Here is a 45,095-nt window from a genome sequence, read left to right on the forward strand (position 1 = left end):
GCCACCTGGGACAGGGTGAAGTGCGGTTCGCCCTTCGTCAGGTTCGACCAGACGAAGACCATCGCCGTGCAGGGTGCTGCCGCGAGGATGATCAGGCCSGCGATATAGGAGTCGATCTGGTCGGCCGGGAGCAGGGGACGGAAAAGCCAGCCGACGAACAGCCAGCCGAGCAGCGCCATCGAGAACGGCTTGACCGCCCAGTTGATGAACAGGGTGACCCCGATCCCGCGCCAGTATTTCCCGACCTTCGAAAGCGAGCCGAAGTCGATCTTCAACAGCATCGGAATGACCATCAGCCAGATGAGCACGGCGACGGGGATGTTCACCTTGGCGACCTCGGCGTCGCCGATGACGTGAAAGACGCCTGGCATCATGTGGCCGAGGGCGATTCCGACGACGATGCAGAGAAAGACCCAAACGGTCAGGTATCGTTCGAACGTGGACATGTCATTCGGCCTTTGCGGATTTCAGGGAGGCGCCCTCCAGCCTGCCGATCTGGCGAAGCTTGTGTTCGAGCGCGAGACGGTCGATGGAGGCGATTGGCAGACTAAGGAACGCCGAGATGCGGTTCTTCGCCGGGTCTTCGACGCCCCAGTGCGCGGTCATCGGATGGCCGATCCAGACCGGGCAGGCCTCGCCTGCCGCACTGTCGCAGACGGTGAAAATGAAATCCATCTCGGGAGCGCCCGGTTCGGCAAAGATGTCCCAGCTCTTCGACGCGAACCCCGTCGAGGGATAGCCGAGGGCTTCCAGCTCCTTGAGTGCGTGTGGGTTCACTTCACCCTTCGGCTGGCTGCCGGCGGAGAATGCCTTGAAGCGTCCGCCACCATCCTTGTCGAGGATCGATTCGGCGAGGATGGAACGTGCGGAATTGCCCGTGCACAGGAAGAGCACGTTGTAGGTCTTGTCGGTCATGGTCATTTTCCGTGTTAGGTCGGTGGCCTGTTCAGTCTCATAATCGTCGCCGACGCCGGGCAGAGGCCCGATAGCTGGCGGGTCGAAAGGATCGCCTTCGGCGCCTGGTCACGGTCGACGACCATGAAGCCGAAGGGTTCGAAGAAGGTCGCCGCGCTCGTCGTGGCGAGGTAGACGTCGGCGGCGAGGGGCAACTTGGCGATCGTCAGCTCGACAAGACGGCGGCCGTAGCCCTGTGACCGGAACTCCGGAATGACGACGACAGAACGGAGAAGGACGGAGGAGCTCTCGCAGTTCTCGACGCCGGAGTAACCGACGACGCCGCCGTCGGAGTCGACCAGAGCGAAGTAGGTCCGGTCAGATCCCTCGAGATCATCGATCAAGAGTCCGGCGGACGTTAGGGCTGCCTTCAGCGCGTCGGAAACCGGAGCTGGCTCGAGTATCAGTTCACGCATGGTTGGCTGCTTTCAGGCGAGCAGCATGGCGTGAGATCGGCGATCAGAGGTGCGCAGAGCTCGGCGTTCCCGCCGCAGCAGTCCTTGAGCAGGAAGAGCGTTAGCTCGCGGAACCCTTCAAGGTCGGCGCGATAGATGATGGAGCGGCTCTGCCGTTCGCTCTTGACGATCCCCGCGCGCTGCAACGTCGCAAGATGCGCCGACATCGTGTTCTGGGGCACGTCGAGCATCCGGGCGAGCTCGCCTGCAGGAACGCCGGCCGGTTCCGCCTTTACGAGCTCACGGAAGGTTTCGAGGCGGGTGGTCTGGGCTAGTGCAGCGAGCGCCGCGATCGCAAGTTTTGATTCCATATATCCAGAATAACGGATATTTTAATGACGTCAAGCTCTTGATCGCGAGCCTCTCCTCCATCTGCCAGCGCAGGCGCCGGTTGGATCTCTGGGTGCTGACACGGTTTGCTGTCGTGGCCATGATGCGTCCTCCTCTTCGCGGCAACCACAGGGCAAGCACAAAGTTCCGCGCCGGGCCTTGATGAAAACGTCGATATATATTATATTAGAATATATAATGAAATTTCACCCGGAGCCGGTCATGCCCATTACAACGATATCCGAGAAGCTTTCCGTCTCGCCGCAGCCGAGTATTGAGGACATCCAGTCGCTCCGCGACAAAGGATTCAAGACCCTCATCAACAATCGACCGGACGACGAGGATCCCTCACAGCCGGGCACGCAAGCGGAAAGCCAGGAAGCGATGCACCGCGGCCTGTCCTATGCGTTCATCCCAGTCACGGCCGACACGATCACCGAGGCGGACATACGTGCGTTTCAACGAGCGGTCGACGAATCCGAAGGACCCACGTTCGCCCACTGCAAGACCGGTACTCGCTCGCTGAACCTCTACCTCATCGGAGAGGTTCTCGACGGCCGCATTTCTGCCGACGAGGTCGTCGAATTCGGACGCAGCCGCGGCTTCGACACCAGCGCCGCCGCGGCCTGGCTCACGCGACATGCTGCCCGCAGGCCGCAGGTGAAGGGCTTCTTCGACAAGCGCACCTGGAGCGTCCAGTACGTGGTGTCCGATCCCGCGACCCGCAAGTGCGCCATCATTGACCCGGTGCTCGACTTCGATGAGAGGGGCGGAGCTACGGCGACCATCAACGCGGACGCGATCCTCGACTACATCCGCGACAACGCGCTGACGGTCGAGTGGATTCTCGACACCCACCCCCATGCCGACCACTTCTCCGCCGCCCATTATCTGCAAGAGAAGACCGGCGCACAAACGGCGATCGGCGAGCGCGTCGTGGACGTCCAGAAGCTGTGGAAGGGCATCTACAACTGGCCTGAGCTTGCCACCGACGGCTCGCAATGGGACCGGCTGTTTGCCCATGGCGAGACGTTCAAGGTCGGCTCGATCGATGCCAAGGTGCTGTTCTCTCCGGGACATACGCTCGCCTCCGTCACCTTTTTGATCGGCGACGCTGCCTTCGTGCACGACACGCTCTTCATGCCCGACAGCGGTACGGCACGTGCCGACTTCCCAGGCGGTGACGCCCGCGTCCTGTGGAAGTCGATCCAGGACATCCTCGCGCTCCCGGATGAGACGCGGATCTTTACCGGCCACGACTACCAGCCGGACGGTCGGGCACCTCGCTGGGAAAGCACGGTGGCCGATCAGAAGAAGTTCAACCCGCATCTTGCTGGCGTGACGGAAGAAGAATTCGTGGCGCTCAGGACGAAACGCGACAAGACGCTGCCGCTGCCGAAGCTCATCCTGCATGCCCTGCAGGTGAACATCCGCGGCGGGCGCCTGCCGGAGCCGGAAGCCAACGGCCAGCGCTACCTCAAATTTCCGCTCGATGCACTACAGGGAGCAGCATGGGAATGACCACCGATCTAAAGGCGATGGGGAGGGCGGGGCTTTCCCCCGCCGAGATGGCCAGCAGGGCCGGAGAGGTAGCGAACATCCTGAAGACGCTGTCCCATCCGGCGCGCCTGATGATCGTCTGTACCCTGGTGGAAGGCGAGTATTCGGTCGGCGAGCTTGAAGAGAAGCTCGACCTCCACCAGCCGCATCTGTCGCAGCACCTGACCGTGCTGCGTGGCTCCGGGATTGTTGAAACCCGGCGGGAGGGGAAACAGATCTTTTACCGCCTGACGGAAGAGAAGGCCGCGCAACTGGTCGCCGCCCTCTATGACATTTTCTGTGTAAAGGATGACAAGTGAACGCGTATCTCCCCTCATTTGTCGGGGGCATGCTGATCGGCGTGTCGGCCGTCCTGCTTCTGCTCCTCAACGGCCGGATTGCCGGGATCAGCGGGATCGTCGGGCGTCTTGTTCAAGGGGTCGGTTTGACGACCAATCTCGCCTTTGCGCTCGGGCTGTTGCTCGGGCCGCTCGCCTATCTGCTCATGTTCGGCGGCTGGCCGGTCGTGCAGATCACCACCGGCTGGCCGCTGCTCATCGTCGCGGGGCTGCTCGTCGGCTTCGGCTCGCGCATGGGATCGGGCTGCACCAGCGGCCACGGCGTGCTTGGGCTTGCCCGCCTGTCGCCGCGGTCGATGGTGGCGGTCGCCACGTTCCTGACGGCTGGCGCGGTCGCCGTCGCATTTCTGCGAGGTGTGGGGTCATGAACCGGAACATCTACCAATTCGTGGCGGCGCTCGCTTCGGGCGTTGTCTTCGGCTTAGGACTGTCCTTGTCCGGCATGCTGAACCCTGTCCGCGTCCAAGGCTTCCTCGACGTCTTCGGCGCCTGGGATCCGAGCCTTGCCTTCGTTCTCGGCGGCGCCGTCGTCGTCGCCTTTTTCGGCGTGCAGGTGATGAAGCGGATGCGGCATCCAGCCTTTGACGACAGCTTCCACGTGCCGACGAGCCACCGGATCGATGCTCCGCTGATCGTTGGTTCGGCCTTGTTCGGCCTGGGCTGGGGAATCGGCGGCTTCTGTCCCGGTCCGGCCGTCGCATCCCTATCGGTCGGCCTCCCCCAGACGTTCCTGTTCGTCATCGCCATGCTGGTCGGGATGACCTTGTTTGACAGAGTATGGAGCAGACGGACGTGAACACCTCCATTTTGGCGGCCGTTGGCTCCGGCGGGATCGTCGGCTTCATGCTCGGCTTGCTCGGCGGCGGCGGGTCCATCCTGGCGACGCCGCTACTCCTCTACGTGGTCGGCGTGACCCAGCCGCACATCGCGATCGGAACGGGTGCACTCGCGGTCTCGGTGAATGCCTTCGCGAACTTCGCAAGCCACGCGATCAAGGGGCACGTCTGGTGGCGCTGCGCGGCCGTCTTCTCCGCGCTCGGCGTCGTCGGCGCCCTCGGCGGCTCCAGTCTCGGCAAGGCGATGGACGGAGATCGCCTGATTTTCCTGTTCGGCATTCTCATGCTCGTCGTCGGCGTCCTGATGTTGAAGCCCAGGAAGCCAGTATCGGCAGAATGTCGGCCCATCGATCTTAAGATGTGCCTTGCCACCGCCGCCGTGGCACTCGCCGCCGGCGCTGCATCGGGTTTCTTCGGGATCGGCGGGGGCTTCCTGATCGTTCCCGGCCTCATGCTGGCGACGGGCATGCCGATGATCAACGCGATCGGGACATCTCTCCTCTCCGTCGCTGCCTTCGGACTGGCAACGGCCCTGAGCTATGCCAGTTCAGGCTTGGTGGATTGGTGGCTTGCCTCCGAGTTTATTGGCGGTGGCATTGTCGGCGGCGTACTCGGCATGCTGCTCGCCACCCGGCTCAGCGCCTACAAGAACATCCTCAACCGCCTGTTCGCAGCGCTCATCTTCGTGGTTGCTGCATACATTTTGTATCGGAACTGGGGGACGGTGGTGCCGGGCTAAGGCGCCAAGCGAAGGGCTCGACAGCCGGCGAGCCGCGACTTTCGGCCAGAAGTGACCCTTGCGTATGAAGAGCGAGCGATCCTTGCAACACCAACACGTTGACCATCTTGTAGAGACCAGCGGCGGCGTCGCTGATGGAGATGGTCGTACCCATCGTGTCTGAAAGCGACATGCCGCCACTCCGACACGGCAGCGCATGAGCGCGGCCGTGTCCTTCCCCCTCAATGCGCCATGAATATTGGCATGCTGCTTTGCTCGATCATGTTGCGCGTCACGCCTCCGAAGAGCGTCTGCTGCCACCGAGGGTGGTTGTACGCTCCCATGACGATCAGATCGGCGTTCACGTCCATCGCATGCTGCCTCAGGACCTCGTCGGCCGTGTTTCCGCCGCTGGCCACGCGATCCACCTGAACCTTGACTCCGTGACGGGACAGAAAGCTCGCGATGTCGGCGCCTGGTTCTTCTCCATTCACCCGCTCTCGCGAGACTGGATCGACCATCGTCACGTAGACGCAGTCCGCCGTCTTCAACAGGTCAAGGGCCTGCCTTGCGGCACGCGACGCCTCGTCGCTCGAATCCCATGCCAGTACGATCGATTTTGAAGTTGAAGAGAGTGGCCGGCGTCCGCGATTGATGATGACCGGCGTCGGCGTCTGGAACAGAGCGCCATCCATGACCCGTTTCTGGAGTTCCTCGTCCTTGCAGGCTTGGCGGCCGACGAGTACGACGTCGGCGTATAGCGCCCGTTCTGCAACGTCCTCCCGCGCAAAAGCATATTCCGTGTAGACGTCCTGCACGTCGTAGGACAGTCCGGTGCTCGAGAGATACGCCTTGATGTCTTCGGCTTTCTTGACGAGTTCTTCGATTTCGCGCTGGCGTTCTTCCAGCCAGACGGTCGACAGGGAGTTGTATTCTCCCATCATCGGCGACGCACCCATGCAGATCACGACCGCGCTGAGATGCGCTCCGGAGGCTTCGCAAAACTCCACGGCGGCCTTCAGATCTTCGTCGAAATATTTGGAAGTCAGGATGCTCATTACCGTGCGAATGGACATTTCGATCACCTCTCTTGTTGAATATCGAGAGGATAACGGCACTTGCGGCGACATTCTTTGATCTTCGTCAAGCATGGGATGAACGATCGCGGCGTCGCCGGGAGACGAACTTGTCGACCTCGGTCACGAGAACGAGGGAGCTAGCGATCAGCATGCTGAGGCCCCATTCAAGAGGCGTGATCGGCGACAGCCCGAGCGTTCCGCTAAGCCACGGCGCGTACATCGCCGAGATGTGGATCGTCTGGGCGGCGAGCACGCTGAGGAGCAGGAACCGGTTCCGAAGGATATCGACGGAGAATATCGATCGTCTTTCGGAGGAGCATGCCAGGGTCTGGACGTTCTCGAACATCACGAAGATGAGAAGCGTTGTGTTGCGGGCTTCGGGAACGCCATATCCATTCGCAATCATCCACTGGAACGCCAGGAACGCTGCTCCGCCGATCACGACCGTCGATTGGACGACGCGCCGGATCATCGTCCGGTCGAGGACAGGCTCGAGCGGAGAACGTGGCGGCCCCGCCAGTTCGTCTCCTTCCGGCCTGCCGCCGGCAAGCGCGACGTCCTGGATGCCGTTTGTCACGAGATTGAGCCACAAGAGCTGAACAGGGAGGAGCGGCATGGGCAGGCCGAACGGCAGCGCGAGCATGAAGAGCAGGACCTCGGCGGCGCCCGTTGCGACCGACATCAGCACCACCTTGCGGATGTTGCGATAGGCCGCCCGGCCTTCTGCGATCCCCGCGACGATGGATGCGAAGTTGTCGTCCGTGACGACGAGATCGGCGCTTTCCTTCGCCACCTCGGTTCCCCTGAGCCCCATTGCGACGCCGACATGCGCCTTCTTCAACGCCGGACCGTCGTTTACACCGTCTCCGGTTACGGCGACGATATGGCCATTGCGGATCAGGGATGCGACGATCGCCGATTTCTGCGTCGGCTGCACGCGGGCGTAGATGCGGGCCTCTCTCGTAATCTCGTCCAGCCGTTGGTCGCCCGCTCGCGCGGCTTCATCGATGTCGTGGCCCGAAACGACCTGCCCAGCGTGAAAGCTCAGGCCGGCATCTCGGGCGATCGCGGTAGCGGTCCGCGGGTCGTCGCCGGTCACCATCACGACCTCCACGCCCGCCGCGTGGCAGTCTTTCATAGCGCTCGGCACTTCAGGCCGGACCGGGTCCTGCAGTCCGGCCAGCCCCAAGAACACGAGATCGACAAGGTGACCGTGTCCGAGGCTTCCGGCGAGGGACGCGCCGATTTCCCCTTCGGCGAACGCGAGCACCCTGAGGCCTCGAGCGGCCATTTCTTCTTTCTGCGCCAAAAGCGACGCACGGTCGATTTCGACTACGTTTCCCGCGGCGTCCATGCGATCAGACATTTCTATGAGCACCTCCGACGCTCCCTTGACGAAGACATGAATCCGATCACGGCCGTGGTGGAAGGATGCAGCGTATTTGTGCTCGGGCTCGTAGGCGATCCTTGCCGCCAGCGGGTATCGGTCGTTCAACTCTTCCTGTCCCAGCCCGGCCTTCCGTCCTGCTGCAAGAAGCGCCACGTCGACCGTGTCTCCGGCGGCGACCCAGAGATCGTCGCGGCGAGCCAGGGTTCCTTCGTTTGCGAGCAGTGCAGCGCGTAGCAGCCTGCGCGCCCTCTCGCGGACAAGGTCGCTGTCCAGGCCGCTCGCCCTGATCTCGCACTTGTCGAGATCTGCATGGGCGTCCAGGGCGATGTCCGTGCCGTCCGGCAGGCGAATTTCGGTCACCGTCTGCACGTTGCTGGTCAAGGTACCCGTCTTATCCGTGGCGATTATCGTGGTCGAACCGAGGGCCTCAACAGCCGGCATGCTTCGGACGATGACGTTGCGGGCGGCCATCCGCCGCATGCTGACGGCAAGCGCGACAGAGATCGCGATCGGGAGTCCTTCGGGAACAGCGCTTACCGCCAGACCTACAGACATCATGATCAGATCGTGCAGAGGGAGGCCCCGCATCAAGCCCGCGACGACCAGCACCAACGCTGCCAATCCGACGAAAACCGCGAGCGCGTTCGTGAACTTGGCCAGACGGGCGACGAGCGGGGGGTGCGACGAACTGGCTCTTCCCAACTCGGCGGCGATGCCGCCAAGCATGGTCGCGGTACCCGTAGCGGTCACGACGCCCTGGGCTCGTCCGCGCGTCACCAAGGAACCCGCGAGCAGCAGCATGGAACTGGGGTTTTCATCCGACGATCCTTCGACCGTTCGCCCTTTGGGGACCGGCATCGACTCTCCGGTCAGAAGCGACTCGTCGCATCGGAGATCACTTGCATCGACAAGCATCAGATCGGCAGGGATTCGGTCGCCGGATTCCAGAAGAACGAGATCGCCCACGACCAGCCGCTTGGCCTCGATCCTGCAAGCCACGCCGTCCCGTATGACCCTGGCCGACGGCTGCTCAAGCTTGCGAAGGGCGGCGGCCGCTCGATCCGCAGAATACTCCTGGTAGGTGCCTATGGAGGCATTGATCAGAAGCACGACGAGAATGAACAGGCCGTCTTCGATCCTGCCGGTCGCAAACGAGAGCGCCGATGCCAGCAAGAGGATGTAGATGATCGGATTGCGAAATTGGATGAGAAAGACCCGCAGCGGCGATGGGGGCTCAGGCTCGGGCAGCGTGTTGGGTCCAAGCTCGGCGAGGCGTTCCTCGGCCTCGATGCTTGTCAGTCCGATCACCGCAGGCGTCGTGGGGGCGGGTGTCTGCGCCGTCAGATTCATCATGGGCTCCGGGCTTGTCGCGACGATTTCATTGAAGGCTCCGCCGACAGCCTATGTGCTCCCGCGCACGAGGCATTGACCGGGATCAAGGAGCTTCGATCGAACTGAGATATGCTGGAGCCGATTTATGGACCGCGGCTTTATGCGGCCACGCGCTGCGCTTGGATTGGTTCCCGACGACGCCGCGTGTGGACCCGCATTGATCAGGCAAGATTGGAAGGCACTAAAATGAATAAAAGCTCAGTACAGGCCGTGTTGCAGACGATGAAGGATGACCTTGTCCGTCGTCTCGGAGCGATCGATGCGGACCTCTGCGTCGCGCTCGAGAAGGACAGCGAGGAGCGCGCGACCCAGGTTGAAAACGATGAGGTTCTTCGCGAGATGCAAGCCGAGGGGCGCGACCAGATCGGGGCCATCGACGCGGCGATCGACCGGCTGAACGACGGCACATACGGGCAATGCGTCAAATGCCACCGCTCCATCGGCAAGGAGCGGCTCGCGGCGGTCCCCTATACACCGTTCTGCATCGATTGCGCAAAATCGTTCCGCTGAGGCTTCTGGATTGATGGGAGGGTGAGAGGTGGCTACAGCGGCGGCTTGGTGGGCTGGTAGGTGGACGTGGCCTGAGGGCGGGCTGTCGCGACTGAGGGAAGGAGGCTCCCGGTCGGGCCTTCTGGTGCTGTCGTCGCTGCTTGCGCTTGCGGCCGCATTCGCCTTCTATCTCGCGGGTCACGGCCCTGGATATCGGTTAATCCTGGCGGGCTGTACCAGCCTGAGTCTGCTGTCTCTTTGCGTGGAAATCGCCAAGAAGCTGCAGAAAGAGGAATACGGTCTGGACCTGATCGCGGCCCTGGCCATGGGGTCCTCTTTATGGTTTAGCGAATATCTCGCCGGCGCGATCGTCGGTCTCATGTATTCCGGCGGTCAGTTTCTGGAGGCATACGCACATCGTCGCGCCGACGAGGGCATGTCGGCTTTGCTGGCGCAAGTTCCGCGGACGGCCCTGCGGCTTGCCGGAAACGGTTTCGAAGAAATTCCGATCGAGACGGTCGCGGTCGGCGACGTGCTCCTGATACGCAAGGGCGACGTCGTACCCGCCGACGGGGCGCTCGTCGGCCAAGTCGCGACGATCAACCAGGCGGTGCTGACCGGAGAGCCTTTCCCGGTGCGCATCGTCATGGGTGGCAACATTTCGAGCGGCGCCACGAACGAGGGGGACGCGGTCGAAATCCGCGTTCTAAGTCGCGCCGAGGACAGCACCTATGCCGGAATAGTGAGGCTCGTGGAAGCATCGAGACGTACCAAGGCGAAACTGATGCGCCTGGCCGACCGGTTCTCGGTCTGGTTCCTGGTCGCCACGATCGCGGTCGCAGGAGTCTCTGCATTCATGTCCGGAGACATGTCACGGATCGTGGCCGTGCTTGTCGTCGCCACGCCCTGTCCGTTGATCCTGGCGGTACCCGTCGCACTTGCGGCCGGCACTTCAAAAGCCGCCAAGGAGGGCGTTCTGGTGAAGGGCGCGGGACCTCTCGAGGCCCTCGCACAAGCCACAGTAGCGGTGTTCGACAAGACGGGGACGCTCACCGCGGGACAGCCGGAAGTCGGTGTAATAGAGGGCCCGGAGCATCCGGACAGGATCCTGCGGCTGGCCGCCTCGCTGGACCAGGCGTCGGGCCATGTGGTCGGACGCGCGCTGGTGGACGAGGCGCATAGACGTGGGTTGGTATTGAGCCGCCCATCGGAGGTGACCGAGACCGCGGGATCCGGCATTTCCGGAATCGTCGATGGCGTGCGTGTCGGCGTCGGAGGAGACACGTATTTCGGAGAGGCTCCGCCGTCCGGGCCGAACGGTTCAAGCAGCGTGATGCGTGTGAAGGTGATGGTTGACGGCACACCGGCTGGCACGATCACACTCGAAGACCGGCTTCGCGACGACGCTGTCCAACTCGTCACCCAGCTCAGAGCGTCAGGGATCTCTCGAATAGTCCTGGCTTCCGGGGACGAGCTGCCTATCGCCACAGCCATAGCTCGCTCTCTGGGCTTGGACGACGTCACGGCGAGGCTCGATCCCGCGGACAAAGTCGCAGTCATCGAGAAGGAGCGCGTTCACGGGAGAGTTCTGATGGTCGGCGACGGAGTAAACGACGCGCCAGCGCTGGCGGCAGCCGACGTCGGAATCGCGGTGGGCGTCGCAAACCTTGCGGCGGCTGCGGAGGCTGCGGATATCGTGCTCGTCCGGGACGACCTCACGCAGATAGCGAAGGCGATCGGCATCGCGCGTCGTTCACGCAAAATCGCGCTTCAGAGCATCTATGCGGGTATAGGTCTCTCGCTCATCGCGATGGGGTTTGCGGGAGCGGGATACCTCCCGCCGGTTGGCGGTGCGTTGCTTCAGGAGGCCATCGACGTGGCGGTCATCCTCAACGCCCTTCGCGCCCTCTAATGGGCGAGAAGCACTGGTAGCTCGGCCTTGACGAGCAGTTCCCGAGTGACGCCGCCGAGGATGAATTCCCGAAGCCGGGAATGGCCAAATCCGCCCGCGACCATGAGGTCCGCTTTTCGTTCCAACGCGGCCGATTGGATGGCAGCGGTCGCGGTCTCTCCACCTGCCTGAATCGATACGTCTTCCACTTCGAATCCCGAGTGTTTCAAAGAAGAGATCAGTAGCGCGCGGTTGGCGTCGTCGATCTCCTTGTCGTCGGTGATCGAGATGACCTGCACCTTGGTCGCGCGCTCGATGAAGATGCGGGCACAGGATAGGGCACGCGCCGCGGTGACACTGCCGTCCCAGGCGACGGCGATCGTATCTACACGAGCGCAGACGCTCGTCGCGGGAAATAGGACGAGTGGGCGGCCGCTCCCGAACAGCAGCGTCTCGGAAAGCTGGCGGGAAAGCTCTGAGGCCTCGACGATGGACAGGTCATGGCACCTGGCAATTTCGGAAAAGCGTTCATAGACGAACGGTTCCCTGACCTCGAATCCGTGGATTCGCACCTCGAAGCCAGTTTCCGAAACAGCGTCGGCGACGTGTGTCCGCAGCGAAGTCCCGCTGTCCCGGCTATACCCCTCTGCTTGTTCCCGCCATGTGTCGATATCGATAAAAGTGGGAAAGGGCTGATGGACTTGGGGGATCCGGACTAGCGGGATGCTGGCGACGAGATCGGCGTCGTTCTGCCGAGCGAGGTCGATAGCATTGTCGACTAAGGTGAAGGAACTCGGGTCGGGATAGGTCGATAACGGGAGATGGAACTGCGGCTTCATGCTGGCCTCCTGAGGTTCAACGCCGTCATGATGCATGCCGCGGAGAGAGTTCGCATTGCGCTTTGTCAAGGCCGCGGCGCAACAAAGCTCCTATGATGTGCCTTCATTAAAGCTGGAGGACACGGCCATGACGATCAAGCTGACGGAGATCAACCCCGGCGAGTGCTACCGGATCCTTGAGAATGAGCGCTTCGGTCATCTCGCCTGTTGCAAGGATGGGCAGCCTTACGTGGCGGCGATCTATTTCGCCTTTTCCAGCGGCGTTGCCTATAGCTTCACCATGCCCGGCAAGAAGCTCGACTGGATGCGGGGAAACGACAAGGTCTGCCTTCACGTCGAGCACCGTTCGAGCGCCGGCGGGTGGACGAGCGTCGTCGTCGAAGGCAGGTTCGAGGAGTTTCCGGACAGCGATGCGCGAGGAAGCGAAAGGCTCCATGCGTGGTCGCTTCTCCAAAAGTATTCGGACTGGTGGGAGATCGGCTCCATGAAGCCCCACGAGGTCCCAATGCTCGATGGTTCTCCTCACGTCTTCTACGGCATTGCCGTCACGGCCGTGTCGGGACGGAGCGCAGTCAGAACGGAGTGAACGCCGAAACTCGAGCCGAGACCACATCCCACAAAAGGAGCACCACATGCCATATGCCCCCAGCATGCATCGCAGCGCCTCGCTCAACGCCAACCTCGCGCCGCCCATTGTTCGCACGGGGTTCCTGATTCAAGACGAGATCTGCGCCGCGTCGGTGAAGGTCACCACGGATTTGACGGCGTCCGCCACGCGACGGGGGCTCCGATACTTCGATTTCCTGGCTCGACTTGTCTGTAGTATCGACAACAGTGATGCGGTCAGGTCCTTTCGGACTACGTTGAGAGCGAGCTAGAAGCGTATCCCAGCGAGGTGGCGCGGCTGTGCGAGGCCGGGTCACGAACGTTGGTGCACACCGCCGAACTGTATCGTGACGTCGCAGCCAGTCAGGTCAGGGAGGTTGAAGCGAAGACGGTTGTTTGAGCGCGCCGCTCAGCGGGTCGTTCGCAAGACGAGTACGGAGCATGGTGCGCGCTGCACGACATGGTCCACAACTGAACCGAAGACCCGGTCGAGCACGTCGTCCCGATGAGAGGCGATCAAGACAAGATCGGCGGCGATATCCTTGGCGATGGCGACGATGACCTGAGCGGGGTTGCCCGCGCGGACGTGTATTGAAGCAGGAATGTTGATCGACCGCAAAGCTTCAGAAAGTCTGGTGTCGGCGGCGGCCATCACCTCGATCGCCCAATCGTCCGGCGAGGCCGACGAGGGTAGGCCCTCCACCGCGTGAACGAGGTGGAGGCTTCCGTTGGGCGCGAGCTGCGCGGACGCCGTTTCGATAAGCTGTAGCATGCGTTGCCGCGATCCTCGGCCGATGGCGCAGACGACTGTGTCAAACATGTCAGTATATGTCCTTTCCCGACAGGCTGACGAACTCTGTCGTTAGTCCATCGTCATGCGCTTCCTTGAGAAGCCGATCGGCGCTCATGATGTCGAGACACATGGTGCCGGTGAAGGATTGCCGGAGCGCGCAGCAGAAATGGTCTCTCGCCCACGTCTGGCCTCGCGGCGTGGCTGCCGTCACCTCCCAGCGATCCTCGTCCCGACGTTCGAGAACAAGGTCTGCGGAAGTCCGCTCGACTGGAGGAACGGTCGTGGCTATCTCGGTTGCGGCCTTGCGGGTCTCTTCTTGTCCGCGCATGTCCGTCTCCTTTGGATGAGGTCGTGGCGCTGTGCCAGGAGCCTATCTGCTCCAACGCGTTCGGTCTTTGACGAGCATCAATCCGGATGCTTGGCCGGGATCAAGCCAAGGTCGGGACATGGTGATACGATTGAAGCGTGGGACAAGCCGGTGGAGGGAAGCGTGTTGGCGATGGTACTCGAACAGGTAGGGCGAACGCTCCGTCTCGTGGAACGGCCGGACCCGCTACCGTCGCCCAGCCACGTCGTCGTCAAGGTGGAGGCCTGTGGCGTCTGCCGGACAGACCTTCACGTCTGCGACGGAGACCTCTCCCAGCCAAAGCTTCCCCTTGTTCCGGGGCATGAGATTGTGGGAACCGTGATCGCAACGGGCGAGGGCGTTCCTCGTCGTCTTATCGGTCGAAAAGTCGGGATCCCCTGGCTGGGACATACCTGCGGCCACTGCGCATATTGCCGAGAGGGTCGCGAGAATCTTTGCGACGCCCCCGGCTTCACCGGCTACTCGATCGACGGCGGCTTCGCGACGCATGCGGTCGTCGAGGCGCGCTACGCGTTCGAACTGCCTGACGATACGGACCCGGTGGCGACCGCGCCTCTTCTCTGCGCTGGCCTCATCGGGTGGCGATCCTTGAAGATGGCGGGCGAGGGGAGGACGATCGGCATCTTCGGGTTCGGCGCGGCCGCCCACATCCTCGTGCAGGTGTGCAAGCATCGGGGCCAGAGCGTCTATGCGTTCGTGCGTCCTGGAGACGAGGCTGGGCGGAAGTTCGCGCTTGATCTTGGCGCCGTCTGGGCCGGGTTCTCCGGTGAGAGGCCGCCGGTGCCGCTCGACGCCGCGATCATCTTCGCGCCGGCCGGCGAGCTCGTGCCGATGGCGCTCGACGTAGTGCGGAAGGGCGGAACGGTGGTCTGCGGCGGCATCCACATGTCAGACATCCCGAGCATGCCCTACCGTCTGCTCTGGGGCGAGCGGCGGGTCGTCTCGGTGGCGAACCTGACGCGGAGCGACGGGGCGGAATTCTTCTCGATCGCGAAGGCGGCCAAGGTCAGATGCGTCACCATCGTCTACGCGCTTGAACATGCAAACGAGGCTCTCGACGACCTGCGGGCAGGCCGCATCAACGGCGCAGCCATCATCGTGCCATAGCCGCCATCCTCGTTGACGAGGATCAATGCGGATCGATCGGGCAAAACGGAAGCTTCTTCGTCAAGACGTCCGTCAACAACCGGCGGCGCTTCCGCGAGGAGATCAGAGATGTCGCGTTCGTTGCTAGCCCTGCGGGCGCTCCTTATCGCAGGTGGGGGCCTGTTGTCGGCTCCAGCCGTTGCGGATAGCCTGTCCCTTGCGCCGATGCTCCAGCGTGTCGTGCCCAGCGTCGTCAGCATCTCGGTGCAGGGCAAGGAACTCGACGACGCGGATGCGACGCTCGCCGATCCCTTCTACAGAAAGTTTTTCGGACTACCTGACGACGCCGCGCCGACAGAACACGGCTTCCAATCGGCCGGCTCAGGTGTCGTCATCGACGAGGTCCACGGCTACATCGTCACCAACCAGCATGTCATAGCAAGCGCCTCGAAAATCGAGGTGGTGCTCTCCGACGGTCGACGCTTCAAGGCGAACCTCGTCGGTGCAGATCCAGAGACGGACGTTGCCGTCGTTCAAATTCCACCCGATCATCTCGTACCGGCCGAATTCGGAAGCGCCTCTTCGCTTCATGTCGGCGACGTCGTCGTGGCGATCGGGAATCCTTTTGGCCTGGGCCAGACCGCGACGATGGGCATCGTCAGCGCGCTTGGGCGCCGCGCCGTGGGATCGGAGGGCTACGAAGGGTTCATTCAGACAGACGCTTCGACCAATCCCGGCAACTCGGGCGGGCCACTTGTGAACGAGGACGGCGTCGTCGTCGGGATAAACAGCGCAATCATCGGACCGGCCGGAGGAAGCATCGGCATTGGTTTTGCGGTGCCCGCCGAAACGGTCGCTATCGTGATGCGGCAGCTCATCCTGACCGGCAAGCTGGTACGCGGCGAGGTTGGGCTGGTTACGCAGGACCTGACGCCCAATCTCGCAAAAGCGTTCGGCGTCGATGAGGGGCCGGGCGCACTTGTCAGCGAAGTCCTCCCCGGTTCGCCGGCGGCGAATGCAGGAATTCAGCCGGGCGATGTAGTCAGGATGGTCGACGGAAGGACGGTGCGCGGCGCGTCCGACGTCCGCAGGCTTGTGGGATCGCTGCCCTTGCAGTCCAAGCCGTCCTTTCAGATCGACCGCGCCAGCGAAAGGATAGAGGCATTTCCCGTGGTGTCCGTCGCACCGGCCGCCGTACCGGCCGCTCCTCGAACCATCCATATCTCCCGTGGCCCTCTCGCCGACGTCGAAATGGCGAACTTCCCCGACGGTCCCGGCGCGCGCGTCGTCGTCGTTGGCGAGGGTTCGGTCGCGGCACAGGCCGGCCTGCAGCCCGACGATGTTATCGTAGCTGTCGACCAGCAGCCTGTAACGGACATCAGCCAACTGCTCGCAAATCTCCTTAAGGAGCATTCGCGCGCGCTGGTAACTGTCGTGAGAAACGGCCACCGCCTCTTCATTGCCGCCGACCTGCAAACCCAGTAGCGGCTAGGAAGCAGACGTAAAGTCTGCCGAAATCAAAGGTCGCTCTCTTCTGTTTGATGAAGATCAACGACGAAATTCTGCTGCGCTGGCACGATTAGAGTGTCGCTAACCTGAAGGAGGTTGTTATGAACGACTTACATCTCAGACAGACAATTCTCGACGAACTCGAATTTGAACCAAGCATTGATGCTGCTGACATTGGCGTCGCCGCAGACAACGGGATCGTCACGTTGACCGGACATGTGCGCACATACGCGGAGAAGGAGGCTGCCGAACGCGTGGTCCGGCGCGTCAAGGGCGTTCGAGGCATTGCTGCCGAGATCGAGGTGCGAATTTTCGGACCCAAGGAGACTGACGACGACGATATTGCACGCCGGGCTGTGAAGATGCTCGATTGGAATGTCTCGGTGCCGAAGGATTCCGTGCAGGTTCGCGTTCTCAAGGGGTGGGTGACGTTGCGCGGCGAAGTCGAATGGCAATATCAGAAAAACGCGGCCTGTGACGCGGTGCGCGATCTAGCCGGCGTGGTCGGGGTTTCCAATCTTGTCGAGCTTACACCGCGCATCACCGCCACCGATGTGAAAAAGCGGATCGAGGACGCCTTTCAACGCGATGCGGCTCTGGAAGCCGGTGCGATCAAGATCGACGTTAAAGACAGGAAAGTTACCCTTTCCGGCAAGGTCAAGACTTGGTCGGAGCGGCAGGCTGCCGAGCGCGCGGCTTGGTCCGCACCGGGCATCGCCATTCTCGACGACCGGCTTACAGTTGGCTGATAGCGTAGCAGTGGGGAAAGTTGGCAATGCTACCTTTCCCCAAGTGCGGATCGTTGCGGCCATCAAGGAAGTGTTTCTTATGCTTCCTAGCGCCCCCGGAGCACCAGTCAGGTATCATCCGTGGTTATCGAGTAGAAGCCTAAGTCGCAGGGACATTTCCGACGCCGTGTACGGCTTCTTTAGCCAGCCGGCGCCGGCTTCGATCTCCTTCTCCGCAGCATGTGGCTCCGAAAAGCCCGACGTCAGGAGAATTTTCACCGTCGGCCAGCGCTCGCGTACCCTCCTGGCCAGTTCGTCGCCGTTCATGCCCGGCATGGCGACATCGGTAAACAGGAGCGCTACATCGTGACCCGCCTCCAGTTCCTTCAACGCGTCGATCCCGTTCGTGGCTTCGATGACGGAGTAGCCGAGCGTCTGCAGACGGCTGACCGTCACTCTGCGAACTCTCGCGTCGTCTTCTACGACCAGGATGGTTTCGGTGCCGTGAGAGGGGGTGTCCTTGGCTTGCTGCTCCTCCGGACGGGAATCCATTCCACCAACGGCGCGAGGAAGGAAGAGGCGCACCGTCGTCCCCTCGCCAGGTTCGCTGTAGAGCTGCAGGTGTCCTGCGGATTGCTTTGCAAAGCCATAGACCATGCTCAGTCCGAGGCCCGTTCCCGAGCCCGTCGGTTTCGTGGTGAAGAACGGTTCGAAAGCCCTCTCCCTCACCTCGGCTGTCATTCCGGTGCCGGTGTCGGTGACCGAAATGAGGACGTATCTGCCGGGGCGGATCGCCGGGTACATCCCAACGTAGTCGGCGTCGATCTCGACGCCGGATATCTCGATCGTCAGACGGCCCCCGGCAGGCATCGCGTCCCTGGCGTTGATCGACAGGTTGAGAAGCGCGCTCTGGAGCTGCGCTTTGTCTGCCATTGCGCTCAGCCGCCGTCCAGGAATGATCGTCCGGAGCTCGACGGAGTCGCCGAGCGTTCGCTGGACGAGGTCTGAAAACTCTCCAAGCAGGGCGCCGACGTCCAGCACCTTCGGTGCGAGAGCTTGCCGCCTTCCGAACGCCAGAAGCTGGGAGGTCAGTCTGGCGCCGTCGTCGGCCGCTGACTGCGCCTCCCGCAACAGGGACAACTGCCCCGGTTCGGCAAGACGGGCCTCCAGCATTTCGAGATTGCCGCTGATGACGGCGAGCAGATTGTTGAAGTCGTGGGCGAGTCCTCCCGTCAACTGTCCGACCGCCTCCATCTTCTGCGACTGCCGCAGCTCGGCCTCGATGCGGTGGCGGCTCGTCAGATCCCTGACGAAGCCCGTGAAGGTCCGCTTGCCGCCGGCAACCGCCTCGCCGACCGAGAGCTCCATTGGAAAGGTGGTCCCGTTCTTCCGTAGGCCGACGACCACGCGCCCGTAACCGATGATCCGGCGGCGTCCGGTCCGGATGTATGAATCCAGATATCCGTCGTGAGCCTCCCTGTCCGGAGACGGCATCAACATCGAGACGTTCTGCCCGATGGCCTCGTGCGCCGAGTACCCGAACAGCTTTTCCGCCGCGGTGCTGAACGAGGCGATGCAACCCTTGTCGTCTATCACGATCATTGCATCGGGGACCGTGGCTAGGATGGACTGGAGGTGTGCCTGCCGCTCCCGCAGCTCGTCCTCGACCTCCTGCATGAAGGTCACGTCGTTGTTCGACTGGACGATGAGCGTGTGCGGGTTGCCAAGATCCAGAGCCGTCCAACGTGTCACGATCGCCAGCCGGCCCCCGTCCTTTCGCCGGTGCGACACCTGTCCCGTCCAGAAGCCGTTGGCACGAACTTCCGCCCGAAGCTCGTCGACGCCGGCCGGCAACTGCGTTTCCAAGAGATCGTGGACGACCTTGCCGACCGCCTCCGCCGCCGACCATCCGTAGAGCTGCTCGCAGCCCGAGGTCCAGCGCTGGATCACGCCGTCGAAGCCGTGGACGATCAGGTTGGCCGCGTCGAACATGCGCACGATCCGGTCCAGGTCCGTCTCACTGGTAGCGTGTTCCAGCATCGCGTGCTCCTGCGTCTTCGTCCTCGAACACGTCGTCCGGGTCTTCGTCGGCGGTGCGGGCCAGTGCCAACCGGCTCGCAACCTTGAACTGATGCTTGTCCGCAGGCAATAGTATGCCTTTGGCGACCAGCTTGGTAAGGGTCCTCGACACCGTCTCGATCGTCATGCCGAGATGGTCGGCGATATCGGCGCGGACCATCGGCAGACTGATCGTCCGGCCGTCCCGTCCCTCGCTCCGTTCCAGCCGATGCAGCAGGAAGGTGCAGACGCGTTGCTCGGCGTTCTTGTGCGACAGCAGGAGCATGTGGTCCTGCGCTGCGGAGATTTCGTCGCGAAGTTGCGACAGGAGCTGAAGCCGGAAATCAGGCACGAGTTGCAGTTCCTCTTCCAGCGTCCGCTTGTTCATCCGGGTGAAGGCCACCTCATCGATAGCCTCGCCTGCAAACATGTAGCGGTTGCGAAATGATAGTCCGACCAGGTCGCCTGCACCAAGAAAACCAATGATGAGGCGGCGGCCGTCGGGAAGGAACCGGCATATGCGGACATTCCCGCGCACGATGCGAAACACGTGCCGGGCGGCGTCACCCTCAAAGAAGATCGTGGTTCCCGACTGGGCAGTCTCGACGGTCTGGCGCATGAACAGCGGGGCGAAGTCGATCATTCCCTGCGACAGTGGCCCTTCGAGTGAATGGATGTTTGATACCGCTTGCATGTCGTGGCTCCATCTGCCGTTGCGTGGCCTGGATGTGACCGAACGCTGATGACACCGGAATGCGAGAAGCGTAAGACTTGGTGCGATTGTGTAACAATCCGTAACAAGCGAAGAATGCTGGAATGACGAGCGGAATTGTCAGACGGACCCGCATACTTGTCGTGGACGACGATGTCCGGATCCAAAGAATGCTCGCGCAATATCTCGGCGAGGAGGGATTCGACGTCGACGTGGCAGGCAGCAGCTCGCAGATGCGCGCCAGAATGGCCGGGGCGAAATTCGACGCCGTTCTGCTTGACCTCGTCATGCCGGGAGACTGCGACGGGCTCCAGCTCGCAAGGGAAATCCGTTCAGGGTCGGACGTTCCCATTATTATGCTGTCCGGCCGCGACGATGTCATGGACCGCGTCGTCGGTCTGGAGGTCGGCGCGGACGACTACATTGGCAAGCCATTCCATCTCCGGGAGGTGCTCGCCCGCGTGAGGACGGTCCTGCGGAGACGCACAGTTTCCAACGAAGCCGCACCCCCGGAAGCAGGCGTGCTCTTTTTCGCTGGATGGCGGCTTGACGTGGAACGGAGAGCGGTGACGAACCCGGCCGGGGACGAAGTGGCGATGTCTACGGGGGAGTTCGACATGCTGCATGTATTCGCCACCCATGCAGGGCGTGTCATGACGCGTGACATGCTGATGGACTTGACGCACAAGCGCGGCCGCGACGGCTTCGACCGCACCATCGACGCACTGATCGTCAGGCTGCGGCGCAAGATAGAGACGGATGCGGCCAATCCTTGCCTGATCAAGTCTGTTCGTGGCGTCGGATATCTCTTCACAGCAAGGCCGGAGACGGCTTCCGGTCGATCCTGAACATCAGGCCATGATCCCACCGACGAAATCGGTCTTCGCGTTCCATCTCTGAGAAATCACCTGGAAACTGCGCCCAGAACCGCATGTAGTCGCATCCCGCCGATCGCCTTCGAAGCGAGGTGAACAGGAGGTCCGTGATGGTCATGTCGTCAATGACGCTCGCCACCGCGAAGATCGGAACGTCCATCAATCGTCCGGCGATCGGATGCGCGCCGATCCGGTAGGCGGCCAGCCCACGCACATAGCCTGCCGGATCCTTTAACGAGACGAGCGTCCACCGATCGGCGTTCGCCACCACTTGCGCCCAATCGTCGGCAGAAAAGCACGGAGCCGCCACCTGAATCAGGCTGTAGGCGATCAGCGCATCGTCCAAGTGGAGCAGGCGGACGCAATATCCCGATGTCATGGCGGCTTTCCTCCTCGATTGAGAGGAAATGTTCGCATGGTCCGACAGTTGGGGCCTTGTCCCAGGTCAATCCTCAGTCCGAGGAAACTCGAATGACAAAAACCAGGGTGATTTGACGGTGATCAAAGACTGAGGATGCAATGGACTGTTCTATCTGCGCATCGCCGCCTGCGAACGACGGCATTCTTGAGAGAAGGAGAATGACAATGGCAGATTCTGCAACGAAACTTTCCGTAAAGACAGAAGCAAGGCCGGCGGCGCCAGTCGACCGCTGGTGGCCCCTCGACAGCCTGCGGTCCGAGATCGACCGCGTGTTCAGCGACTTCGGGAGCCCGTCGATCTTCGACCGGGCCTTCAGCAGGATGCCGGCTGCGTTCTCGCGCGGCATGCTCGCCGTTGATCTCGTTGAATCCGACAAAGCCTTCGAGCTGTCGGCCGAGCTTCCAGGCGTGGACGCCAAGGATCTTGACGTCACGCTCGCCGACGGGGTTCTCACCATCAAGGGCGAGAAGAACGAGGCCAAGGAGGAAAAGGAAAACGACTATTACCTTTCCGAACGGCGCTACGGATCATTCCACCGAAGCTTGGAATTGCCGCGCGGCGTCGACAGCGAGAAGATCGAGGCGAAGTTCTCCAACGGCGTTCTCAAGGTAACGCTGCCTAAGACGCCCGAGCGGCAGAAGAACGACAAGAAGATCACGGTCAAGGCGGCCTGACGGTCACCCCTCCGCTACGCCGAGGGGGTGGCGTACGGTGGGCGCGGAGAGAGGGAGGGGGCGACCCCTCCCTCTTTTTCAGTTGATGCGGATGTGGTTCTCGACGGTGGCAACGCCTGGAACAGACCAGGCCGTCCGTTCGGCGACGCCGCGCTCGTGCCAGGCGCGCACGCCGCCTTCGAGAACGACCTTGTCGTCCTGAACCTTCACCGAAATGCCGCCGGCGTTGACTTCGGCACTCCGTTTCAGCGCGTCCTCGATCCGACGGCGGACGTCCGGCACCGTTGGGCACGGCCGTATCGTCAGCAGATTGAGGACGCCGACCACGCCGCCGAGCTTCCTGACGGCATGCTCGGCGGCAGCTTTCTGGAACTGCCAGCGCACTTCGCCCGACAACGTCACCCAGCCGTCCTCGACCTTTACATGAACCGGTCCCTCCGGGAGCGCCGTGGTCCAAGCGATGATGTCGATCGCCCGCGACGCGATCTGGTCGTCTGCATGCTGCTTATGACCTACGCACCGCACATCGATCTCCACAGCCACCGCCCGGACGCCCTTCACCCTCGCGGCAACGTCTTCCGCTGTCAGCTTTTCTGCATAGGTCGACACATGACCGGAGAGGGTAGCAATGCCATCTTCCACCGAAACGCCGATATGGGCGGCGTCGATGCTGGGTTCGAACGCCAGCTCGTCGAGTATGTCCTGTTGGATTCCTAGGTCCGTCATTTCTACCTCCTGTTGGGTTCCGAAGCCCGTTGGCCTCGGGGGGTATGATGCGCCGTCCAAAATTTCTGGCGTTGCGCTTGGTCAATTGAACCTGACGGCGGCCTGCATCTCCCCAAAATTGCCCGTCAGGCGAGCCGCGAATACGTCTTTGACCTTCGTCAACGTGCGGTCGTCCGGGGTGCCTTAAAGTGCCCGACAACACATAGGAGTTGTCATGGCCCATCCGATCCTTCACTTCCACGGCGCCGCGGGGTCGGTGACCGGATCGTGCTTCCTGCTGGAGACGGCCGGAGCGCGCATTCTCGTTGATTGCGGGATGTTTCAAGGATCCAAATCGGAAAAAGAACTGAACTACAAGCCGCTCCCATTCGATCCTGTGAAGGTCGACGCAGTGCTGCTCACACATGCGCACATCGACCACTCTGGCCTGCTTCCGAAGCTCGCGAAGGCGGGATACGGTGGGCCGATCTTTGCAACGGCAGCAACGATCGACCTTTGCACGATCATGCTGCAGGATTCGGGTCACATTCAGGAGTCGGAGGTCCGGCAGCTCAATCGAAGGAATCGCAGAAGGGCGCGAGAGACGGTGGAGCCCATCTATACCGCGGACGACGCCCGCAGCATGCTGCCGCAGTTCATTGCGGTCGACTACGATGAGTGGCGGGAGACCGTTGGCGGAGTAAGGTTCCGTTACTGGAATGCAGGACACCTGATGGGTTCCGCATCGATCGAAGTCGAGGCGCCCGGTGCCGACGGGGCGACGAGAATTTTGTTCTCCGGCGACGTCGGCGCGAGCAACAAACTGTTCGAGAGTTTCCCTAAGGCGCCTTCCGGGGTCGATTACCTCATCTGCGAAAGCACATACGGAGACCGGGAACGGGAAGAATACGCTCTGAAGGATCGACGGGACCGGCTGCGCGAAGTGGTCGCGACCTCGAACAGCCCCGGCGGGGTTCTTCTCATTCCCTCCTTCGCCGTCGAGAGGACGCAGGAGGTGCTGACCGACCTGGTCGCCCTCATGGACGAAGGAGAGGTGCCACGGTGCCCTATCATGATAGACTCGCCGCTCGCGTCGAGAGCGACCGAGGCATTCAAGAAGCATGCGGCCGACCTCGGTCACGGGAAGGCGTTCCTTCGTGCGCTCAACGCGCCGAACGTGCGCTTCACCGAGACGGCCGAGCAGTCGAGGGCGCTCGATCTCGTTCGTGGCTTTCACATTATCATCGCGGCAAGCGGAATGTGCGAGGCGGGACGAATCCGCCACCGCCTGAAGAACTGGCTCTGGCGGCCGGGGTGCACAGTGCTGTTCGTCGGGTTCCAGGCGGCGGGGACGCTTGGCCGTATCCTGCAGGAGGGCGCGACCGATATCCGCATCCAGGGCGAGGAGATTCACGTCTGCGCCAGGATGGCCACGCTGGACGCCTACAGCGGACATGCGGATGCAAGCGAACTGGATACGTGGGTTGCCGAGCGGGAACCGATCCGGAAGGCGGTCTTCCTTGTTCATGGAGAGGAGAGCGCTCGTGAAGCGATGTCCGCGCGGCTCTCGAAGCAAATTTCCGCAAAGGTCGTCTGCCCGTCGCTGGACGACGCCTACGAGCTTTCACCGGGGGGCGGACGGCTCATCGAAGGCAGTACACACGCACGTATCAAGCCTGCAGTGCCCGGCAGGACCGACTGGAACAACGACTATCAGCGTTTTGTTCTGGACCTGTCCGACTGTCTGAAATCCGTCGCCGACGAGAAGGGTCGCGCGGTCGTGCTGCGCAGGCTTCGACGCGCACTGGACCCGGACGATGTTTCGGCGGCCGAGGGAGGAGAGACGGCAATGTTAATCATGGATCGTGACTGCAAGCGCGGCGGAGAACGCTTCGCGATACCTACCCAGGGTGAGGTGCAAGGCAAGCTTACCGTCCTGGAGGTCGTCGCTATAACCTGCCTGAGGGAGGTTCTCGCTTCGAAGAATGCCTTTGCGGTCGCTGCGTTAAGGAAGAAGGTCCTGCGGGCCATGAAGGAGCAGTGCGCGCCGTTCGGTCTGTCGTCTGAAGACGAGACGTCCGTCCTCGAGTACGCATGCGAGTTCTTCGAAGAGGCAAGCAAGGAGGCAGCCAGGCAGGCAGCAACGAAGGTGGCTGCGAAGTCTGCTGGGACGGCACGCACCAGGGCTTCGGGCCATGGATAGGGTTGCCGTCACTTTCAATGCCGGGTCCTCCAGCCTCAAGGTCGGCGTCTTCAGGCTGAAGGACGGTCGGGCACTCCGGCTGGGAGGCGGTGTTGCCACGCTCGGAGACCACTCAAGATTCACATTCCGATTTTCTGACGGGGATGAGGCTGTCGATCTTCCGTCCGGGACAGCGATCGATGCGCGGCTGGTTTCGCAGCTCGTCGATTGCATCGCCCGCAGAGGATTCGACCCCGTGGTGGCCGGCCATCGCATCGTCCACGGCGGACAGGTCTTCGATGGCCCCGTTCTGCTTGAGCCCGAGGTCGTCCTCAGAATGGAAGATCTGACGCATCTCGCGCCGGTGCACCTCCCTCCGGCGCTTGCGATCGTCCGCGCAGTCCACAGCGCATATCCGGAGATACCGCAGACGGCGTCGTTCGATACCGCATTCCATTTGTCGCAGAGCAGTCTTGCCGCACGGCTCGCCATTCCAAGAGAGCTGCACGACGCCGGGATCCGCAGATACGGCTTCCACGGTCTTTCCTATAAGTACGTCTCGGGCGAACTCAGGAAACACGATCCAGACCTGGCCGCTGGCCGTATCATCTGTGCGCATCTTGGAAGCGGAGCGAGCCTCTGCGGAATGGTCGATGGCGTGAGCATGGACGCCAGCATGGGCTTCTCCCCGCTGGACGGAATTCCCATGTCGACCCGGCCGGGCTCGCTCGATCCGGGCGCTGTCGTCCACCTTTTGCGCAACAATTTTCACGACGCAGATAGTCTGGAGGATTTCCTCTATCACCGGTGCGGCCTGCTCGGCGTCTCAGGGAAAAGTGGCGACGTCCGGGTCCTGCTGGAGGACTTCCATCCGGCGTCAAGAGAAGCCCTCGACCTCTTCTGCTTCAGGATCGCCGGCGAGATAGGAAGGCTCGCCGTCTCTCTGGGCGGAGTGGACGCCGTCGTCTTTACCGCCGGCATAGGCGAGCATCAGCCGGAAATACGCAATGGCGTGGCCCACCATCTGGGCTGGCTGGGTCTCTCGTTGAGCGAGCCCGCGAACAAGATGAACGCGACCGTGATCAGCGCAAGAGAAAGCGAAATCGTCGCCCTCGTCATTCCGACCGACGAGGAACAGGTGATCGCCGACGAAGCGATCGAAGTCATCAGCCGCCACAGGCTTTAAGGATACCAACATGTCTGAACGTAGAAGCCCACCGCCCACCGAGCGCGAGCTCGAACTCATCGACCGCTACTGGCGGGCCGCCAACTATCTGTCCATCGGCCAGATCTATCTCATGGACAATCCGCTTCTGCGCGAGCCGCTTCGGCCGGAACACATCAAGCCCCGCCTTCTCGGACATTGGGGAACGACGCCCGGCCTCAACTTCATCTACGCCCATCTCAACCGCGTCATCAAGGCTCGGGACGGAGATGTACTTTATGTGTGCGGGCCTGGCCACGGCGGGCCGGGAATGGTTGCCAACACCTATCTGGAGGGGACATACAGCGAGGTATATCCCGACATCTCGGAGGATGCCGATGGCGTGCGTAAGCTGTTCAGGCAGTTTTCCTTTCCGGGAGGCATACCCAGCCACGTCGCCCCGGAGACCCCCGGTTCAATCCACGAAGGCGGCGAACTCGGATATGCGCTGGTCCACGCGTTCGGCGCCGCGTTCGACAATCCGGACCTCGTGGTAGCCTGCGTGATCGGCGACGGCGAAGCGGAGACAGGACCTCTCGCGGCGGCTTGGCATTCGACGAAGTTTCTCAATCCTGCTCGCGACGGCGCGGTGCTGCCGATCCTGCACCTCAACGGCTACAAGATCGCCAATCCTACGATCCTGTCGAGGACCAGCGACGAGGATCTCCGCAGCCTGTTCGTTGGATTTGGCTATGAGCCGATCTTCGTCGAGGGCCACGAGCCGGCGGACATGCATCGGCAGATGGCGGCCGCCTTCGACCGGGCCTTCGACGTCATCGAATCCTTGCAGGCGTCGGCGAGGAACGGGTCGCCCGCGGCCGGCGTGCCGCGGTGGCCCATGATCGTGCTTCGCAGCCCCAAGGGGTGGACCGGGCCGAAGGAGGTCGACGGCAAGAAGGTGGAGGGTTTCTGGCGTGCCCATCAGGTGCCTGTCGCCAATTGCCGCGGCGATGCCGGCCACCGAAAGATCCTCGAGGACTGGATGCGAAGTTATGATCCCGACGACTTGTTCGAAACGGACGGGCGGCTCAAGGACGAGTTGCGAGGCCTGGCGCCGACCGGTGAGAAGCGCATGGGAGCCACGCCGTACGCAAACGGCGGAAGGATGCGCAAGGAGCTGCAGCTACCGGAGATTCGCGACCACGCGGTCGCGATCGACGTTCGTGGCGCCACGCAGGTGCAGTCGACGGAGATTTTGGGACGGTATCTGCGGGACGTCATGCGGCTCAATGCCGAGGCCAAAAACTTCCGGATCTTCGGGCCGGACGAGACCGAGTCGAACCGGCTGGGCGCGGTGTTCGAGCAGACTGACCGCGTTTGGATGCAAGAGATCGAAGACTACGACGTCCATCTCGGCAGAGACGGACGGGTCATGGAGGTTCTCAGCGAGCATCTCTGCCAGGGCTGGCTGGAGGGATATCTCCTGACCGGCCGCCACGGCCTTTTCTCATGCTACGAGGCCTTCATCCACATCATCGACTCCATGTTCAACCAGCATGCCAAATGGCTCAAGGTTTCGCGAGCATTGGATTGGCGGGAGCCGGTATCGTCTCTCAACTACCTCCTGACGTCGCATGTCTGGAGACAGGACCATAACGGCTTCTCGCATCAGGACCCCGGCTTTATCGATCTGGTCGCCAACAAGAAGGCCGACATCGTCCGCATCTATCTACCGCCGGACGCCAATACCCTCCTGTGGGTCGGCGATCACTGCCTGAAGACATACGACCGCGTCAACGTGATCGTCGCCGGCAAGCAGCCGGAGTCCCAGTACCTGACGATCGACGAGGCGGTGAAGCATTGCGAGGAGGGCATTGGCGTCTGGGACTGGGCTAGTTTCGAGAACGATACGATCGCGCCGGACGTAGTGATGGCATGTGCGGGCGACGTGCCGACCATGGAGACGCTAGCGGCCGTCATGCTGCTGCACGAGGCGATACCAGATCTCAAAATCAGGACGGTGAATGTCGTCGATCTGCTCGCGCTGCAGGATCCCAAGGAGCATCCCCATGGCCTCGACGATCGGCGGTTCGATGGTATCTTTTCGAAGGACAGGCCGGTCATCTTCGCCTACCACGGCTATCCCTATCTCATCCATCGGTTGACTTACCGGCGCACCAATCACGGCAACATTCACGTGCGCGGGTTCGTGGAGGAGGGAACGACGACGACGCCATTCGACATGACCGTATTGAACGAGCTGGACAGGTATCATCTCGCTCTCGAGGCGATTGCGCGAGTGCCCGATCTCGCCGAAAAGGTGCCACACGTGATCGCAGACCTGCATGCAAAGCTCGACGAGCACCGGGCGTTCGTGCGGGAGCGTGGAGAAGACATGCCCGAGATCCAGAATTGGCGCTGGGCACGCTCCTAAGGCGACTGAGCACTTTGTTTGGAAATCGCTGTTGAGAGATCCGCCAATCTTGAAAATACGGGACCTGCGGATCAAGCAAAAAGTGAAACCATAACACTCGACCATCGGAGCCGGGGCGCACGGCTTCAATAGATAATGAGTTAGAGGACGAGCCATGCCACCCGACACAGCCAATTTAGCATCCTACTCGTTGCCGCAGCGCATCCTGCACTGGTTGACGGCGGCGCTCGTCATTTACAATCTGCTCCTTCCGGACGGGATGAGCGAGTGGCGCCGGTCCGTCAGGCGGACGGGCTCAGCCAGTCTCGAACAAGTGGCCGGCGCCAACATCCATGCCTACGTCGGCACCGCAATACTGTTTCTGATCGGCATTCGCCTCGTCCTCCGTTTCGTCCAGGGAGCCCCTCCGGCACCTCCCCAGGAACCCGCGATCTTCGGCTTGGCTGCCAAGGCCGCTCATGCGGGCCTTTACTTCCTACTTGTGGCATTGCCGGTAACTGGGATGGCAGCGTTCTACCTTGGTTACGATGGTGCGGGCGACGTTCATGCCGAGGTGCTGAAGGTGATACTGTGGGTATTGATCGTCGCCCACGTCCTTGGCGCGTTAGTCCATCAATTCTATTGGAAGACGAATGTCTTGAGACGCATGACTTTCGGCTGATCCGTGCCAAGTCGTTGCCCCGCAGGTCTGGTCCGGGCGGATGTCGCACACGAGCCCGGCGATAGGTGTTTATGTCGAGCGCCTGCACGCCGGGTTCATTGCCGTCAGGAATCCGATGCTGCAAGAGGGTCGTCCTCCGCTCTGATGCGGATCGTCAGGACCATGGCGTTGGCGACTGAAAATAGCAACGCGAGGCCGGACAATCCGATGCAGAGTGGAAGTGTTGCAATCTCGCCCACCACCACGACGTGTTTGGATGTCGCACAAACCGGTAAGGCCCCTCGGCGACTCAAGGACCTCTCCGGGAACCACGATGATCCTCGTGGTCCAACGACGCCCGAGCGTGAAGAGTGTCCACAGCCGGGCCACTTGGAAACTGCGAAAATCACAAGCCACTCCAGACGAATGGGCGTGTTCCATGCGAACCGCCAAAGGCCGCTCCCGGAGCCGCTCGAGCGTGACCGCAGCGAGAAGAATGATCGAGGCGATCATGCTGCAGCCTTCAACGAGAGGCAGCTAAGCGTGAAGCCCGGCCCCATCGCCGTCAGGACAGTTCGCCTGGGTAGTCCGTGGGCGAGAAGCTTCTCGAGTACGAACAGCGCGGTTGGCGACGACATGTTCCCATAGTCCGAGAGAACCTCACGCTCCCGGTCGAGGGCTCCCTGACCCAGTTTCAGTGCCGCCTCCAAGGCGGTGATGACCTTGGATCCACCGGGGTGGCACGCAAACCGGTCAACGTCGGCAGCAGTGAGATCTGATCGGGCAAGTATGGATGTCACGCCCTTCAAGACGTGAGTTTCTGCAAACGGTGGTATGGCACGGTCGAAGATCACGCCTAGACCCTCCGTATCGACGCTCCACCCCATGATGTCCAGCGTGTCGGGCCACGTATGCTGGCCTGCAAATTCGACCTCGGCCAGACCGGCCTCGCTGGCGCGGACCACGCAGGCGGCGGCCCCGTCGCCGAAGAGGGCGGTCGCCACGATATTCGCCTTCGTAAGCTTGTCCATGCGAAATGCCAGTGTGCAGGTCTCGACCCCGACCACCAGCACGACCGAGCCTGGCCGGGATGCCGCCAGCCGTGACGCGATCGACAGACCGGAGACTCCGCCGGCACAGCCGAGGCCGAACACGGGCACCCGTTCGACGTCGTCCCGGAAACCCAGCTCTCTGCTTACCCTTGCTTCCAGACTAGGTGTCGCAATACCAGTCGAGGAGACGGTTACGATCGTGTCGACGTCGCCTGCGGCTAGGCCAGCCGACGCAAGCGCTTTACTGGCGGCGGACACGAACATCGCACCCGCGCCCTCGATATGAGCGAGGTTTCTTTCGGGCCATCCCGACGTCTCGAGATACCACTCGATCGGCCGGACGCCGTAGCGTCGTTGAATCCCCGAGGTTTCGAACACCCTTGCCAGCTTTTCGAAATCGCCAAACCGCGATGAGAACGCGGTGTGCGACGCTCGCGCCGCGTCACGCTGGTCGATGACATGTGGCGGAACTGCGGTACCGACGGATACCAGCTTGACGGAATGCTGCATAAGACTCCTTGCGACGGCGCGGAATGACTTTGGTGTGCCGCGCGAGGACGAGACCGAACCATAACGTCTTGATCCTGCAAGAGGTTGCAGTGCCGGCGGGCCTGATGCCGCACTTCGTCGGAGGGCGCCGGAGAAGCCGACGGGCGAAGACGGCCTCCGCGGCTTCGTGTCCGGCTTGATCCACGTCAATGCGCTCGACGTGTGTTGGCTCCGTAATCGTCCGGTCAACAAGGAGACTGCGCGATGCTTGCTAAAGACATCATGACGACCCCCGTTACGACGATCGACGAGGGACATAACGTCAGGGAAGCCGTCGAGATCGTCAACGCCAGCAAGATTGGCGCGGTGCCCGTCGTCGATGGCGAAGGTCGGCTCACGGGCATCGTCACCGAGGGAGACCTGCTGCGCCGGGTGGCGTCGTCTTGGGCGAGACGGGCGGTCCCGCATACGCGCGATCGCGAGGATGCACTGGCGGACTATGTGAAGGCCCGAAGCTGGCGCGTCAAGGACGTGATGTCGACGCCGGTCGTCAGCGCCACCCCGACCGCCACAGCCAGCCAGCTCGCCGAACTGCTGCAGGCCCACGACATCAAGCACCTGCCCGTCGTCGAGAACGGCAGGCTCGCCGGAATGATCAGCCGTCGCGACTTGATGCGAGCGCTTCTCGATGTTCCTCGACAGTGCACCGCTTCCGGCGACGAGGCCCTCGGGACCGCCGTTCGTAGCCGCCTGGAAGCCGAGCTTGAGATAACCGCGCCCATAGTCAAAGCGACCGTCTCCGACGGGATCGTCACCCTAAGGGGGGAGGTCGAGACCGAGCTGGAACGCTCAGCGGCCAGGGTGGCGGCGGAAAGCGTCCGCGGCGTCGGCGGCGTGGTGAACGAGATCACCCTGGCTTCCGCATGGTGAGCCCCCTCAAACGATGAAATCGTCCCTGGAGTTTCCGTCATGTTTGTCAGGGTCATCGCATACGCTGTCATGTCGAGGCTTCTCCTCGTCATCCTGATCCTCATGGTCGGGACGGTCGTGGGCGTCCTGCTGGTGAAACCATCCGACGACTCTCGAAGCGGGCGCGTCGAGCGCTCTCTCTCTGACCCGTGAGTGCGCGATGAACGTTTGGAGCTCCAGGATTGGATTGCCCGGCCGCTTCTCGCAAAAGACCGGAAGCGCAACGGATTCGATGCCCTCCGAACTGTTCGGTTTCATCTGGCTGATGGGAAGGCGTCATCAGGCGTTGATCGCCGGGCTGTCCCTGGTTCTGTTTGTTATAGGAGCGGCGCCTCTCGAACTCCAGCGCCGGATCGTCAATGAGGCGACCCAGCAAGCGTCATACGGGGCGCTTCTTTTTCTCGTATCCCTCTATCTCGCGGTGGCAGTGTTGGAGGGCGCGATAAAATTCACCCTCAATCTCTACAGAAGCTGGGTGGGCGAGAAGGGCACGCTCTGGCTGCGGGCGCGTGTTCTGCATCAGGCCGAGACGCCGCCATCAGAATCCATGCTCGAGGGCGTCGAGCTGTCGATTGTTCTTGCGGAAGCCGAGCCGGTCGGCGGTTTCGTTGGAACCAGCATCTCCGAGCCGCTGCTGCAGGTCGGCATCCTTGTCACCGTCTGCAGCTACCTGATCTATCTCCAGCCGCTGATGATGCTGGCCGTCGCAGCGACCTTCGCCCCGCAGATTGCGTTCGTCCCGATGATGCAGGCCGCGATCAACCGCCGGGTCGAGGCGAAGGTCGCCATCATGCGCGACGTCAGCGAAGGCATGGTGCATGCGATCGAAGGTGGCCAGGGAGAGGATCCTCAAACTTCGCGCATCGGAGCGATCTTCTCCGCCAACATGGAGATCTACCGCTACAAGTACGCGATGAACTTTCTCATGAATCTCATGGCGCAATTGGGCTATGTCGGCATTTTCGTCCTGGGGGGATATTATGTTGTCACCGGCAAGACCGAGATAGGCACCGTTGTCGCCTTCGTCTCGGGACTGGCGAAGATCGTCGATCCTTGGGGGGCGATCGTGGACTGGTATCGTGACCTCAGAGTGACCCAGGTGAAGTTCCGGCTCATCAGGGACGCCGCGAAGTTCGATGGCGCTGGCAACCACGAAATATGAGTGCATTTTGAGATTCCGCGCGCCCACGCTGAGCGATCGCGCCTATTTTGAATGGCGCCTTGTTCGAGTGCGAGGCCGACGGCGTGATGTTTGGGGCTGTGAATGGTCCTCCGTTGACAGCGTCGTAAAGTAGAAGATCTTCACGGTCTCGAGAGCTGCTACGTAGAACAAGCTGATACCCAAAAGCACTGTGAGAATTTCGAGGGGGATCGGAACGAAACCAAAAAGCCCGCCGACCGCGGTGTAGGGGATGGTCACTCCCGCGGCACCGACGGCGATCGCCGTGCCGAATAGCAGCGGACTGGGCCGGCTCCTCCAGATCGGACCCGGCGTCCTGATGACGAGCATGGTCGCCAACTGCGTCATGAGCGATTCAACGAACCATGCGGAGCGGAACTCGTCCTGTCCGGCGGAAAACACTGCCAGCAGAACGACGAACGTCGCCAGATCGAAGAGAGAACTTAACGGCCCGAACCACAGCATGAACCTCTTGATGCGGGAGATGTCCCAACGCTGCGGACGCCGAAGGTCTGCCTGATCGACCTTGTCCGTGGCGATTGCCATCGCCGGCAGATCCGACAGCAGATTGTTTAACAGTATCTGCTTGGCAAGGAGCGGCAGGAATGGCAGCACGAGCGACGCCGCCGCCATACTGGTCATGTTGCCGAAGTTGGCGCTGGTCGCGATCGATATGTACTTCATCGTATTGGTGAAGGTCCTGCGTCCATCGTCCACGCCTTTCGAAAGGACCGCGAGATCCTGCCGCATCAGGACGACGTCGGCAGCCTCGCGGGCGACGTCGGCCGCGCCGTCCACCGAAATCCCGACGTCCGCCTCGTGAAGGGCGGGCGCATCGTTTATCCCGTCTCCAAGATATCCGACCACGTGTCCTGCCTTGCGGAGGGCCGCCACGATCCGTTCCTTCTGATTTGGGTCGATTTCGACGAACAGGTCGGTTTTCCCCGCACGGCTGAACAGTGCGTCGTTGCTCATGCGGCCGACCTCTTTCCCCGTGAGCATGCGGGAACCGTCGATTCCGATCGACGACGCGAGATGCTGGACGACATATCGGTTGTCTCCCGATATCACCTTGATCCGCACCCCTCGTTCCACGAGGCTTGCTACTACGGCTGAAATGTTAGCCTTCGGGGGATCCGAGAAGAGCAGAAAACCTTTCAGGCAAAGCCCGGATTCGTCTTCCCTCGAGATTGCGGGAGCTGCTTCGGATATGGGCCGGGTGGCGACCGCGAGCGCGCGCATGCCTGCTTCTCCCCATTGCCGGCAGGCATCGTCCAACCGTTTGCGGACATTGTCGTCCAGGGCCACTTCGCGGCCCGCGGTCATGACGGCGGCGCAGACGTCGATCACGTTGGTGGCAGCTCCTTTGCAGATCAACAGCGGCGGACCGCCCCTGACGGCAACGACTACGGATAGGCGCTTGCGCGAGAAATCGTAGGGGATCTCGGCAAGCTTGCGGGCCTCGGAAGAAATCTCCCCCGCTGCGATCGTGGCCGTCACGGCGTCGTCGAGAGGATTCTTCATTCCCGATTGAAACGATGAATTGAGAAGTGCCAGCCGCCTTACTTCAGTCGAGACGACGCCCTGCGGGTCGACACAACTGTCGAGGCGGATGACGCCCTCGGTGAGTGTCCCCGTCTTGTCGGTGCAGAGCACGTCCATGCTGCCAAGGTTCTCCATTGCATCGAGGCGGCGGACGATCACGCCAGACTTCGACATCGTCCGGGCGCCGCGCGCCAGCGTCACGCTGATGATCGCAGGCAGCAGTTCCGGCGTCAGGCCGACGGCGAGCGCGAGCGAGAAAAGCAGAGAGTCCACGATAGGTCTGTGAAGCAGAAGATTCGCCACCAATACGACGACGACGATGCACAGCATGATCCGCGTCATCAGAAATCCGAAATGCCGAACACCTCGCGCGAATTCCGTTTCCGGAATCTGACGCGCGACGGCGCTGGCGATCCGTGCGAATTCCGTGCGGGGGCCGGTCGCGATCGCAAGGGCAGTCGCTGTGCCGCTCCGAACCGAGGTTCCCGTGAACACGCAGTTGGAACGATCTGCAAGACCGGCGTCTTTTGTTGAAACGCCGGGCGCCTTCGCTACAGGAAAAGTCTCTCCGGTGAGCGTCGCTTCGCTGACGTTGAGATCCTGCGCGACGATGACGACTGCGTCGACGGGCACGAGGCTCCCGGCCGAGAGCAGGATCAGGTCGCCCGGTACGATGCCGATTGCGGCCACGACCTTGTCGGCGCCGTCGCGTCGGACCTTTGAAGTGAGAGAAATTCGCTGTCGCAGCGCCTCGACCGCTCGTTGCGCGCCATGTTCCTGCAGAAAGCCCAGAAAGCAGCTAGCGAGAATGATGATGCCGATGATGATGGCGTCGTGGACTTCGCCGACGCCACCCGCGACGAGCGCTGCGAACACCAGCACGAGCACGAGCGGACTTTTGAACTGGCGCGCCAAGTCTGCCAGCATGCCTCCACGGCTTTCGTCGGAAAGAGAGTTCGGTCCGAACCGTCGCATGCGTTCTTCGGCTTCGGCGGTCGTCAGCCCGTCCTGCAGGGACGTGGCGAATGCAGCGCCGAGCTCCGAGGGCGACCTCGTCCAGTAGGCAGGGATCGCGACCTCTAAAGCGGACGAAGGGAGAGGAGAAGGAGGAACGGGGATATTCATGGCGAACTCCGTATGTGATTTCGCCGATTATCGTCTTCGCCAGGAGGACGTCATTGATGGTTGTCAAGCTTCGTATTTCGCGTTGAAGGTGCCTGGCTTGATCGATATCAACGTCCACGCCGTTCGAACCCGGTAAGGTCCCGCCGCTCGATAGCAGCCGAAGCCAGTCATAAGCTACGACGGGGACAGTTCGTCAATGTGACATGAGGACGGGCAAAAGAGGCTCGTGCAACACGCCATCGGTTGCTCCGCCAAGGACAAAATCGCGTAACCTCGAGTGTCCAAATCCTCCCATGACCAGAATATCGGCGCCCAGTTCCAGTGCTGTTTGCTGAATGCTCAAACCGATGGATGACGAAGTAAACCGAGCGGCCGTTGAGCTTGCATTGACGCCGCTCGAAACCAGGATCTCAGCAAGGTGCGCTCCGCTTGTCTCCGGCAGCGGCTTTTCGCCCGTCACAGATAGGACCGAGACCCGCTTGGCCTTGTGAATGAAAGGGTTTGCATCGTTGACGGCCCGAGCGGCGGCTCGGCTTCCGTCCCAGGCGATGACCAGATGGTCGATTGGGCCCGCAAGGGTCTTTTTGGGAAAGATGATGGCCGGCCGGCCGGATCCGAATATGACCGCTTCGGCGACAATACGGGTATCGGGAACGTCTGCGATACACTCGAGAATAGCCAGATCGAAAAAACGTGCTTCCGTGGCTGCCGTGTCGTGCAATAAGGGCAAGGCGGTTTTCACCGTTCGACAAGATAATTCAACCTCGGCGCTCGCTGCGAGGTTCGTTGCCGCTGAAACCAGCGTTGCGGCACGATCGCGGCTCAAAATCTCGGCATGCTCGATCATCTTCGGAGTATCGAGCAGCAAAGACGACCATGCGTTGGGGATGTGCGGAATCGCGACTGTTAGCGCGCACGCGTGAAGATGCGCGCTGTAATACCCAGCAAACGTTACGGCGTTCGAAATGATCAATCCGGAACTTGAATCGGGATATGTTGCCAGCGGGAGAAAATATTGTGCCGTCATGTCCTGCTCCATCTCTCGCGGACCGCCACGATTGCAATCATCTATCTCCATTCGTCTCAACTCGGCATTGATGTAACGCAATTGCCGGCGCTCCGGCTTCTCTGGCCTCGGCACGGCGCCGCGTGCCAGAATTCCGCCTCTCCTTCGAAGAGCGCCAGGATAACCGGACGTTCACACCGGTGCCTTTCCAACTGGAAGTCTGCGGAAGTTGATCGTGGTCAAATCCTTGATGGCCGAGATCCGGTATTGAATTCAGGAGGACGTGCTTGCGACAATGGGAGCGCGAAGTGACTTCAACGACCGCGGAAGCCGCCGGGATACGGCCGAAACTAGCACGCACGCTAATCCTGTCGCACGCCGTCCTGTACGGTCTCGGCGTCACCATAGGCGCGGGTATTTACGTGCTCGTCGGCGTCGCCGCCGGGCGGGCGGGCATGCATGCACCGCTTGCGTTCCTGGGTGCCGCCGCAGTCATGGGCTTGAGCGCGGCCTCGTTTGCGGAACTCGGCACGCGAATGCCCGTCAGTGCAAGTGAAGCCGCCTATGTCGACAGGGCATTTAGACTGCGATGGTTCACGATCTTGACCGGGTTGCTGGTCATCGTGACGGCGATCATCTCGGCAGCGACGATCAGCGCTGGTAGTGCTGGATATGTAGGCGTCCTCCTTCCGCTTCCTGGATCCTCGATCATCGCCGGCGTCGTGCTGACAATGGCTGCTATTTCATGCCTGGCGACAGCCAGCTCGATCACTTTCGCAGGTGTTATGACGCTCATCGAGGTCGGTGGTCTGCTCCTCATCGTCGGAGCGGGGTTCTCCGAAGGTGTTGGCCTGATCGAACGCCTGCCGGAGGCATGGCCCCGCGGCAATCCCACGGCCTGGGTCGGCGTGTTCGGTACCGCCATGATTGCGGTGTTCTCCTTCATCGGCTTCGAACACCTGGTCAACATTGCCGAAGAGATGAAGACGCCGTCGAAGACTCTGCCTCGCGCGCTCTTCGTGACGTTAGGGCTGACTGCCGTCATCTATGCCGGCGTCACATGGGTCGCTGTGGTCACTGTTCCTCCGGACGAACTGGCAAGGTCGCCCGCGCCGCTCGCACTCGTCTTTGAACGCCTGACGGGCATGCCGCTCGTGACCATGAGTGCGATCGCGATCATCGCGACGTAAAACGGGATCATCGTGCACATGATTATGATCTCTCGGGTGATCTACGGCCTGGTCCAACAGGGAAACCTCCCCCAGGTGCTCGGACGCCTGAACCCTCACACGGGAACGCCGATCGTCGCCACTTTGATCGGGGCTACGGCGATCCTTGTGTTTGCTATCTTCGTACCGCTCGAAGGTCTCGCCAAGCTGACATCGCAGTGCACTTTGGGGCTGTTCACTTTGGTAAACCTGGCGCTGATCCGCATAAAGATGACCGAGACCATAGCGCTGCCTCCGGGTGTATTCATTTGCCCGTTCTGGGTGCCCGTCGCAGGTGTGATCGCGAGTGCCGCGTTGCTCGTGATCGACGTTGCGCTCATCGGTTGATCTCGCACTCACTACGTCAAAATCGACTTTGTCCTGGAGACGCGCATGAGCAGACTGCATTCGGAACATCACCTGGTCTCCCGCATCGGCTGGCTACGGGCTGCCGTCCTCGGCGCCAACGATGGAATCGTCTCAACGGCGAGCTTGATCATGGGCGTCGCTACCGCGTCCGCCGGACCCTCGCAGATCCTGGTAGCAGGCGTCGCTGGTCTGGTCGCGGGCGCAATGTCCATGGCGGCCGGCGAATACGTGTCGGTAAGCTCCCAAGCGGACACCGAAGAAGCCGATCTCGCGCGAGAACGGATCGAGTTGGAGACGCAACCCGAAGCTGAGTACGAGGAGCTGACGGAGATCTACGTCAAACGCGGTCTTACCGAAGAGCTGGCCAGGCAAGTCGCGATCCAACTGACCGCAAATGATGCACTCGACGCGCATTCGCGCGACGAACTCGGTATCGTTGAACACATGGCGGCCCGGCCGGTCCAGGCGGCCTTGACGTCGGCCGTCACGTTTGCGGTGGGGGCCGCATTGCCCCTGCTCATGGTCGTACTTTCGCCCGCCTCGGTGCTGATCTATACCGTTGCAACCGCGTCTCTGGCCCTCCTCGCGCTGCTGGGCGCTATTGGTGCGAAAGCGGGCGGCGCCAACGTCTGGAGGGCCACCACACGCGTCACTTTCTGGGGCGCTTTCGCTATGGCATTGACGGCGGGGATCGGTGCGCTGGTTGGCACCGCAGTCTGAGGAGTAACTTTCCGCCCCTTCCTGCACGCCCAGCTTGAGGACGGGGTGAGTTTTTAGGATGCTGCGGTTCTGGTCGCAACGAAAAAGGAGCCGACGCAAGTTCGGCTCCTCAGGGCTCGGGGGCCGGAACTCGTAATCGTCAGATCTCGGCCACCGTCTGGGCGAGCATCGAGCGGACCCTGCCTGCCAGACTGGTCAGCATTTCGTTGTCGATCGCCTGCATGGAGGCGACCGGATCGATGGCGCTCACCATGACATTGCCGCCATCGACCCCGCGCAGGATGACATTGCACGGCAGCATGGCCCCGACCTTCGGTTCCAGTTTCATCGCCTCGAACGCCATGCGCGGATTGCAGGCTCCGAGGATGAGGTAGTCGTCGATCTCGGCGTCGATCTTCTTTTTCATGGTTGCCTTGACATCGATCTCTGTCAGAACACCGAAACCGTGCTTGATGAGAGCGGATTTGGTCCTGCCGACCGCATCGTCGAAACTGGTCGCCCAGAGTGTTCTATCGAGCGTGTAGGTCATGAGAAGTCTCCTTTAGGCTCCCATGCAGCGGCCGGCAAATGCCCAGCGTCCATCACATGTCTTGCATGAATGCCTGCATTTCTTCAGGTGTAACCTTGCCGTCATTGCTCGCGTCAACCGCGTTGAAGACGCGTTTGTGGATTGCGGTCAACTCTTCGAAAGAAATTGCGCCGTCCCCATCAGTATCGGCGATGACGAACATGATCTTCATCATATGACCGCGCATTGGCCCCATCATGCGCATTCCTTCATTCATGCCAGATGGCATCATGTTGCGGCCCATCATGCCTGGCATCATTTCCGATCCTTCGGCCTCAGGCTTAGCCTCCGACTGGGCCGTGTCTGGACTTTTCGTCTGGGCGGAGGCGCTGCCGATGGCACCGAGAGCACCAAGCAAGGTCAGCAGAGCGATCGTTGGCAGTCTGAACATGGACATCCTGAATCTCCTATTTAAGTGTTGTCCTCCACGAGTTGGAGCAGCCTTTGAGATTAGGATGCCTAGTGGCTTCACACATTGCGCTGGATCAAGCCGCTTGTATGGTTCGAGTCGTCGAGGACGGACTGATCGCCTTCGCGCCGCCCCATGACTGCGACGTCAGCCACCTGCGTCACCGAGGAACGATCGCGGCTGAAGCGACACCGAGGAGCGAGCCGGCTAAGGCGAGAACAAGGTGATTTCAGGTGCGATCATGCCTGGCTTGATCGATATCGACGTCCACGCCGGTCGAACGCGGTATCCTGACGCCATCAGCCAGCGCCTTATCGTGGTCCGGCCCTCGTCATGATGCCCCGCTCGCAGTTCGCAACGTTCAGGAGATCGAGGATGACGTCCCAGAAACAAATTGAAGGAACCTGGTCCGAGCCTGTTTTCGTCCAGGTGGGAATGAACGCCCCTGAGGCTGTTGGCGGAGCGAGCGAGGCGCTCGAGTTTCTCGCCAACCGATGGAAAGGCTCGCGTAGAGAGCATGCATTCGCGAGAGAGATCTGCGCCGCGGCCGTAAGCGGGCATGTCTCGCAGGAGACCGCGCGCAAGGCTTTCATTCAGGCCGCTGACGAAGCCAGGATGTCCACCTGCGCCCCCCAAGGTCGTTCCTAACGCCGAAGGATGAAATCGGCTCGTTCGAGTGGGCAACGAATCCTGCTAGATCCCTCGCGCGGCTTCAAGCCATGCTCGGCCCCCGAGTCGATATCAGTCAGCTCGCTTCCTGCCGGTTACCATCGCTCGGACAAGGTTTTCCCTGTGCTCGATGCTTGCCAAGAGGACGCCCGCGATGTGAAGGCCGACGAGGCCAAGCGTCACATTGACCAGCAGTTCATGCGCCTCTTCCACCCATTCCACTCCCCAGTAGGCGTCCGTCGTCATCATGTACCCGGTCGTGGCAATGCCCGAGATCGCGACGAGCAGCGCGAACACCATCGCGCCTCCGGCCGGATTGTGGCCGATGTAGCGCTTGCCGCGCATGGCCAGGCTGTCACGCATGAAGCGGAGGGTCGTGATCGGATCGTAGATGAAGTTGGAAAAGCGCGCGTAATGGCTGCCGACGAAGCCCCAGATGATCCGCACGAGCAGGAGGCCGACGATGGCGTAGCCCGACAGAATATGCGCCTGTTTCCACTCGTCGCCCGTCAGAAAGGAAAACGCGAACAGGCCCACCAGACCCCAGTGGAACATCCGCACGACCGGGTCCCACACCCTGATCTTTGGCGGCGAGCCAGCGCCCGCCGCATCCGTATCCATCCTGCGCATGATCATTCGCTTTCGTTGCCGACCACTGCGCCGGTCTCGGGGTTGAACAGGGTTTCGACCTTCTTGCCCTTCTTATCGACGGCGTAGACCTCGTAGCAACTGCCCTCCACCTTGACCCGGCGCACCTCGAGGCCCGCGGCCTTGGCCTTTTCCTTGATGCCGTCCTCGCTCAACCACCTGTCCTTGGAAGCCTGCGTGCAATTCTGACCTTCTTCGGCGCGGGCAACGCCGATCGACGCGGTGGCGAGCAGGAGGGTTGCGAACATGATTTTTTTCATTGGTCTTTCTCCATCATCCCAGGAGCGGTTTTGCTCATCTGGTCGGCCTCGAACCTATGGGGCGCGACCTGACGGCGACCTGATCGCGATTGTCAGCTTATTGTCACCTTCGGTAGGATATTCTCCGGCGATGTACCCGACTTGCACGCTCGCGTTCGTCTGCCTTGTTCTTCTGTGGCCGTCGCTTCCGGTAGCGAACGCACATGCCGACGATTTCCCTGGTCGTTCCCGCGAAGCGGATGACCTGCCGTCGCACGAGGACCTTCCTAAACAGGTCCACGAAGGGAAAATCCTGCCTCTGACCGTACTGAAGGCGAAAGTCCTCGCCAAGTCGCCCGGCGAATTGATCGATATCAGTGTCGATCGGCATGACGATCGCATAATCTACGAGTTCCGGATTCTGAGGGGCGGCGGTCAGGTCACCGAGGTGGAAGTGGACGCCGCGTCAGGCAGGATCGTCGAAATCGAGAACGAATGATGCGCCTGTTGCTTGCCGAAGACGACCCGCTCATCGCCCGTGACGTGGCCGCTCAGCTCACCAAAGCCGGTTTCAATGTCGTCCACGAGACCGACGGAGAAGCCACCCTGTTCGCCGGCGAGCATGAGGACTTCGCCGCCGTCGTCCTTGATCTGGGTCTGCCGAAGATCGACGGCCTAACGATCCTCAAAAACTGGCGGGCGAACGGTCGTGACATGCCGGTCATCATCTTGACGGCGCGCGGCAACTGGGAGGAGCGCGTCGAGGGGATCAACGCTGGCGCCGACGACTATCTTGGCAAGCCATTCCGCATCGCGGAGCTTCTCGCCAGATTGCACGCAGTCCTGCGCAGATATTCTGGCCATGCCAGTGCGGTCCTGTCTTCAGGTCCCGTTTCCATCGACCCGCGCCGACGCGCGGTGATGGTCGACGGGATGCCTGTGGATGTCACGCCCATGGAGTACAAATGCCTGTCGGTGCTGATGCAGAACCGCGGTCGCGCGATCTCCCAGCTCGAGCTTACTGAGCAGCTTTACACCCAGGATTTTGAACGGGAGAGCAATTCGGTGGAGGTCCTGATCGGACGGCTGAGAAAGAAGCTTGGAAGGAACGCGATCGTCACGCGCCGAGGCTTCGGGTACCAGCTAGCATCGGGCGAGGGGACATGAGGTCGCTTCACGGCCGCTTCATCATCACGTCGCTGATAGCCGTGTCGATCTGCCTGGCTGCTGCATCCGTCGCTCTCGTCCAGATTTTTGCGGACAGCTATAGCAAGCGCGTGCAGAACGAGCTGACCGGACACATAAACCGCCTGGCCGCTGTGATCCGCTTCTCGCCCGAAGGCAGGCTGCAGGTGTCCGAGAACCCTCCGGACAATCGTTTCCTGATACCCTATGGGGGGCTCTACTGGCAGATCGACGATCCTGTGGGGAAGACGGAGGTCCGATCTTCCTCGCTCTTCGACTACGTCCTGCCTCTGCCGCAGGATTCACATCCTGTCGGCATCATGCACCAATATCGTCTCTCCGGACCGGAGGGGAAGGATGTCCTTGTTCAGGAACGCGTGCTGTCATTGGCCGCACCTGAGGGCAGGAGGCCCATTCGCATCGCGGTGGCGGTGAATGCCGACGAGGTCGACAGCGCACGCCTTGGATTTGCTCTGGACATCCTGCCCTATGTCGCTGTTCTTGCCGCGCTCCTCGTCTTGATGTCGATCGGGCAGCTTTGGATCGGATTGAGACCTCTCGACCGCATTGGCCGTGATCTTAAAGCGGTCCGCGACCGGAAGGCCAGCCGACTGGCGGGGGCCTATCCGCGTGAGGTGCAACCGCTCGTCAACCAACTGAACAAACTGCTGGAAAGCCAGGGCGCGGCGATGGAGAAGGCCAGAAGTAGGGCCAGTGACCTCGCTCACGGGCTGAAGACGCCTTTGACCGTTCTCACCAACAACGCGTACTCACTCCGAGAGAAGGGCGAGATCGAGATCGCCGATGAACTCGACCACCTTGCCGAGACCATGCTCTCGCACGTCGAGAACGAGCTCGCCCGAGCCCGTATCACCCCGAGCCCTGATCAGAGAAGTGGTGACGCCGACGTCGAGAATATCGTCAACGAGACCGTTCGAATGCTCCGACATACTGAGGCGGGCGAACGCCTCGCCTGGGGCGTAAACGTTGCCGACCGCTTAAGCGTGCCGGTCGACCCGCACGACTTTCGGGAACTTGTGGGGAACCTGCTCGAGAACGCCTGCAAGTGGGCCAGGACCGGGATATATGTGAGCGCAGTTCGACAGTATGGGCATTCCCGCCTCGTGATTGAGGACGACGGCCCAGGCGTGTCGCCAGAGAAATTGCCCGAACTTCCGCGCCGGGGTGTCCGTCTCGACCGTCTGAAACCCGGCTCTGGTCTGGGTCTTGCAATCGTGTCGGAGATTGCAGCGGTGTACGACCTGACGCTCGTTTTGGAAAACCGCGTGGAAGGTGGCTTCCGTGCGGAAGTCGAGTTCCCTGACGCCAGCGACTCCCGACAAGAGTCGACGGGAAGCGTTGAGGATCTCTGTTGACATCGACCTGGGTGTTCTCTATATGTTCCAATATGGAGCACAATCTGCGAATATCCACCATCGGTTGACACTGAACGCTGCTCCCGCGGCAGGTATCATCGTGTGTTGGATTTTCGAACATGGAAAAGCGTGCCGCTGACCACTCCATCCTCGACGCTGTCTTTCGCGAAGCGTCACTGAAGACCTACTTCCCCCTAGCCACCGTCCGCTGCCCGGATCGACCCGCGTTTAGGAGCCAGATCGCGCGAAACCCTGGTTGTCTCCTGGACGTCGACGAAACGGTCATCGCCTGGTCCTGCCTCTGCTTCGGCGCTCACGTCGATGATCGAGTGCATGTGGTTGATTTCATGGTCGACCACTTCGACGGAACGCGCGAGTTCCTTGACGTGGCAGAGTTCTTCGGTGATCCCGCGGTGACGGAGACGATCGCCTGCATGAAGCGCCGGCACCGGTTCGTCACGTTGGGAGAAATCTATTCCGGGCATCGCCTCCAGAATGCGAAGGACTTGCTCCGTTACGCGCGGTTTCGAACGCCGCTGAACGACAGAGTGAGACTGATGGCCGCCCTTAGCGAGGCCGGTTCTATTTCAGTCGGCGAAACGTTCAGCCTTTTCCGGGAAGTGCCTCCTCTGACGGCGATCGCATGGATGACCCTTCATCGTTTCATCTCCATGGATCTGGACGAGGCACCGATCGGACCTGACACCTTGATCCGTCGCTCCAGCAACGAGGTGACGCTATGAACCTCGGTCGCACAACCTCCACGGTCAACATCGCCTCGGCGACCTACGGCGTCGCCTTGAAGGCCGCGATGCGGCTCGCGGGGGCTTTCTTGAAAGGGGCTACCACTCGTCAAACGGTCATCATCTTGAAACTGCCTCCGCAGGCAGACGAAGGAGCCTATGAAGCCGCGGCTGGCCTGCTAGTAAAAGGCACCCCCAGTCTTCTTGGTTCTCTGGTTATGAGAGCCGACGTCACGCGGAGGGGCCTTCTGGACGTCAAGAAGCTGGACGACGCTCTCGTTGTGGGGCGTCTGGTCTGCCCCCTGAAAAGTGATCCTTCTTGAAGTATGGCTTATGAGCCGAAGAAGGACATTGGAATGGCAGCGAAAAGACACAAGGCAGAAGAGATCG

General features: G+C 61.5%; 49 protein-coding genes. 29 read left to right on the top strand and 20 right to left on the bottom strand.

The window, feature by feature from the left end; all coding sequences use genetic code 11:
• The 4 genes from ASE04_RS13205 to ASE04_RS13220 form a co-directional block, all read right to left on the bottom strand.
• Window positions 1-446 (bottom strand): arsenic resistance protein (locus ASE04_RS13205; RefSeq protein ID WP_443216863.1); only part of this gene is annotated, 446 nt, incomplete at its 3' end.
• A 1-nt stretch (window position 447) separates the two neighbouring features.
• Window positions 448-915 (bottom strand): arsenate reductase ArsC, encoded by a 468-nt coding sequence (locus tag ASE04_RS13210; protein ID WP_056817920.1) that lies wholly within the window; start codon window positions 913-915, stop codon window positions 448-450.
• Between the two features lie 14 nt (window positions 916-929).
• Entirely contained in the window at window positions 930-1,370 is a 441-nt protein-coding gene (locus ASE04_RS13215) for a GNAT family N-acetyltransferase (RefSeq protein WP_056817922.1), read from the bottom strand.
• Window positions 1,358-1,720 carry an ArsR/SmtB family transcription factor gene (locus ASE04_RS13220; RefSeq protein ID WP_056817924.1) on the bottom strand — a complete coding sequence of 121 codons (363 nt, stop codon included), beginning with the start codon at window positions 1,718-1,720 and terminating at the stop codon, window positions 1,358-1,360. Before ASE04_RS13220 ends, ASE04_RS13215 begins: the two co-directional genes overlap by 13 nt.
• Before the next feature lie 241 nt (window positions 1,721-1,961).
• Here ASE04_RS13220 and blh point away from each other — a divergent pair, with 241 nt between their 5' ends.
• Genes blh through ASE04_RS13245 form a run of 5 tightly spaced genes read left to right on the top strand, consistent with a single transcriptional unit; the run spans window position 1,962 to window position 5,212 of the window.
• A complete protein-coding gene (gene blh, locus ASE04_RS13225) occupies window positions 1,962-3,260 on the top strand; it encodes a bifunctional sulfur transferase/dioxygenase Blh (RefSeq protein ID WP_056817997.1) in 1,299 nt (432 codons plus the stop codon).
• Window positions 3,251-3,598 (top strand): sulfite-sensing transcriptional repressor BigR, encoded by a 348-nt coding sequence (gene bigR / locus ASE04_RS13230; RefSeq protein WP_156408777.1) that lies wholly within the window; start codon window positions 3,251-3,253, stop codon window positions 3,596-3,598. The genes blh and bigR overlap by 10 nt, the downstream gene beginning before the upstream one ends.
• Window positions 3,595-4,005, top strand: a complete 411-nt coding sequence (locus ASE04_RS13235) for a YeeE/YedE family protein (protein WP_056817928.1) — start codon at window positions 3,595-3,597, stop codon at window positions 4,003-4,005. Before bigR ends, ASE04_RS13235 begins: the two co-directional genes overlap by 4 nt.
• Entirely contained in the window at window positions 4,002-4,433 is a 432-nt protein-coding gene (locus ASE04_RS13240) for a YeeE/YedE family protein (RefSeq protein WP_056817930.1), read from the top strand. Before ASE04_RS13235 ends, ASE04_RS13240 begins: the two co-directional genes overlap by 4 nt.
• On the top strand, window positions 4,415-5,212 hold the full coding sequence (locus ASE04_RS13245; RefSeq protein ID WP_056817932.1) for a sulfite exporter TauE/SafE family protein: 798 nt from the start codon (window positions 4,415-4,417) through the stop codon (window positions 5,210-5,212). The genes ASE04_RS13240 and ASE04_RS13245 overlap by 19 nt, the downstream gene beginning before the upstream one ends.
• Before the next feature lie 221 nt (window positions 5,213-5,433).
• Here the strand turns inward: ASE04_RS13245 and ASE04_RS13250 are convergent, their stop codons facing one another.
• Together ASE04_RS13250 and ASE04_RS13255 are read right to left on the bottom strand one after the other, a co-directional pair.
• Window positions 5,434-6,267 carry a universal stress protein gene (locus tag ASE04_RS13250; protein ID WP_056817934.1) on the bottom strand — a complete coding sequence of 278 codons (834 nt, stop codon included), beginning with the start codon at window positions 6,265-6,267 and terminating at the stop codon, window positions 5,434-5,436.
• Window positions 6,268-6,334: 67 nt separating this feature from the next.
• Window positions 6,335-9,013, bottom strand: a complete 2,679-nt coding sequence (locus tag ASE04_RS13255) for a cation-translocating P-type ATPase (protein ID WP_056817935.1) — start codon at window positions 9,011-9,013, stop codon at window positions 6,335-6,337.
• 225 nt (window positions 9,014-9,238) lie between these two features.
• Between ASE04_RS13255 and ASE04_RS13260 the strand changes: the two genes are divergently transcribed.
• Entirely contained in the window at window positions 9,239-9,562 is a 324-nt protein-coding gene (locus ASE04_RS13260) for a TraR/DksA family transcriptional regulator (protein ID WP_056817937.1), read from the top strand.
• Window positions 9,563-9,590: 28 nt separating this feature from the next.
• Window positions 9,591-11,453: a heavy metal translocating P-type ATPase gene (locus ASE04_RS13265; protein WP_056817939.1), complete on the top strand. Its 1,863-nt coding sequence runs from the start codon at window positions 9,591-9,593 to the stop codon at window positions 11,451-11,453.
• Here the strand turns inward: ASE04_RS13265 and ASE04_RS13270 are convergent.
• On the bottom strand, window positions 11,450-12,271 hold the full coding sequence (locus tag ASE04_RS13270) for a universal stress protein (RefSeq protein ID WP_056817999.1): 822 nt from the start codon (window positions 12,269-12,271) through the stop codon (window positions 11,450-11,452). The genes ASE04_RS13265 and ASE04_RS13270 overlap by 4 nt on opposite strands.
• Window positions 12,272-12,398: 127 nt before the next feature.
• Between ASE04_RS13270 and ASE04_RS13275 the strand changes: the two genes are divergently transcribed.
• Window positions 12,399-12,857, top strand: coding sequence for a pyridoxamine 5'-phosphate oxidase family protein (locus tag ASE04_RS13275; RefSeq protein WP_056818001.1), 459 nt, complete (start codon window positions 12,399-12,401; stop codon window positions 12,855-12,857).
• Window positions 12,858-13,286: 429 nt separating this feature from the next.
• Here the strand turns inward: ASE04_RS13275 and ASE04_RS13285 are convergent, their stop codons facing one another.
• Both ASE04_RS13285 and ASE04_RS13290 read right to left on the bottom strand, forming a co-directional pair.
• Window positions 13,287-13,697: a universal stress protein gene (locus ASE04_RS13285; protein WP_056817941.1), complete on the bottom strand. Its 411-nt coding sequence runs from the start codon at window positions 13,695-13,697 to the stop codon at window positions 13,287-13,289.
• 1 nt (window position 13,698) lies between these two features.
• Window positions 13,699-13,998, bottom strand: a complete 300-nt coding sequence (locus ASE04_RS13290; RefSeq protein WP_056817943.1) for a hypothetical protein — start codon at window positions 13,996-13,998, stop codon at window positions 13,699-13,701.
• A gap of 162 nt (window positions 13,999-14,160) precedes the next feature.
• Between ASE04_RS13290 and ASE04_RS13295 the strand changes: the two genes are divergently transcribed.
• The 3 genes from ASE04_RS13295 (at window position 14,161) to ASE04_RS13305 (ending at window position 17,381) form a co-directional block, all read left to right on the top strand.
• Complete coding sequence (locus tag ASE04_RS13295) at window positions 14,161-15,144, top strand: zinc-dependent alcohol dehydrogenase family protein (RefSeq protein ID WP_056817946.1); 984 nt, start codon at window positions 14,161-14,163, stop codon at window positions 15,142-15,144.
• 108 nt (window positions 15,145-15,252) lie between these two features.
• Window positions 15,253-16,608, top strand: coding sequence for a trypsin-like peptidase domain-containing protein (locus ASE04_RS13300; protein ID WP_056817948.1), 1,356 nt, complete (start codon window positions 15,253-15,255; stop codon window positions 16,606-16,608).
• A 125-nt stretch (window positions 16,609-16,733) separates the two neighbouring features.
• A complete protein-coding gene (locus ASE04_RS13305) occupies window positions 16,734-17,381 on the top strand; it encodes a BON domain-containing protein (protein WP_056817949.1) in 648 nt (215 codons plus the stop codon).
• 114 nt (window positions 17,382-17,495) lie between these two features.
• Here ASE04_RS13305 and ASE04_RS13310 read toward each other — a convergent pair whose 3' ends face one another.
• Both ASE04_RS13310 and ASE04_RS13315 read right to left on the bottom strand, forming a co-directional pair.
• Window positions 17,496-19,400 carry a hybrid sensor histidine kinase/response regulator gene (locus ASE04_RS13310; protein ID WP_056817951.1) on the bottom strand — a complete coding sequence of 635 codons (1,905 nt, stop codon included), beginning with the start codon at window positions 19,398-19,400 and terminating at the stop codon, window positions 17,496-17,498.
• Window positions 19,378-20,112 (bottom strand): helix-turn-helix domain-containing protein, encoded by a 735-nt coding sequence (locus tag ASE04_RS13315; RefSeq protein ID WP_056817952.1) that lies wholly within the window; start codon window positions 20,110-20,112, stop codon window positions 19,378-19,380. Before ASE04_RS13315 ends, ASE04_RS13310 begins: the two co-directional genes overlap by 23 nt.
• 122 nt (window positions 20,113-20,234) lie before the next feature.
• Here ASE04_RS13315 and ASE04_RS13320 point away from each other — a divergent pair, with 122 nt between their 5' ends.
• Window positions 20,235-20,978 (top strand): response regulator, encoded by a 744-nt coding sequence (locus ASE04_RS13320; RefSeq protein ID WP_056817954.1) that lies wholly within the window; start codon window positions 20,235-20,237, stop codon window positions 20,976-20,978.
• On the opposite strand, the gene ASE04_RS13325 is transcribed toward ASE04_RS13320, so the two are convergent.
• Window positions 20,941-21,384 carry a hypothetical protein gene (locus ASE04_RS13325; protein WP_056817956.1) on the bottom strand — a complete coding sequence of 148 codons (444 nt, stop codon included), beginning with the start codon at window positions 21,382-21,384 and terminating at the stop codon, window positions 20,941-20,943. The two genes, ASE04_RS13320 and ASE04_RS13325, sit on opposite strands and share 38 nt — an antisense overlap.
• Before the next feature lie 206 nt (window positions 21,385-21,590).
• Between ASE04_RS13325 and ASE04_RS13330 the strand changes: the two genes are divergently transcribed.
• Window positions 21,591-22,100 carry an Hsp20/alpha crystallin family protein gene (locus ASE04_RS13330; protein ID WP_026188771.1) on the top strand — a complete coding sequence of 170 codons (510 nt, stop codon included), beginning with the start codon at window positions 21,591-21,593 and terminating at the stop codon, window positions 22,098-22,100.
• Between the two features lie 78 nt (window positions 22,101-22,178).
• Here ASE04_RS13330 and ASE04_RS13335 read toward each other — a convergent pair whose 3' ends face one another.
• Window positions 22,179-22,826: a BON domain-containing protein gene (locus ASE04_RS13335; protein WP_056817958.1), complete on the bottom strand. Its 648-nt coding sequence runs from the start codon at window positions 22,824-22,826 to the stop codon at window positions 22,179-22,181.
• 214 nt (window positions 22,827-23,040) lie between these two features.
• On the opposite strand from ASE04_RS13335, the gene ASE04_RS13340 reads away from it, so the two are divergent.
• The 4 genes from ASE04_RS13340 to ASE04_RS13360 all read left to right on the top strand — a co-directional run bounded on the left by ASE04_RS13340 (window position 23,041) and on the right by ASE04_RS13360 (window position 29,226).
• Entirely contained in the window at window positions 23,041-25,008 is a 1,968-nt protein-coding gene (locus ASE04_RS13340) for an MBL fold metallo-hydrolase (RefSeq protein WP_244490395.1), read from the top strand.
• Window positions 25,001-26,173 carry an acetate/propionate family kinase gene (locus ASE04_RS13350; protein ID WP_056817961.1) on the top strand — a complete coding sequence of 391 codons (1,173 nt, stop codon included), beginning with the start codon at window positions 25,001-25,003 and terminating at the stop codon, window positions 26,171-26,173. Before ASE04_RS13340 ends, ASE04_RS13350 begins: the two co-directional genes overlap by 8 nt.
• A gap of 10 nt (window positions 26,174-26,183) precedes the next feature.
• A complete protein-coding gene (locus ASE04_RS13355) occupies window positions 26,184-28,565 on the top strand; it encodes a phosphoketolase family protein (RefSeq protein ID WP_056817963.1) in 2,382 nt (793 codons plus the stop codon).
• A 154-nt stretch (window positions 28,566-28,719) separates the two neighbouring features.
• Window positions 28,720-29,226: a cytochrome b gene (locus ASE04_RS13360; RefSeq protein ID WP_056817965.1), complete on the top strand. Its 507-nt coding sequence runs from the start codon at window positions 28,720-28,722 to the stop codon at window positions 29,224-29,226.
• A 488-nt stretch (window positions 29,227-29,714) separates the two neighbouring features.
• On the opposite strand, the gene ASE04_RS13365 is transcribed toward ASE04_RS13360, so the two are convergent.
• Entirely contained in the window at window positions 29,715-30,767 is a 1,053-nt protein-coding gene (locus tag ASE04_RS13365) for a type III polyketide synthase (protein WP_056817968.1), read from the bottom strand.
• 243 nt (window positions 30,768-31,010) lie between these two features.
• Between ASE04_RS13365 and ASE04_RS13370 the strand changes: the two genes are divergently transcribed.
• The 3 genes from ASE04_RS13370 to ASE04_RS13375 all read left to right on the top strand — a co-directional run bounded on the left by ASE04_RS13370 (window position 31,011) and on the right by ASE04_RS13375 (window position 32,877).
• Window positions 31,011-31,676, top strand: a complete 666-nt coding sequence (locus ASE04_RS13370; RefSeq protein WP_056817970.1) for a CBS domain-containing protein — start codon at window positions 31,011-31,013, stop codon at window positions 31,674-31,676.
• Between the two features lie 39 nt (window positions 31,677-31,715).
• Window positions 31,716-31,868: a hypothetical protein gene (locus ASE04_RS31185; RefSeq protein ID WP_200960716.1), complete on the top strand. Its 153-nt coding sequence runs from the start codon at window positions 31,716-31,718 to the stop codon at window positions 31,866-31,868.
• 79 nt (window positions 31,869-31,947) lie between these two features.
• Complete coding sequence (locus tag ASE04_RS13375) at window positions 31,948-32,877, top strand: ABC transporter ATP-binding protein (RefSeq protein ID WP_244490396.1); 930 nt, start codon at window positions 31,948-31,950, stop codon at window positions 32,875-32,877.
• Between the two features lie 42 nt (window positions 32,878-32,919).
• Here ASE04_RS13375 and mgtA read toward each other — a convergent pair whose 3' ends face one another.
• Window positions 32,920-35,565 (bottom strand): magnesium-translocating P-type ATPase, encoded by a 2,646-nt coding sequence (gene mgtA, locus ASE04_RS13380; RefSeq protein WP_156408778.1) that lies wholly within the window; start codon window positions 35,563-35,565, stop codon window positions 32,920-32,922.
• Window positions 35,566-35,758: 193 nt separating this feature from the next.
• Window positions 35,759-36,643, bottom strand: a complete 885-nt coding sequence (locus ASE04_RS13385; protein ID WP_056817971.1) for a universal stress protein — start codon at window positions 36,641-36,643, stop codon at window positions 35,759-35,761.
• A gap of 236 nt (window positions 36,644-36,879) precedes the next feature.
• On the opposite strand from ASE04_RS13385, the gene ASE04_RS13390 reads away from it, so the two are divergent.
• From ASE04_RS13390 to ASE04_RS13395, 3 genes are read left to right on the top strand one after another with little or no spacing between them, the layout of a single operon-like run.
• Entirely contained in the window at window positions 36,880-37,761 is an 882-nt protein-coding gene (locus tag ASE04_RS13390; protein WP_244490397.1) for an APC family permease, read from the top strand.
• An 18-nt stretch (window positions 37,762-37,779) separates the two neighbouring features.
• The gene (locus ASE04_RS31545; protein ID WP_244490398.1) at window positions 37,780-38,127 is read left to right on the top strand and encodes a hypothetical protein; all 348 of its coding nucleotides are present in this window, start codon (window positions 37,780-37,782) and stop codon (window positions 38,125-38,127) included.
• Window positions 38,128-38,172: 45 nt separating this feature from the next.
• Window positions 38,173-38,868 carry a VIT1/CCC1 transporter family protein gene (locus tag ASE04_RS13395; protein WP_056817974.1) on the top strand — a complete coding sequence of 232 codons (696 nt, stop codon included), beginning with the start codon at window positions 38,173-38,175 and terminating at the stop codon, window positions 38,866-38,868.
• Between the two features lie 139 nt (window positions 38,869-39,007).
• On the opposite strand, the gene ASE04_RS13400 is transcribed toward ASE04_RS13395, so the two are convergent.
• On the bottom strand, window positions 39,008-39,397 hold the full coding sequence (locus tag ASE04_RS13400) for a DUF302 domain-containing protein (RefSeq protein ID WP_056817976.1): 390 nt from the start codon (window positions 39,395-39,397) through the stop codon (window positions 39,008-39,010).
• Window positions 39,398-39,449: 52 nt separating this feature from the next.
• Window positions 39,450-39,833, bottom strand: a complete 384-nt coding sequence (locus ASE04_RS13405; RefSeq protein WP_443216864.1) for an EF-hand domain-containing protein — start codon at window positions 39,831-39,833, stop codon at window positions 39,450-39,452.
• A gap of 387 nt (window positions 39,834-40,220) precedes the next feature.
• On the opposite strand from ASE04_RS13405, the gene ASE04_RS13410 reads away from it, so the two are divergent.
• Window positions 40,221-40,493 carry a DUF982 domain-containing protein gene (locus ASE04_RS13410; protein WP_056817980.1) on the top strand — a complete coding sequence of 91 codons (273 nt, stop codon included), beginning with the start codon at window positions 40,221-40,223 and terminating at the stop codon, window positions 40,491-40,493.
• A gap of 93 nt (window positions 40,494-40,586) precedes the next feature.
• On the opposite strand, the gene ASE04_RS13415 is transcribed toward ASE04_RS13410, so the two are convergent.
• Together ASE04_RS13415 and ASE04_RS13420 are read right to left on the bottom strand one after the other, a co-directional pair.
• Window positions 40,587-41,150, bottom strand: a complete 564-nt coding sequence (locus ASE04_RS13415; RefSeq protein WP_056817982.1) for a cytochrome b/b6 domain-containing protein — start codon at window positions 41,148-41,150, stop codon at window positions 40,587-40,589.
• Window positions 41,147-41,422: a PepSY domain-containing protein gene (locus ASE04_RS13420; RefSeq protein ID WP_056817984.1), complete on the bottom strand. Its 276-nt coding sequence runs from the start codon at window positions 41,420-41,422 to the stop codon at window positions 41,147-41,149. The genes ASE04_RS13415 and ASE04_RS13420 overlap by 4 nt, the downstream gene beginning before the upstream one ends.
• Window positions 41,423-41,552: 130 nt before the next feature.
• Between ASE04_RS13420 and ASE04_RS13425 the strand changes: the two genes are divergently transcribed.
• The 5 genes from ASE04_RS13425 (at window position 41,553) to ASE04_RS13445 (ending at window position 45,028) form a co-directional block, all read left to right on the top strand.
• Window positions 41,553-41,900: a PepSY domain-containing protein gene (locus ASE04_RS13425; protein ID WP_056817986.1), complete on the top strand. Its 348-nt coding sequence runs from the start codon at window positions 41,553-41,555 to the stop codon at window positions 41,898-41,900.
• The gene (locus tag ASE04_RS13430; protein WP_056817988.1) at window positions 41,897-42,568 is read left to right on the top strand and encodes a response regulator transcription factor; all 672 of its coding nucleotides are present in this window, start codon (window positions 41,897-41,899) and stop codon (window positions 42,566-42,568) included. Before ASE04_RS13425 ends, ASE04_RS13430 begins: the two co-directional genes overlap by 4 nt.
• Complete coding sequence (locus ASE04_RS13435; protein ID WP_056817990.1) at window positions 42,565-43,962, top strand: sensor histidine kinase; 1,398 nt, start codon at window positions 42,565-42,567, stop codon at window positions 43,960-43,962. Before ASE04_RS13430 ends, ASE04_RS13435 begins: the two co-directional genes overlap by 4 nt.
• A gap of 119 nt (window positions 43,963-44,081) precedes the next feature.
• On the top strand, window positions 44,082-44,705 hold the full coding sequence (locus ASE04_RS13440) for a hypothetical protein (protein ID WP_056817992.1): 624 nt from the start codon (window positions 44,082-44,084) through the stop codon (window positions 44,703-44,705).
• Window positions 44,702-45,028, top strand: a complete 327-nt coding sequence (locus ASE04_RS13445) for a hypothetical protein (RefSeq protein ID WP_056817994.1) — start codon at window positions 44,702-44,704, stop codon at window positions 45,026-45,028. The genes ASE04_RS13440 and ASE04_RS13445 overlap by 4 nt, the downstream gene beginning before the upstream one ends.
• Window positions 45,029-45,095 lie beyond the last annotated feature (67 nt).

The organism is Rhizobium sp. Root708, from assembly GCF_001429725.1.
GTDB lineage: Bacteria > Pseudomonadota > Alphaproteobacteria > Rhizobiales > Rhizobiaceae > Rhizobium.

Coding starts and splice junctions, on each gene's coding strand:
- ASE04_RS13210 (WP_056817920.1), bottom strand. CDS start 915: ATGACCGACAAGACCTACAACGTGCTCTTCCTGTGCACGGGCAATTCC.
- ASE04_RS13215 (WP_056817922.1), bottom strand. CDS start 1,370: ATGCGTGAACTGATACTCGAGCCAGCTCCGGTTTCCGACGCGCTGAAG.
- ASE04_RS13220 (WP_056817924.1), bottom strand. CDS start 1,720: ATGGAATCAAAACTTGCGATCGCGGCGCTCGCTGCACTAGCCCAGACC.
- blh (WP_056817997.1), top strand. CDS start 1,962: ATGCCCATTACAACGATATCCGAGAAGCTTTCCGTCTCGCCGCAGCCG.
- bigR (WP_156408777.1), top strand. CDS start 3,251: ATGGGAATGACCACCGATCTAAAGGCGATGGGGAGGGCGGGGCTTTCC.
- ASE04_RS13240 (WP_056817930.1), top strand. CDS start 4,002: ATGAACCGGAACATCTACCAATTCGTGGCGGCGCTCGCTTCGGGCGTT.
- ASE04_RS13245 (WP_056817932.1), top strand. CDS start 4,415: ATGGAGCAGACGGACGTGAACACCTCCATTTTGGCGGCCGTTGGCTCC.
- ASE04_RS13250 (WP_056817934.1), bottom strand. CDS start 6,267: ATGTCCATTCGCACGGTAATGAGCATCCTGACTTCCAAATATTTCGAC.
- ASE04_RS13255 (WP_056817935.1), bottom strand. CDS start 9,013: ATGATGAATCTGACGGCGCAGACACCCGCCCCCACGACGCCTGCGGTG.
- ASE04_RS13260 (WP_056817937.1), top strand. CDS start 9,239: ATGAATAAAAGCTCAGTACAGGCCGTGTTGCAGACGATGAAGGATGAC.
- ASE04_RS13270 (WP_056817999.1), bottom strand. CDS start 12,271: ATGAAGCCGCAGTTCCATCTCCCGTTATCGACCTATCCCGACCCGAGT.
- ASE04_RS13275 (WP_056818001.1), top strand. CDS start 12,399: ATGACGATCAAGCTGACGGAGATCAACCCCGGCGAGTGCTACCGGATC.
- ASE04_RS13285 (WP_056817941.1), bottom strand. CDS start 13,697: ATGTTTGACACAGTCGTCTGCGCCATCGGCCGAGGATCGCGGCAACGC.
- ASE04_RS13290 (WP_056817943.1), bottom strand. CDS start 13,998: ATGCGCGGACAAGAAGAGACCCGCAAGGCCGCAACCGAGATAGCCACG.
- ASE04_RS13300 (WP_056817948.1), top strand. CDS start 15,253: ATGTCGCGTTCGTTGCTAGCCCTGCGGGCGCTCCTTATCGCAGGTGGG.
- ASE04_RS13305 (WP_056817949.1), top strand. CDS start 16,734: ATGAACGACTTACATCTCAGACAGACAATTCTCGACGAACTCGAATTT.
- ASE04_RS13310 (WP_056817951.1), bottom strand. CDS start 19,400: ATGCTGGAACACGCTACCAGTGAGACGGACCTGGACCGGATCGTGCGC.
- ASE04_RS13315 (WP_056817952.1), bottom strand. CDS start 20,112: ATGCAAGCGGTATCAAACATCCATTCACTCGAAGGGCCACTGTCGCAG.
- ASE04_RS13320 (WP_056817954.1), top strand. CDS start 20,235: ATGACGAGCGGAATTGTCAGACGGACCCGCATACTTGTCGTGGACGAC.
- ASE04_RS13325 (WP_056817956.1), bottom strand. CDS start 21,384: ATGACATCGGGATATTGCGTCCGCCTGCTCCACTTGGACGATGCGCTG.
- ASE04_RS13330 (WP_026188771.1), top strand. CDS start 21,591: ATGGCAGATTCTGCAACGAAACTTTCCGTAAAGACAGAAGCAAGGCCG.
- ASE04_RS13335 (WP_056817958.1), bottom strand. CDS start 22,826: ATGACGGACCTAGGAATCCAACAGGACATACTCGACGAGCTGGCGTTC.
- ASE04_RS13340 (WP_244490395.1), top strand. CDS start 23,041: ATGGCCCATCCGATCCTTCACTTCCACGGCGCCGCGGGGTCGGTGACC.
- ASE04_RS13350 (WP_056817961.1), top strand. CDS start 25,001: ATGGATAGGGTTGCCGTCACTTTCAATGCCGGGTCCTCCAGCCTCAAG.
- ASE04_RS13355 (WP_056817963.1), top strand. CDS start 26,184: ATGTCTGAACGTAGAAGCCCACCGCCCACCGAGCGCGAGCTCGAACTC.
- ASE04_RS13360 (WP_056817965.1), top strand. CDS start 28,720: ATGCCACCCGACACAGCCAATTTAGCATCCTACTCGTTGCCGCAGCGC.
- ASE04_RS13365 (WP_056817968.1), bottom strand. CDS start 30,767: ATGCAGCATTCCGTCAAGCTGGTATCCGTCGGTACCGCAGTTCCGCCA.
- ASE04_RS13370 (WP_056817970.1), top strand. CDS start 31,011: ATGCTTGCTAAAGACATCATGACGACCCCCGTTACGACGATCGACGAG.
- ASE04_RS31185 (WP_200960716.1), top strand. CDS start 31,716: ATGTTTGTCAGGGTCATCGCATACGCTGTCATGTCGAGGCTTCTCCTC.
- ASE04_RS13375 (WP_244490396.1), top strand. CDS start 31,948: ATGCCCTCCGAACTGTTCGGTTTCATCTGGCTGATGGGAAGGCGTCAT.
- mgtA (WP_156408778.1), bottom strand. CDS start 35,565: ATGAATATCCCCGTTCCTCCTTCTCCTCTCCCTTCGTCCGCTTTAGAG.
- ASE04_RS13385 (WP_056817971.1), bottom strand. CDS start 36,643: ATGGAGATAGATGATTGCAATCGTGGCGGTCCGCGAGAGATGGAGCAG.
- ASE04_RS31545 (WP_244490398.1), top strand. CDS start 37,780: ATGATTATGATCTCTCGGGTGATCTACGGCCTGGTCCAACAGGGAAAC.
- ASE04_RS13395 (WP_056817974.1), top strand. CDS start 38,173: ATGAGCAGACTGCATTCGGAACATCACCTGGTCTCCCGCATCGGCTGG.
- ASE04_RS13400 (WP_056817976.1), bottom strand. CDS start 39,397: ATGACCTACACGCTCGATAGAACACTCTGGGCGACCAGTTTCGACGAT.
- ASE04_RS13405 (WP_443216864.1), bottom strand. CDS start 39,833: ATGTCCATGTTCAGACTGCCAACGATCGCTCTGCTGACCTTGCTTGGT.
- ASE04_RS13410 (WP_056817980.1), top strand. CDS start 40,221: ATGACGTCCCAGAAACAAATTGAAGGAACCTGGTCCGAGCCTGTTTTC.
- ASE04_RS13415 (WP_056817982.1), bottom strand. CDS start 41,150: ATGATCATGCGCAGGATGGATACGGATGCGGCGGGCGCTGGCTCGCCG.
- ASE04_RS13420 (WP_056817984.1), bottom strand. CDS start 41,422: ATGAAAAAAATCATGTTCGCAACCCTCCTGCTCGCCACCGCGTCGATC.
- ASE04_RS13425 (WP_056817986.1), top strand. CDS start 41,553: ATGTACCCGACTTGCACGCTCGCGTTCGTCTGCCTTGTTCTTCTGTGG.
- ASE04_RS13430 (WP_056817988.1), top strand. CDS start 41,897: ATGATGCGCCTGTTGCTTGCCGAAGACGACCCGCTCATCGCCCGTGAC.
- ASE04_RS13435 (WP_056817990.1), top strand. CDS start 42,565: ATGAGGTCGCTTCACGGCCGCTTCATCATCACGTCGCTGATAGCCGTG.
- ASE04_RS13440 (WP_056817992.1), top strand. CDS start 44,082: ATGGAAAAGCGTGCCGCTGACCACTCCATCCTCGACGCTGTCTTTCGC.
- ASE04_RS13445 (WP_056817994.1), top strand. CDS start 44,702: ATGAACCTCGGTCGCACAACCTCCACGGTCAACATCGCCTCGGCGACC.